48 protein-coding genes, 1 tRNA gene and 1 pseudogene (2 of these 50 only partly in view) are annotated in these 57509 nt (G+C 63.5%); 27 read left to right on the forward strand and 23 right to left on the reverse strand.

The window, feature by feature from the left end:
- Together M2S36_RS09780 and M2S36_RS09785 are read left to right on the forward strand one after the other, a co-directional pair.
- Window positions 1-301 carry the 3' end of an EAL domain-containing protein gene (locus M2S36_RS09780; protein ID WP_207834138.1) on the forward strand. The gene continues 3443 nt to the left of window position 1, outside the view, so the window shows 301 of its 3744 coding nt (coding positions 3444-3744); its start codon lies beyond the left edge, outside the window; its stop codon occupies window positions 299-301.
- A 16-nt stretch (window positions 302-317) separates the two neighbouring features.
- Window positions 318-394: transfer RNA gene (locus tag M2S36_RS09785), tRNA-Ile, on the forward strand.
- Window positions 395-444: 50 nt separating this feature from the next.
- Here the strand turns inward: M2S36_RS09785 and nicB are convergent.
- Complete coding sequence (gene nicB, locus M2S36_RS09790) at window positions 445-1407, reverse strand: 6-hydroxy-3-succinoylpyridine 3-monooxygenase (protein WP_284382579.1); 963 nt, start codon at window positions 1405-1407, stop codon at window positions 445-447.
- A gap of 408 nt (window positions 1408-1815) precedes the next feature.
- Between nicB and M2S36_RS09795 the strand changes: the two genes are divergently transcribed.
- Complete coding sequence (locus M2S36_RS09795; RefSeq protein ID WP_015268712.1) at window positions 1816-2277, forward strand: Lrp/AsnC family transcriptional regulator; 462 nt, start codon at window positions 1816-1818, stop codon at window positions 2275-2277.
- A 13-nt stretch (window positions 2278-2290) separates the two neighbouring features.
- On the opposite strand, the gene M2S36_RS09800 is transcribed toward M2S36_RS09795, so the two are convergent.
- Window positions 2291-2722, reverse strand: coding sequence for a hypothetical protein (locus M2S36_RS09800; protein WP_333957092.1), 432 nt, complete (start codon window positions 2720-2722; stop codon window positions 2291-2293).
- A gap of 461 nt (window positions 2723-3183) precedes the next feature.
- Between M2S36_RS09800 and M2S36_RS09805 the strand changes: the two genes are divergently transcribed.
- From M2S36_RS09805 to M2S36_RS09845, 9 genes are all read left to right on the forward strand, one after another.
- On the forward strand, window positions 3184-4866 hold the full coding sequence (locus M2S36_RS09805) for a flavin monoamine oxidase family protein (RefSeq protein WP_333957093.1): 1683 nt from the start codon (window positions 3184-3186) through the stop codon (window positions 4864-4866).
- A gap of 14 nt (window positions 4867-4880) precedes the next feature.
- Window positions 4881-5675, forward strand: coding sequence for a carbon-nitrogen hydrolase family protein (locus M2S36_RS09810; protein WP_207834118.1), 795 nt, complete (start codon window positions 4881-4883; stop codon window positions 5673-5675).
- A gap of 144 nt (window positions 5676-5819) precedes the next feature.
- On the forward strand, window positions 5820-8120 hold the full coding sequence (gene pqqF, locus M2S36_RS09815; RefSeq protein ID WP_333957094.1) for a pyrroloquinoline quinone biosynthesis protein PqqF: 2301 nt from the start codon (window positions 5820-5822) through the stop codon (window positions 8118-8120).
- Window positions 8121-8279: 159 nt separating this feature from the next.
- Complete coding sequence (gene pqqA / locus M2S36_RS09820; RefSeq protein ID WP_003243383.1) at window positions 8280-8351, forward strand: pyrroloquinoline quinone precursor peptide PqqA; 72 nt, start codon at window positions 8280-8282, stop codon at window positions 8349-8351.
- Between the two features lie 78 nt (window positions 8352-8429).
- Entirely contained in the window at window positions 8430-9341 is a 912-nt protein-coding gene (gene pqqB, locus M2S36_RS09825; RefSeq protein ID WP_061303871.1) for a pyrroloquinoline quinone biosynthesis protein PqqB, read from the forward strand.
- 140 nt (window positions 9342-9481) lie between these two features.
- Window positions 9482-10237 carry a pyrroloquinoline-quinone synthase PqqC gene (gene pqqC, locus M2S36_RS09830; RefSeq protein ID WP_003255592.1) on the forward strand — a complete coding sequence of 252 codons (756 nt, stop codon included), beginning with the start codon at window positions 9482-9484 and terminating at the stop codon, window positions 10235-10237.
- Window positions 10234-10509, forward strand: coding sequence for a pyrroloquinoline quinone biosynthesis peptide chaperone PqqD (gene pqqD / locus M2S36_RS09835; protein ID WP_207834089.1), 276 nt, complete (start codon window positions 10234-10236; stop codon window positions 10507-10509). The genes pqqC and pqqD overlap by 4 nt, the downstream gene beginning before the upstream one ends.
- Window positions 10481-11641 carry a pyrroloquinoline quinone biosynthesis protein PqqE gene (gene pqqE, locus M2S36_RS09840; RefSeq protein ID WP_207834087.1) on the forward strand — a complete coding sequence of 387 codons (1161 nt, stop codon included), beginning with the start codon at window positions 10481-10483 and terminating at the stop codon, window positions 11639-11641. The genes pqqD and pqqE overlap by 29 nt, the downstream gene beginning before the upstream one ends.
- On the forward strand, window positions 11607-13430 hold the full coding sequence (locus tag M2S36_RS09845; protein WP_207834078.1) for a S9 family peptidase: 1824 nt from the start codon (window positions 11607-11609) through the stop codon (window positions 13428-13430). Before pqqE ends, M2S36_RS09845 begins: the two co-directional genes overlap by 35 nt.
- Window positions 13431-13638: 208 nt before the next feature.
- Here the strand turns inward: M2S36_RS09845 and M2S36_RS09850 are convergent, their stop codons facing one another.
- Window positions 13639-13797, reverse strand: coding sequence for a YqaE/Pmp3 family membrane protein (locus tag M2S36_RS09850; RefSeq protein WP_009681539.1), 159 nt, complete (start codon window positions 13795-13797; stop codon window positions 13639-13641).
- Window positions 13798-13935: 138 nt separating this feature from the next.
- Window positions 13936-15216, reverse strand: a complete 1281-nt coding sequence (locus M2S36_RS09855; protein WP_207834076.1) for an aspartate aminotransferase family protein — start codon at window positions 15214-15216, stop codon at window positions 13936-13938.
- Between the two features lie 210 nt (window positions 15217-15426).
- Here M2S36_RS09855 and M2S36_RS09860 point away from each other — a divergent pair, with 210 nt between their 5' ends.
- A complete protein-coding gene (locus tag M2S36_RS09860; protein ID WP_004375209.1) occupies window positions 15427-16350 on the forward strand; it encodes a LysR family transcriptional regulator in 924 nt (307 codons plus the stop codon).
- A gap of 280 nt (window positions 16351-16630) precedes the next feature.
- On the opposite strand, the gene M2S36_RS09865 is transcribed toward M2S36_RS09860, so the two are convergent.
- The 9 genes from M2S36_RS09865 to bioB form a co-directional block, all read right to left on the reverse strand.
- Complete coding sequence (locus M2S36_RS09865) at window positions 16631-18409, reverse strand: acyl-CoA dehydrogenase C-terminal domain-containing protein (RefSeq protein ID WP_207834074.1); 1779 nt, start codon at window positions 18407-18409, stop codon at window positions 16631-16633.
- A gap of 123 nt (window positions 18410-18532) precedes the next feature.
- Window positions 18533-19816: a GGDEF domain-containing protein gene (locus tag M2S36_RS09870; protein WP_207834072.1), complete on the reverse strand. Its 1284-nt coding sequence runs from the start codon at window positions 19814-19816 to the stop codon at window positions 18533-18535.
- Window positions 19817-20115: 299 nt separating this feature from the next.
- Window positions 20116-21921 carry a phenylacyl-CoA dehydrogenase gene (locus tag M2S36_RS09875; protein WP_333957099.1) on the reverse strand — a complete coding sequence of 602 codons (1806 nt, stop codon included), beginning with the start codon at window positions 21919-21921 and terminating at the stop codon, window positions 20116-20118.
- Window positions 21922-22207: 286 nt separating this feature from the next.
- Window positions 22208-22504, reverse strand: coding sequence for a hypothetical protein (locus M2S36_RS09880; RefSeq protein WP_025337434.1), 297 nt, complete (start codon window positions 22502-22504; stop codon window positions 22208-22210).
- Between the two features lie 230 nt (window positions 22505-22734).
- Window positions 22735-23415, reverse strand: coding sequence for a dethiobiotin synthase (bioD, locus tag M2S36_RS09885; protein WP_233688017.1), 681 nt, complete (start codon window positions 23413-23415; stop codon window positions 22735-22737).
- Between the two features lie 10 nt (window positions 23416-23425).
- Complete coding sequence (gene bioC / locus M2S36_RS09890) at window positions 23426-24244, reverse strand: malonyl-ACP O-methyltransferase BioC (RefSeq protein ID WP_207834061.1); 819 nt, start codon at window positions 24242-24244, stop codon at window positions 23426-23428.
- Window positions 24237-24968: an alpha/beta fold hydrolase gene (locus M2S36_RS09895; protein ID WP_207834059.1), complete on the reverse strand. Its 732-nt coding sequence runs from the start codon at window positions 24966-24968 to the stop codon at window positions 24237-24239. Before M2S36_RS09895 ends, bioC begins: the two co-directional genes overlap by 8 nt.
- On the reverse strand, window positions 24961-26133 hold the full coding sequence (gene bioF / locus M2S36_RS09900) for an 8-amino-7-oxononanoate synthase (RefSeq protein WP_333957102.1): 1173 nt from the start codon (window positions 26131-26133) through the stop codon (window positions 24961-24963). Before bioF ends, M2S36_RS09895 begins: the two co-directional genes overlap by 8 nt.
- Before the next feature lies 1 nt (window position 26134).
- The gene (gene bioB, locus M2S36_RS09905) at window positions 26135-27193 is read right to left on the reverse strand and encodes a biotin synthase BioB (RefSeq protein ID WP_013970556.1); all 1059 of its coding nucleotides are present in this window, start codon (window positions 27191-27193) and stop codon (window positions 26135-26137) included.
- An 89-nt stretch (window positions 27194-27282) separates the two neighbouring features.
- Here bioB and M2S36_RS09910 point away from each other — a divergent pair, with 89 nt between their 5' ends.
- The 5 genes from M2S36_RS09910 (at window position 27283) to rarD (ending at window position 33939) form a co-directional block, all read left to right on the forward strand.
- Entirely contained in the window at window positions 27283-28014 is a 732-nt protein-coding gene (locus M2S36_RS09910) for a ComF family protein (protein ID WP_233688019.1), read from the forward strand.
- A 121-nt stretch (window positions 28015-28135) separates the two neighbouring features.
- Window positions 28136-28900 (forward strand): TOBE domain-containing protein, encoded by a 765-nt coding sequence (locus M2S36_RS09915; RefSeq protein ID WP_207834053.1) that lies wholly within the window; start codon window positions 28136-28138, stop codon window positions 28898-28900.
- 162 nt (window positions 28901-29062) lie between these two features.
- Window positions 29063-30037 carry a serine/threonine protein kinase gene (locus tag M2S36_RS09920; RefSeq protein ID WP_333957103.1) on the forward strand — a complete coding sequence of 325 codons (975 nt, stop codon included), beginning with the start codon at window positions 29063-29065 and terminating at the stop codon, window positions 30035-30037.
- A 374-nt stretch (window positions 30038-30411) separates the two neighbouring features.
- Entirely contained in the window at window positions 30412-32892 is a 2481-nt protein-coding gene (locus tag M2S36_RS09925) for a hypothetical protein (protein WP_333957104.1), read from the forward strand.
- A gap of 159 nt (window positions 32893-33051) precedes the next feature.
- Window positions 33052-33939 carry an EamA family transporter RarD gene (gene rarD, locus M2S36_RS09930; RefSeq protein ID WP_233688020.1) on the forward strand — a complete coding sequence of 296 codons (888 nt, stop codon included), beginning with the start codon at window positions 33052-33054 and terminating at the stop codon, window positions 33937-33939.
- Between the two features lie 254 nt (window positions 33940-34193).
- Here rarD and M2S36_RS09935 read toward each other — a convergent pair whose 3' ends face one another.
- Complete coding sequence (locus M2S36_RS09935; RefSeq protein ID WP_087502009.1) at window positions 34194-34712, reverse strand: glycine cleavage system protein R; 519 nt, start codon at window positions 34710-34712, stop codon at window positions 34194-34196.
- A 452-nt stretch (window positions 34713-35164) separates the two neighbouring features.
- On the opposite strand from M2S36_RS09935, the gene M2S36_RS09940 reads away from it, so the two are divergent.
- Window positions 35165-37342, forward strand: a complete 2178-nt coding sequence (locus tag M2S36_RS09940) for a malate synthase G (RefSeq protein ID WP_207834012.1) — start codon at window positions 35165-35167, stop codon at window positions 37340-37342.
- Window positions 37343-37489: 147 nt separating this feature from the next.
- On the opposite strand, the gene M2S36_RS09945 is transcribed toward M2S36_RS09940, so the two are convergent.
- Window positions 37490-38029, reverse strand: a complete 540-nt coding sequence (locus M2S36_RS09945) for a response regulator (RefSeq protein ID WP_207834010.1) — start codon at window positions 38027-38029, stop codon at window positions 37490-37492.
- Between the two features lie 116 nt (window positions 38030-38145).
- On the opposite strand from M2S36_RS09945, the gene M2S36_RS09950 reads away from it, so the two are divergent.
- The 8 genes and pseudogenes from M2S36_RS09950 (at window position 38146) to M2S36_RS09985 (ending at window position 49362) form a co-directional block, all read left to right on the forward strand.
- The gene (locus M2S36_RS09950; protein WP_233688021.1) at window positions 38146-40083 is read left to right on the forward strand and encodes a putative nucleotidyltransferase substrate binding domain-containing protein; all 1938 of its coding nucleotides are present in this window, start codon (window positions 38146-38148) and stop codon (window positions 40081-40083) included.
- The gene (locus tag M2S36_RS09955) at window positions 40080-40790 is read left to right on the forward strand and encodes a 3'-5' exonuclease (RefSeq protein WP_207833992.1); all 711 of its coding nucleotides are present in this window, start codon (window positions 40080-40082) and stop codon (window positions 40788-40790) included. Before M2S36_RS09950 ends, M2S36_RS09955 begins: the two co-directional genes overlap by 4 nt.
- A 246-nt stretch (window positions 40791-41036) precedes the next feature.
- Window positions 41037-41555: an RNA polymerase sigma factor gene (locus M2S36_RS09960; RefSeq protein WP_333957105.1), complete on the forward strand. Its 519-nt coding sequence runs from the start codon at window positions 41037-41039 to the stop codon at window positions 41553-41555.
- Entirely contained in the window at window positions 41552-42508 is a 957-nt protein-coding gene (locus tag M2S36_RS09965) for a FecR domain-containing protein (RefSeq protein WP_233688022.1), read from the forward strand. Before M2S36_RS09960 ends, M2S36_RS09965 begins: the two co-directional genes overlap by 4 nt.
- Before the next feature lie 219 nt (window positions 42509-42727).
- Window positions 42728-45132: pseudogene (locus M2S36_RS09970) on the forward strand (TonB-dependent siderophore receptor).
- 56 nt (window positions 45133-45188) lie between these two features.
- Window positions 45189-46301: a PepSY-associated TM helix domain-containing protein gene (locus M2S36_RS09975; RefSeq protein ID WP_333957106.1), complete on the forward strand. Its 1113-nt coding sequence runs from the start codon at window positions 45189-45191 to the stop codon at window positions 46299-46301.
- Entirely contained in the window at window positions 46298-46477 is a 180-nt protein-coding gene (locus M2S36_RS09980; RefSeq protein WP_333957107.1) for a hypothetical protein, read from the forward strand. The genes M2S36_RS09975 and M2S36_RS09980 overlap by 4 nt, the downstream gene beginning before the upstream one ends.
- A gap of 65 nt (window positions 46478-46542) precedes the next feature.
- Window positions 46543-49362, forward strand: a complete 2820-nt coding sequence (locus M2S36_RS09985; protein ID WP_333957108.1) for a dermonecrotic toxin domain-containing protein — start codon at window positions 46543-46545, stop codon at window positions 49360-49362.
- Here M2S36_RS09985 and M2S36_RS09990 read toward each other — a convergent pair.
- The 8 genes from M2S36_RS09990 to glnE form a co-directional block, all read right to left on the reverse strand.
- Window positions 49323-50765: a lipopolysaccharide kinase InaA family protein gene (locus M2S36_RS09990; RefSeq protein ID WP_333957109.1), complete on the reverse strand. Its 1443-nt coding sequence runs from the start codon at window positions 50763-50765 to the stop codon at window positions 49323-49325. The genes M2S36_RS09985 and M2S36_RS09990 overlap by 40 nt on opposite strands.
- The gene (locus tag M2S36_RS09995; RefSeq protein ID WP_233694683.1) at window positions 50765-51517 is read right to left on the reverse strand and encodes a lipopolysaccharide kinase InaA family protein; all 753 of its coding nucleotides are present in this window, start codon (window positions 51515-51517) and stop codon (window positions 50765-50767) included. The genes M2S36_RS09990 and M2S36_RS09995 overlap by 1 nt, the downstream gene beginning before the upstream one ends.
- Complete coding sequence (locus M2S36_RS10000) at window positions 51514-52248, reverse strand: lipopolysaccharide kinase InaA family protein (RefSeq protein WP_333957110.1); 735 nt, start codon at window positions 52246-52248, stop codon at window positions 51514-51516. Before M2S36_RS10000 ends, M2S36_RS09995 begins: the two co-directional genes overlap by 4 nt.
- Entirely contained in the window at window positions 52248-53054 is an 807-nt protein-coding gene (gene rfaP, locus M2S36_RS10005) for a lipopolysaccharide core heptose(I) kinase RfaP (RefSeq protein ID WP_207833964.1), read from the reverse strand. The genes M2S36_RS10000 and rfaP overlap by 1 nt, the downstream gene beginning before the upstream one ends.
- Window positions 53051-54175 carry a glycosyltransferase family 4 protein gene (locus tag M2S36_RS10010; RefSeq protein WP_013970538.1) on the reverse strand — a complete coding sequence of 375 codons (1125 nt, stop codon included), beginning with the start codon at window positions 54173-54175 and terminating at the stop codon, window positions 53051-53053. Before M2S36_RS10010 ends, rfaP begins: the two co-directional genes overlap by 4 nt.
- Window positions 54175-55233, reverse strand: coding sequence for a lipopolysaccharide heptosyltransferase I (gene waaC, locus M2S36_RS10015; protein ID WP_207833956.1), 1059 nt, complete (start codon window positions 55231-55233; stop codon window positions 54175-54177). Before waaC ends, M2S36_RS10010 begins: the two co-directional genes overlap by 1 nt.
- A complete protein-coding gene (waaF, locus tag M2S36_RS10020) occupies window positions 55234-56283 on the reverse strand; it encodes a lipopolysaccharide heptosyltransferase II (protein WP_063914530.1) in 1050 nt (349 codons plus the stop codon).
- A 212-nt stretch (window positions 56284-56495) separates the two neighbouring features.
- A protein-coding gene (gene glnE / locus M2S36_RS10025) for a bifunctional [glutamate--ammonia ligase]-adenylyl-L-tyrosine phosphorylase/[glutamate--ammonia-ligase] adenylyltransferase (RefSeq protein WP_207833944.1) crosses the window boundary here: on the reverse strand, window positions 56496-57509 show its 3' end. 1920 nt of this gene lie beyond the right edge of the window; only the last 1014 of its 2934 coding nucleotides appear in the window; its start codon lies beyond the right edge, outside the window; its stop codon occupies window positions 56496-56498.

A 57509-nucleotide genomic window follows, 5' to 3' on the forward strand; every position in this document is an offset into this window, starting at 1 on the left:
GCGCCTGCCGCTGGACATTCTCAAGATCGACAAGTCGTTCATCCGCGGCCTGCCCGACGACCCCCACGACGCCGCCATCGCCCGCGCGATCATCGCCCTGGGCCGCAGCATGCAGCTGACTATCATTGCCGAGGGCGTGGAAAACCAGGCCCAGCAACGGTTCCTGGCGGCTGAAGGCTGCGAGCAGATCCAGGGCTACATCGTCAGCCTGCCCCTGCCCCCGGACGAGTTCGCGGCGACGTTTCTTCGCATAGCACTATCGGATCTTTCAGATGGCACAGGTGCGAAACCCTCGTTATAATCCGGCCACTTACTGAGGGCCTATAGCTCAGTCGGTTAGAGCAGAGGACTCATAATCCTTTGGTCCACGGTTCGAGTCCGTGTGGGCCCACCAGATAACTCAAAGGCCTACGTTGCAGAACGTAGGCCTTTGTCATTTCAGGGTCAGCAGTCGTCATGTTCTCCTGACTCGGGCAACTCCTCTTGCTGGGCTATCCAGCTGTGTATGTACTGAAGAACCCGTGTCGCACCTTCGGCAGTTTCCACCAGCTCTATCGGCCGCTCACCACAGAGGAACTGATTGGGCTGCTCCATCCACTTGAACGCTGCCGCCCTGCTTCCGCGTACAGGAATGGCCAAGTCCAGAATTTCCTGTAGCAGTTCAGGTTGCCCATACCAGGACTCCGGCTTGATGGTTGGTTTCCTCCCTGGAATCACTCTCGGTAGCTGACAGGCCGCAAGCTCGCCTGAATTGATGTGCTCTCGCTTCCAGTGCGCAAACTTGATGAGGTCGGTATTCGCCGAGCGGTTCTGCCCCGACGTCGGCACAACCACGCCAATCCGCACATCTGTGTGAGCACGAATCATCTCAAGTGCAGGCGCGATATCAGTATCGTTGGTAACGATGACGGCATGGTCAATCTGCCCCGTGATCGAATCATGGTAAGCCTGGAGGGCCAGATTCACGTCGCTCTGTTTCTCCTCCACCTTCCAGGCCTGGATTTCCTGGCACTCACGCGGAGCCTTGTCCGGGTCTTCAGGGTCGACGATCTTCACCTTCATTTTATTGACGGCGTAATAACCTTCGATGAGCTCTATTCGACCGTCATGCAGCTTGCGCAAAGCGGTGTGGTAGCGAGCTTGTGACGATACCGAATCGCCAGCACGGGCGACCGACTCGATGATCTTTGCCGTGAAATATTTGATCGAGGGGGATTCCAGGAGCCGCGATGCCCTGATCTGGCCATGGCTGTCCGTGACCAGTACAGAAGGCAAGATGTGCTTTTCAAAGAGAGGCAACAGGTCGAGCCACTTGTACGGAGTGCCGCGCAAGCAGCCGTAGTAGAAGTTGTAGCCGTCGATATAGATACGAGTGCGCAGAGGCTCAGAATCAAGCTTTCTCTGCATCTTTTGCACTCCAGAAACGAAAAAACCGGCTTAAGCCGGCTTTTTCCCCCTCCAACCAGATGGTCATGCCACGCCGGTCGTGAGGGTTAGTTGTTGTCGGCAGTATTGCGCAATGAGGGAGCTGATGCAAGGTGGTAGGCTGGCATCCTCGTCCTCCGAAACACAACGTTCGTGAGAGCCATTCTCTGCTCAGCCATGGCTATCCAGACAGCGATAAATCGTTAGATTTTGTGAGCCCCTATTCCACCCTGGACCGCACCTTGACCTGCCGCACCAATCGAGCAGTTCTGCCATTGCGCCCGATGCTTACATGCCGGCGCGGCAGCTGTAGGAGCGGCCAGCTGTGACTGCCCTTGCCCTGGCCAGCACTGGCTGGCTAGGCTAGCGGGCCAACCGTAGAGACTCGCCATGTCGGATTCCCGCTCCATCACGCTGGATGAAATCGATCGCCAGCTGATCGCCCTGCTGCAGATCAACGCCCGCGAAAGCGTCGCCACCCTCGCCCGCCAGTTGGGCATCGCCCGTACCACCGTCAACTCGCGCCTGGAGCGGCTGGAGAAGAACAAGGTCATCTCCGGCTATGGCGTACGCCTGGGCCAGCGGGTGATGGGGGGTGGTCTGCAGGCGTATGTGGGGATCAAGGTGCAGCCACGCTCGGGCAAGGAGGTGGTGCGGCGCCTGAGTGCAATGGGCCAGGTGCAGCAGCTGTGCGCAGTGAGCGGCGAGTTCGACTATGTGGCCTGGCTACGTACGGATTCGCCCGAGCAACTGGACCAGTTGCTCGACCAGATCGGCAGCGTCGACGGGGTGGAGAAGACCACCACGTCGATCATTCTCAGCAGCAAGGTGGACCGCGGGCAGCCGCTCTGAACTCGGCTGGCGGTCAGGCTTCCTGGCCGTCGAGCAGGCCTTCCAGAATTGCCGAAAGGCTTTCGGCGGAATGCTGCATCGACCAGACGATGTCACGGCTGCGCTCGGGGGCGTGATGCTGGGCGTAGTCGGTGGCGATCTGATTGAGGCCACGGGCCAGCAGGCAGGCGTGGACCAGAGCGTCTGCGGCGTCGATGCCGGAGCGTATGGCGAATAACGGCGGGTGGCTGGCTTCGCAGTTGCAGAAGGGTTTTTCTGCGGTGGGTTTCAGTTTTTCGGGTTGGTCAGAATCTGTCTTCTTCATGATGCAATTTCCAAATTGAGTCTTGAGGAAACCGCCTACCAACTCCTTCTCACGGGAAATAGGTGGCAGCCATGCACGGGGTGAGAACCGGCCAACTTGGAAATCCGGCCAGGCGAAAGCCTGCCCGCGCACGGCTGCCATGACATAAGCCTTGGTGCGAAGTTGGAGGATGGGTTCTCACACCCAGTCACCCGAACAGCGGCGACCCAGTGAAGTTAACGATGAGGCGTTTCCCACGCAGCCAGACCGAGGCGATAGCGAGCGTAGGGTAATTCTTTAATTCATGGCATGGGTGTAGGAACTGTCTGATCACATCCTGTGGGAGCGGGCGTGCCCGCGAACACGGGCGCAGCCCGTGCCATACACCGCGGGGGCTTCTTCGCGGGCTCGCCCGCTCCCACAGGGGGCCGATGCTGTGCTTGAGATTGGTAGGCCTCCTGCTCGTCATAAAGCTATCTTGTTCATGCATTTCGACGACACAAGCTACATTCAGACAACAATCTGCACCTTAATAACGAACACCCCACTCCCTAAAATGGCCACCAGGCATCTCCTATACTCAGGCTCCGCCCGCTGCGCAGCCTCTCTGGCAAGGTCACTCCATGAACAAGAAAAACCGCCACCCCGCCGACGGCAAAAAACCCGTCACCATCTTCGGCCCGGACTTCCCCTTCGCCTTCGACGACTGGCTGGAACACCCCGCAGGCCTGGGCAGCATCCCGCCCGAGCGCCATGGTGAGGAAGTGGCCATCGTGGGCGCCGGTATCGCCGGCCTGGTGGCGGCCTACGAGCTGATGAAGCTGGGCCTCAAGCCGGTGGTGTACGAAGCCTCCAAGCTGGGTGGCCGGCTGCGCTCGCAAGCCTTCAACGGCACCGACGGGATCATCGCCGAACTGGGTGGCATGCGCTTCCCGGTGTCGTCCACTGCCTTCTACCACTACGTGGACAAGCTGGGCCTGGAGACCAAGCCGTTCCCCAACCCGCTGACCCCGGCCTCGGGCAGCACGGTGATCGACCTGGAAGGCCAGACCTACTACGCCGAAAAACCCACCGACCTGCCCAAGCTGTTCCACGAAGTGGCCGATGCCTGGGCCGACGCGCTGGAAAGCGGCGCCCAGTTCGCCGACATTCAGCAGGCCATCCGCGACCGTGACGTACCGCGCCTGAAAGCGCTGTGGAACAAGCTGGTACCGCTGTGGGACGACCGCACCTTCTACGACTTCGTCGCCACCTCGCGCTCGTTCGCCAAGCTGAGCTTCCAGCACCGCGAAGTGTTCGGCCAGGTCGGCTTCGGCACCGGCGGCTGGGACTCGGACTTCCCCAACTCGATGCTGGAAATCTTCCGCGTGGTGATGACCAACTGCGATGACCACCAGCACCTGGTGGTCGGCGGTGTGGAGCAGGTACCGCAAGGCATCTGGCGCCATGTACCGGAGCGCTGCGTGCATTGGCCGGAAGGCACCAGCCTGAGCGCACTGCATGGCGGTGCGCCGCGCACCGGGGTCAAGCGCATCGCCCGCGCCGCCGATGGCCGCCTGGCAGTCACCGACAACTGGGGTGACACCCGTCACTACAGCGCCGTGCTCGCCACCTGCCAGACCTGGCTGCTGACCACCCAGATCGACTGTGAGGAATCGCTGTTCTCGCAAAAGATGTGGATGGCCCTGGACCGCACCCGCTACATGCAGTCGTCGAAGACCTTCGTCATGGTCGACCGCCCGTTCTGGAAGGACAAGGACCCGGAAACCGGCCGCGATCTGATGAGCATGACCCTCACCGATCGTCTCACCCGCGGCACCTACCTGTTCGACAACGGCAACGACAAGCCGGGGGTGATCTGCCTGTCGTACTCGTGGATGAGCGACGCGCTGAAAATGCTGCCGCACCCGGTGGAAAAACGCGTGCAGCTGGCCCTGGACGCACTGAAGAAGATCTACCCGAAGACCGACATCGCCGGCCACATCATCGGCGACCCGATCACTGTTTCCTGGGAAGCCGACCCGCACTTCCTCGGCGCCTTCAAGGGCGCGCTGCCGGGCCACTACCGCTACAACCAGCGCATGTACGCGCACTTCATGCAGCAGGACATGCCTGCCGAGCAGCGCGGCATGTTCATCGCCGGTGACGACGTGTCGTGGACGCCGGCCTGGGTGGAAGGCGCGGTACAGACATCGCTGAATGCGGTGTGGGGTATCATGAATCACTTCGGTGGTCGCACCCACCCGGACAACCCCGGCCCAGGCGACGTGTTCGACGAAATCGGCCCGATCGCCCTGCCGGACTGAGACAAGGAGGCAACATGCGCATCGCTCTGTTCCAGGGCGCTCCAAAGCCACTGGACGTGCCCGGCAACCTGCAACGGTTGCGCCACCAGGCGCAACTGGCAGCCGAACGCGGCGCCCGCTTGCTGGTATGCCCGGAGATGTTCCTGACCGGCTACAACATCGGCCTGGCCCAGGTCGAGCGCCTGGCCGAGGCCGACGATGGCCCGGCGGCCATGGAGGTGGTGGAGATCGCCCAGGCGCACCGCATCGCCATCGTCTACGGCTACCCGGAGCGCGGCGATGATGGCGCGATCTACAACAGTGTGCAGCTGATCGATGCGCACGGCCGCAGCCTGAGCAACTATCGCAAGACCCACCTGTTCGGTGAACTGGACCGTTCGATGTTCAGTCCAGGTTCCGATCACTTCCCGGTGGTGGAGCTAGATGGCTGGAAGGTCGGCCTGCTGATCTGCTACGACATCGAGTTCCCGGAGAACGCCCGACGCCTGGCGCTGGACGGTGCCGAGCTGATCCTGGTGCCGACGGCGAACATGACCCCTTACGACTTCATCTGCCAGGTGACCGTAAGGGCGCGGGCGCAGGAGAACCAGTGCTACCTGGTGTATGCCAACTATTGTGGCTCGGAAGACGAGATCCAGTATTGCGGGCAGAGCAGCATCATCGGCCCGGACGGCAGCCTGCTGGCCATGGCCGGACGAGATGAGTGCCAGTTGCTGGCAGAGCTGGAGCATGAGCGGGTGGTGCAGGGGCGGGAGGCGTTTCCTTACCTCACCGATTTGCGCCAGGAGTTGCATCTGCGTAAGGGCTGATGGCCCTTTCGCGGGCACGCCCGCTCCCACAGGGTCTGCGCTGCCTTTCGTACCTGCGCCATACCTGTGGGAGCGGGCGTGCCCGCGAAGAGGCCGGGCCTGCAAACAAATGGGGTAGCATGGACAGCAGTTACCGGAGCCCCCATGCCTGACGCCACCCGCCACCTCACCCTCGCCAACGGCCTGCAGCTGACCCTGCGCCACGCCCCGCGCCTGAAGCGTTCGGCCGCCGCACTGCGGGTGCACGCAGGCAGTCACGACGCGCCAACCAAATGGCCCGGCCTGGCCCACTTCCTGGAGCACCTGTTCTTCCTCGGCACCCCGCGCTTCCCGCTGGACGACGGCCTGATGCGCTACGTGCAGGCCCTCGGCGGCCAGGTCAATGCCAGCACCCGCGAACGCACCACCGACTTTTTCTTCGAGGTCCCACCCAGCGCCCTGGCCGGGGGGTTGGAGCGCCTGTGCCAGATGTTGGCCGAGCCAGACCTGGGCATCGAGCGCCAACGCCGCGAACGCGAAGTCATCCATGCCGAGTTCATTGCCTGGTCGCGCAATCCGCAGGCCCAGCAACAGTTCGCCTTGCTGCAATCCGCAGCGCCCGGCCATCCGTTGAGCGCTTTTCATGCCGGTAACCGGCACACCCTGGCCTTGCAGGATCCCGCCTTCCAGCAAGCGCTCCATGGCTTTCACCAGCGCTTCTACCAAGGCGGCCAGGTCACCTTGAGCCTGTGCGGCCCACAATCGCTGGATGAACTGGAACTGCTGGGCCGGCAGCATGCCGAGCTGTTCGCAACGGGTAAACGGGTTCCACAAGCTCTGCCACCGCCATTGTCGGCGACCGAAACGCACCTGCTCTTCAGCCACGAAAACCTCCCGGCAGGAGCCGAGCAGGCCCTTGAGTTGCTGATCACCTGCCTCAGCGATAACCGCCCGGGCACCTGGCTGGATGCGCTTCGCCAACGTGGCTGGTTGCAAGGCTTCAAGGCCGAAGTGCTGTATGCCTTCGCCGGGCAGTTGCTGTGGCACATCGACCTGAAGCTCAGCGAAGACGCCAGCCCAGAGGAAGCCGATGCCCTGTTGCAAGGTTGGTTCGGCTTCATCCGCCAGGCCGTACCTGAGCAATTGAATGCCGAGTTCGCACTGCTGCAGCAAAGCCGCGAACGCAGCGCCAGCGCGCTTGAGCTGGCCCGCCGGGACAGCGCCGGCCAGCCGTTCGCCGGTCTGGATACACAAGGCTTGCAGGCCCTCCGTGCCCTGCTGGATGGCCTGCCGGGCCGCGAGCATGGGCATTGGCAACTGCCCACTGTCGACCCCTTGCTACTGGCGGATGTACCTGATGTCAGGAAGCAGCCGCTGCCAGCGGCACTGAAGGTCAGCGACCAGCTGCCTGGCGCCCGTCAGTACGCGGTGCTGTACCTGCGCTGGCATGTCCCTTCACCCTTGCGCCAGCGCCTGCATGCGCTGCTCGAACGCGCCTTGCACCCCCTGCAGGAGCGCTGCGAGCGCGTATCGGTGCAGCTGCAGTTCAGTGCCGCTGGCGAATACTGGCAGTTGCGCTGCGCCGGGCTGCCCGCAGCAGTCTTGCGCACTGTGGAACAGGCCTTGGTACTGATGCTCAAGCCCCCGGCAAGCAGCTGGCTGCCTTGTTCGGTGCAGCCACCGGCTCTGATCCCCATCCGCGCCCTGCTCAAGCAACTGCCCGACGCCGTGCTGGGCGCCACGCCTGCACCGGTTCCGGAATGCCCCCTGACACAGACGCAACTCGACAGCCTGTGGCAGCACACACGCTGGCACGGCCTGGCTGCAGGCTTCGACGATGACGCCCTCAACGCATTGGGCACTGCGTTGCAGCACTGCCCTGGCCAAGGCTCGGCGCCTGGCCCTCTGCCTACCTGGGCCAACCACCGTTGGCAACATGCCAAAGTATCCGGCAGTGAACATGCCCTGCTGCTGTTCTGCCCTTTGCCGGCGGAGATGGAAGCCGCTGGCCGCCTGCTCGCCCAATTGCTGCAAGGGCCGGTCTACCAACGACTGCGGGTAGAACTGCAACTCGGCTATGCGGTATTCAGTACCTTTCGTCAGGTCGAGGGTGTCGGTGGCCTGCTGTTCGGAGTCCAGTCGCCCCACGCCAGCCAGGCGCAGATACTCGACCACTTGCTCACCTTGCTACGCCAGGGCATTACCTTCGATCCAGGCGCTCGCCAGGCACTGGCCGGGCAATTCGATGAGCCGGCGATGGCCAACGACGCAGTCGCCGAATGGGCATGGCAGACATGCCTGGCTACACAACCTGGCGGGCTGGAAACGCTAGGCAGGGCTATCCTGACCACGCGGCAGGCGGACCTGGACCAGCTGCTGATCCACCTGCTCGATACCGGCTCCAGGTGGCTGTGCCTGGCCAACGCTGCCGCGCCAGATAGCTCCTGGATCACCTCAACCGAGTGATTATTACGCGAACTGCAAGGGCACTTTTCTAATAATTAACCTTTCGGTACACCTATTTCTTGTAAGATAGCGCAATCCCGAATCATGGGAACCTCCAGCCAATGGCGGTACCCTAGTATTAGCTGACAAACCCACCCCTCATCCGGAAGGAGTAATTCCATGTGGACCAAACCTGCATACACTGATCTGCGCATCGGCTTCGAAGTCACCATGTACTTCGCCAACCGCTAAGCCCGGCTTACGGTTCAACGCCTCGGCCTGCCGGGGCGTTTTCGTTTTTTCGCTACGGTTTCTGCAGAGAGAGTGGCCATGTACATCCAGGTTCTCGGTTCCGCCGCCGGCGGCGGGTTCCCCCAGTGGAACTGCAACTGCGTCAACTGCAAGGGCTTGCGTGACGGCACCTTGCGGGCCACGCCGCGCACCCAGTCCTCCATCGCCCTGTCCGACGATGGCGTGCACTGGGTGCTGTGCAATGCCTCGCCCGACATCCGCGCCCAACTCCAGGCCTTTGCCCCGATGCAGCCGGCCCGTGCCCTGCGCGACACCGGCATCAACGCCATCATCCTGCTGGACAGCCAGATCGACCACACCACCGGCCTGCTCAGCCTGCGCGAAGGCTGCCCGCACCAGGTGTGGTGCACCGACATGGTCCACCAGGACCTGACCACCGGCTTCCCGCTGTTCAACATGCTCAGCCACTGGAACGGCGGCCTGCAATGGAACCGCATCGAGCTGGAAGGCAGCTTCGTCATCGACGCCTGCCCCAACCTGCGCTTCACCCCGTTCCCCCTGCGCAGCGCCGCGCCGCCCTACTCGCCGCACCGCTTCGACCCGCACCCGGGCGACAACCTTGGCCTGCTGGTCGAGGACACCCGCACCGGCGGCAAGCTGTTCTACGCCCCGGGCCTGGGCCAGGTGGATGAGAAGCTGCTGACGATGATGCATGGCGCCGACTGCCTGTTGGTCGACGGTACCCTGTGGGAAGATGATGAAATGCAGCGCCGTGGCGTGGGTACCCGCACCGGTCGCGAGATGGGCCACCTGGCGCAGAACGGCCCCGGCGGCATGCTGGAAGTGCTCGATGGCTTCCCGCGCCAGCGCAAGGTACTTATCCACATCAACAACACCAACCCGATACTCGACGAAGACTCGCCCGAGCGTGCCGAAGTGCTGCGCCGGGGCGTGGAAGTGGCCTTCGATGGCATGAGTATCGAGTTGTAACAGCCAGATCGCACAAGCAACACAGCCCCTGTGGGAGCGGGTTCACCCGCGAAGAATCCCACACAGTGTATGGCACCGGCTTCGCCNNACCCGCTCCCACAGGGATTGAGCCTAGACTCAGCTTTACAGGAGCCAGCCGAATGAGCGACGCACTGCCAATGTCCCCTGCCGAGTTCGAGCAGGCCCTGCGCGCCAAGGGCGCCTACTACCACATCCATCACCCGTACCACGTGGCGATGTACCAGGGCCGCGCCACCCGCGAACAGATCCAGGGCTGGGTGGCCAACCGCTTCTACTACCAGGTCAACATCCCGATGAAGGATGCCGCGATCCTCGCCAACTGCCCGGACCGCGAAGTGCGCCGCGAGTGGATCCAGCGCCTGCTCGACCACGATGGCGCGCCCGGCGAGGACGGTGGTATCGAAGCCTGGCTGCGCCTGGGCCAGGCCGTGGGCCTGGACCCGGACCAGCTGCGCTCCCAGGAGCTGGTACTGCCCGGTGTGCGCTTTGCCGTGGACGCCTACGTCAACTTCGCCCGCCGCGCCAGCTGGCAGGAAGCGGCCAGCAGTTCGCTGACCGAGCTGTTCGCCCCGCAGATCCACCAGTCGCGCCTGGACAGCTGGCCGCAGCACTACCCGTGGATCGACCCGGCCGGCTACGAGTACTTCCGCACCCGCCTGGGCCAGGCCCGGCGTGACGTGGAGCACGGCCTGGCGATTACCCTGCAGCACTACACCACCCGCGCGGGCCAGGAGCGTATGCTGGAAATATTGCAGTTCAAGCTGGATATTCTCTGGAGCATGCTCGACGCCATGAGCATGGCCTACGAGCTGAACCGCCCGCCCTATCACTCCGTCACCCAGGAACGGGTGTGGCACAAAGGGATCACCCTATGAGTTTCAACCGTAATCAAGTGCCGAACTGGCGCCCCGGCTACCGCTTCCAGTACGAGCCGGCGCAAAAGGGCCATGTGCTGCTGTACCCCGAGGGCATGATCAAGCTCAACGACAGCGCGGCCCTGATCGGTGGCCTGATCGACGGCCAACGTGACGTTGCCGCGATCATTACCGAACTCGAACAACAGTTCCCCGGTGTCCCGGAAGTGGCCGATGACATCGAGCAGTTCATGGAGGTGGCCCGTGCCGAACACTGGATCGTCCTCGCCTGAGTTACCGCCCACGCCCGCAGTCGGCCTGCCACTGTGGCTGTTGGCCGAGCTGACCTACCGTTGCCCGCTGCAGTGCCCGTACTGCTCCAACCCGCTGGACTTCGCCGCCCAGGGCCAGGAGCTGAGCACCGCACAGTGGTTCAAGGTAATGGCCGAAGCCCGGGAAATGGGTGCCGCGCAAATCGGCTTTTCCGGCGGCGAACCGCTGGTACGCCAGGACCTCGCCGAGCTGATCGGCGAGGCCCGCCGGCTGGGCTACTACACCAACCTGATCACCTCGGGCATCGGCCTGACCGAGGCGCGCATCGCCGACTTCAAGAAGGCCGGCCTGGACCATATCCAGATCAGCTTCCAGGCCAGCGACGAACAGGTCAACAACCTGCTGGCCGGCTCGAAGAAGGCCTTTGCGCAGAAGCTGGAAATGGCCCGTGCGGTGAAGGCCCATGGCTACCCGATGGTGCTCAACTTCGTCACCCACCGGCACAACATCGACAAGATCGACCGCATCATCGAGCTGTGCATCGCCCTGGAGGCCGACTTCGTCGAACTCGCCACCTGCCAGTTCTACGGCTGGGCCCACCTCAACCGCCTGGGCCTGCTGCCGACCCGCGCACAGCTTGAGCGGGCCGAACGCATCACCAACGAATACCGGGACAAGCTCAAGGCCGAGGGCAACCCGTGCAAGCTGATTTTCGTCACCCCGGACTACTACGAGGAGCGCCCCAAGGCCTGCATGAATGGCTGGGGCAGCCTGTTCCTGACCATCACCCCGGACGGCACCGCCTTGCCCTGCCACGGCGCGCGCCAGCTGCCGGTGCAGTTCCCCAACGTGCGCGACCACGACCTGCACCACATCTGGTACGACTCGTTCGGCTTCAACCGCTTCCGTGGCTATGAGTGGATGCCCGAACCCTGCCGCTCCTGCGACGAGAAAGAAAAGGACTTCGGCGGCTGCCGCTGCCAGGCCTTCATGCTCACCGGCGATGCCAGCAACGCCGACCCGGTGTGCGCCAAGTCGGCCGACCACGGCATCATCCTCAAAGCCCGCGAGGAGGCGGAAAGCGCCCAGCTCGCCATTGAACAGATGACCTTCCGCAATGAACGAAACTCCCGTGTCATCGCCCGCGGCTGAGTTCAGCGCGGCCCAGGCGGTTGCCGCCGGCACCGACTTTGCCGAAATCAAGGTCAGCGCCGCGGGGTTGTTCTGGAATGAATTCCGCCCAGCCGATGGCGCCTGCCGTATCTGGCACTGGCAGCGCCAGCAGGCCCGCTGCCTGACCCCCGATGGTTTCAGCGCGCGTAGCCGGGTGTACGAATACGGCGGCGGCAGTTTTTGCCTGGGTGGTGACGGGCTGCTGTTCGTCAACGAAAAGGACCAGCAGGTCTATACCCAGGCCCTGGAAGGTATGGCACCACGTGCCCTGACCGATGATCCCAGCTGTCGCTACGGCGATGTGCAATGGCACGACGGCCTGGTGCTGGCGGTCGAGGAACAGCATGGCGAACGGGTCGAGCATCGTCTGGTCGCCTTGGGTGAACATACCCGCGAGGTGCTCGCCGAAGGTGCCGACTTCTATGCCTCGCCTACGGTGAGTGCCGACGGCCAGCGCCTGGCGTGGGTCGAATGGGACCGCCCGGCACAACCCTGGACCGTCACCCGGCTGATGTGCCGCACACGTGATGCAAGTGGCCACTGGGGGCCGGCGCAATGTGTGGCCGGCGCTGACGAATCGCTGCAACAGCCGCGCTTCGATAGCGCAGGCCGACTCTACTGCCTGTCCGACCGCAAAGGCTTCTGGCAGCCCTGGGGTGAGATCGATGGCCGCTGGCAGGCCCTGCCTGCCGAGCCCGCGGACCACGCTGCGGCGCCCTGGCAACTGGGCGCCAGTACCTGGCTGGCGCTGGGGCCGCAAAGCTATCTGGCCAGCTGGTGCGAAGACGGCTTCGGGCAACTGGGGCTGCGTACTACCGATGGCCGCCTGGAGCGCTTCGCCAGCGCCTACACGCGCTTTCGCAGCCTGGCCATGGATGGCGAACACCTGTACGCCATTGCCGCCTCGCCGATCAGCCCGCCAGCGGTCATCGCCATTACCCGCAGCAACCACGAGGTCAGCGTGTTGGCCGGTGGTGCCGACGTGCTGCCGGCAACGCATATCAGCCTGCCGCAGTCGATCCACTATGGCAGTGACGGTCACCGCGCCCATGGCTTCTTCTACCCGGCCGCCCGGTCGCAAGGGGCTGCACCGCTGGTGGTGTTCATCCATGGCGGCCCGACCTCAGCCTGTTATCCCGTGCTCGACCCGCGCATCCAGTACTGGACCCAACGCGGCTTCGCCGTCGCCGACCTCAACTACCGGGGCAGCACCGGCTATGGCCGGGAATACCGCCAGGCCCTGCACCTGCGCTGGGGCGAAAGCGATGTGGCCGATGCTTGCGCGGCGGTAGATTACCTGGCCGGACGTGGGTTGATCGACCGCCGCAAGGCGTTCATCCGCGGCGGTAGTGCGGGGGGCTACACCACCCTGTGCGCCCTGGCGTTCCATGATGTGTTCCGCGCGGGCGCCAGCCTGTACGGGGTCAGCGACCCGCTTGCCCTTGGCCGGGCCACGCACAAGTTCGAAGGGGACTACCTGGACTGGCTGATCGGCGACCCGCTGCAGGACGCCGAGCGCTATCGCCAGCGTACGCCGCTGCTGCATGCGGGGCAGATCAAGGTGCCGGTGATTTTCTTCCAGGGCGAGCTGGATGCAGTGGTAGTGCCGGAGCAGACGCGGTCGATGCTGGCGGCGCTGCAGGCTAACGGGATCGAGGCCGAAGGGCACTTCTATGCCGGGGAGCGGCATGGGTTCCGCAAGGCGGAGAACCTGGCGCATGCGCTGGAAGAAGAATGGAAATTCTATTGCCGGGTGTTGGGGAGCTGAGATTTTGGGCTGCGCTGTCGCACAGGGAACAATGTTCGAGAGCGTGTCACATTCCCTTGTGGGAGCGGGCGCGCCCGCGAAACGGCCAACCCGGTGTATGGCACCGGCTCCGCCGGTGTTCGCGGCGGTTCGAAGCCTCGACACGCCCGCTCCCACAGAGCCCTGCTAACTCAATTATTTATGTGTATGCAGAGCAGCCCCAGCAATGTCACCGCTTGGCGATGATATACACCGCATGCACGATCCCCGGAATGTACCCCAGCAAGGTCAGCAGGATATTCAGCCAGAACGCCCCGCCAAACCCCACCTGCAGGAACACGCCGAGCGGCGGCAGGATGATGGCGATGATAATGCGAATGAAGTCCATGCGAGTCTCTCCTGAAGGGGTTACTTCACAGACTAGACCCGCGTGGCAGAGGTTCCACTGGAAAAAAAAACGCCCCGGGCCGAATGAAACAGGCCAGGGGCGATGCGCAGGAACGCCAGACGGTTCGTAAAATTCGGATCAGGCCGGTACTTCCCGGCGGGCCTGCTGCCGGGTGTGCAGGCGGGCGAAGGCGCGGGCTAGGCGCAGCAGCATTTCGTCGATGTTGCCCTTGCTCACGGTCAGCGCCGGCGAGAAGCGCACCACATCCGCCTGCGGTGCGTTAAGCAGCAGGCCTTCGTCCAGGGCCGCCGCCACCAGCTCGCGGGCCAGGTTTTCTTTCAGCTGCAGGGCCCACAGCAGGCCTTGCCCGCGCACTTCGCCCTGGCCGTAACGCCCGGCCAGCCGGCTCAGGCCTTCGCGCAGGTGGCGGCCGTTGTCCTGCACCTGGGCGAAGAAACCAGGCTCCAGCACGGTATCCAGCACAGCCAGGCCGGCGGCGCACATCAGCGCGTTGCCATGGTGGCTACCTTCCAGTTCGCCAGGCTCGGCGCAGCACGCCGTGCCCCGGGCCAGCAAGGCTGCCAGCGGCACGCCACCGCCCAGGCCCTTGCCCAGGGTGATGATGTCGGCGCGCACGCCGTAGGTTTCTTCAGCCAGCAGCGCGCCACAGCGGCCGATGCCGGTCTGCACCTCGTCGAGGATCAGCAGGATACCCAGTTCGCGGCACAGCGTTTCCACACCCTTGAGGTACTCCTGTGTGGCCGGGATCACACCCGCCTCGCCCTGGATCGGCTCGAGCATGATTGCCACGGTGCGCGAGTCCACCTCGGCGTGCAGCGCCGCCAGGTCGTTGAACGGCACCTTGCTGAAGCCCGGCAGGCCCGGCTCGCAGCGGTTGCACGGCAGCGGGTCGGACGCCGACAACGCGCCCAGGCTGCGACCATGGCAGGCCTGGCTGGCGGTGATGATGTGGTAGGCGCCGTTGCGGTGCAGCTGGCCCCACTTGCGCGCCAGCTTGATCGCGCCTTCGCAGGCTTCGGCACCGCTGTTGAGCAGGTAGGCCTGGTCGCTGCCGGTGCTCTGGCACAGGCGGTTGACCAGCCCCAGCAGGCCACGGCTGTGGTAGCCCGAGCCCGGGTTGATCAGCGCCTGGGCCTGGTTGCCCAGCGCTTTCACCAGCACGCTGGGGCTGTGCCCCAGGCTGTTGACCGCACCGCCCTGGGTGAAGTCCAGGTAGGCGTGCCCTTCGTTGTCCCACAACCAGGAGCCCTGGCCACGCACGAACACTTGCGCTGCGCGTTCGGTGCTGGGCATCAGGCGCTCACGCGACAGCTGCGGCGCTTCCGGCACGATCACCGGCGCACGCTTGGGCTCGGCGACGGCGGCAGGGGCCGGGCGGCGCAGGTTGAACAGGTTCATCAGGGCTCCAACCAATCACGGTAAAGGGCGGCCACGGTGCGGTCTGGGTGCCGGCACTCGATATTTTGCCTTGCCTATCAAAAGTGTTTTTCATCCGTGGTAACAATCGATCGATTCATCGCTGTAACCCGCTGGAATACGGCGATAGACTAGGCCTCGCGAGGGTTTTCGACCATTTCGTTTTTCCAGCATTTTCGATAAGTGTTACTTATGGATTTCCGCCAACTGCGTTATTTCGTCGCGGTGTATGAAGAAGGCCACGTGGGCCGCGCCGCCGAGCGCCTGTCGCTGTCCCAGCCGGCGCTTTCCCAGCAGATCCGCCAGCTGGAACACAGCCTCGACCTGAGCCTGTTCGAGCGCAGCAACAAACGCCTGCTGCCGACCCTGGCCGCTCATACCCTGTACAACCATGCCCTACCGCTGCTCGACGGCCTGCAGCGCGCCCACGAGGCCATGCGCAACTTCAAGGGCCAGTCCCTGCGTACACTGGCCATCGGCGTGCTGCAGACCGTGCGGCCGAGCCTGGTGCCGCAGTTGCTGGAACGCCTGCGCAGGGCACAGCCGCACCTCGTGGTGCAGATCTACGAATTGTCGGGGCTGGAGATCGAACGGCGCCTGCTCAACGGCAGCCTGGACATCGGTATCAGCTACCTGCCACCACGCCAGCCGGGGCTGCATGGCCTGCTGCTGTACGAAGACGAGCTGCAACTGGTCATCCCCGCTACCCACCCGCTGAAGGACTTCAAGAAGGTATCCATCCGCCAGGCCGCCGAGCTGCCCATGCTGATGCTGGGCGAGGAATTCCAGATCCGCCAGATCTGGCAGGCGCAGCTGGCCAGCCAGGGGCGTCGGCCGCAGGTGCAGGCCGAGATGAACAACATGGCGGGGATTCTCGACAGCCTGGCCCATACCGCGCTGGCCACCATCCTGCCGGGGCGGGCCAAGGAGGCCGCCGAGGATGATCAGGGGCTGCTGTGGAAGCCATTGAGCGAGCCGCGGGTACCGCTGAAGGTTGGCCTGGTATTCCGCGATGCCCAGCGCCAGCAGGCCTCTGTGGAGCTGCTGCGCACGCTGCTGGAGGAAGAGACGGACGCTCGCCTGTTGGGCGCATCGCCGCTGGATGTGCTGGGCTGAAAAAACACGCGCACAAAGAAAACCCCGCCGAAGCGGGGTTTTCCAGACTGTTTCCCTGTGACATCCGTATCGCCCCGCCATCCTGGCAGGTGTCCTTCGTCGTCATCCTTGATCTGTCCTTTGCGCTTCCTGCGCAACGTCCATGTGGTAAAGATTAACCGTGGATCCAATCTGAGAACAGTGGTGAAAAGTCACCACGTTGTGTAGGAAAAAGCTTACACAGGAGGATTCACTTCCAGATGTGCCTGGAATTGGGGCCGCTTTGCGGCCCCTAAATCCGTCAGAACTGCTCGGCATCCAGCAGGTACAGCGACTCACTCCCCGCTTTCACCGAGGCCACCAGCGAATCCACCCGCGGCAGCAACCGCGCAAAGTAGAACCGCGCCGTACCCAGCTTGCCCGAGTAGAACGCCTCGTCCCCCTCACCCGCCTTGGCCGCCCGCGCCATCAGTGCCCACATGTAGCCATAGGCAACATAACCAAAGGCATGCAGGTATTCGACCGAAGCCGCGCCAATTTCATTCGGGTTGCCCTTGGCTTGTTCCAGTACCCACTCGGTCAACCCGTCGAGCTGGTCGAGGCTGGCCGCCAACGGCTTGGCAAACTCATCCAGTTCGCTACCCGCGCTGGTAATGAACTGGCGAATCTCGTCGGAGAACAGCCGATAGTACGCACCACCGCTGGCCACCACCTTGCGCCCCATCAGGTCGAGGGCCTGGATGCCGTTGGTGCCCTCGTAGATCTGCGTAATGCGCACATCGCGCACCAGTTGCTCCTGGCCCCACTCGCGAATGTAACCATGCCCGCCGAACACCTGCTGGCCGTGCACCGCGCACTCCAGGCCCAGGTCGGTGAGGAAGGCCTTGGCCACCGGCGTCAGCAGTGCCACCAGCTCTTCGCTGCGCTTGCGCACGCTGGCATCTTCGCTGAACTTGGCACTGTCCAGTTGCATGGCCACGTAGCTGGAGAAGGCGCGGCCACCCTCGATCAGCGCCTTCATGGTCAGCAGCATGCGGCGCACGTCCGGGTGGACGATGATCGGGTCAGCGACCTTGTCCTTGGCTTGCGGCCCGGTTGGGGCACGGCTCTGCAGGCGGTCGCGGGCGTACTCAACGGCGTTCTGGTAGGAGCGCTCGGCCGAGGCCAGGCCCTGGATACCAACGCCCAGGCGCTCGTAGTTCATCATGGTGAACATGGCCGCCAGGCCCTTGTTCGGCTCACCGACGATGTAGCCGACCGCTTCGTCGAAGTTCATCACGCAAGTGGCCGAAGCCTGGATACCCATCTTGTGCTCGATCGAGCCACAGGTGGCCGGGTTGCGTGCGCCCAGGCTGCCGTCTTCGTTAACCAGGAACTTCGGCACCAGGAACAGCGAAATGCCTTTCGGCCCCGCCGGTGCGTCCGGCAGCTTGGCCAGCACCAGGTGGATGATGTTCTCGGTCAGGTCGTGCTCGCCGCCGGTGATGAAGATCTTGGTGCCGCTGACCTTGTAGCTGCCGTCGGCCTGGGGCTCGGCCTTGGTGCGGATGATGCCCAGGTCGGTACCGGCGTGCGGCTCGGTCAGGCACATGGAACCGGCCCACACGCCGGCGTACATGTTCGGCAGGTACTTTTCCTTCAGCGCTTCACTGGCGTGGGCATTGATCGACAGGCAGGCGCCGGCGGTCAGCATCGGATACAGGCCGAAGGACAGGCTGGAGGCGTTGACCATTTCCTCGACCTGGGCCGAAATGACCTTGGGCATGCCCATGCCGCCAAACAGCGGATCGCCGCCCACGCCTACCCAACCGCCTTCGGCGTAGGTGTTGTAGGCCTCGATGAAACCGGCCGGTGTGCGTACCGCGCCGTTGTCCCAGTGGCAGCCCTCTTCATCCGCAGCGCGGCTGAGCGGCGCAATGGACCTGGCAGTGACCTTGCCGGCTTCTTCCAGCACCGCCATGGCCGTGTCGGCATCGACAACCTCGCCCAGCCCGGGCAACTGCGCCCACTGCTCGGCCACGTTGAAGACTTCATTCAGTACGAAGCGCATGTCGCGCAGGGGCGCTTTATATTCAGCCATGACAACCTCTCGCTAGTCGGGTCGGGGCGGTCTCGGGGAACCGCGACACTGGGTTACAGGCAGTGTAACCGAACAACTTTTACGAGACATAGGGTCATCACTAGACTATATAGTCTATTCCGGTCACGCCGTGCGCACTGCCCCACGCTGCGATTGTTGCCCATGTACCATGACACAATTGCGCCCCGCGCCCTTGGCGCTGTACAGCGCCTGGTCGGCGGATTTCAACACGGCCTCGGGGTTACGATGATCGGTCTGGCGCTCGGCCACGCCAATGCTGATGGTGACCGATACCGTGCCGCCACTGCTACCCGCTCGCCGCTGGCGCCCGGTGGTATCGTCCTGCGGGCGGTTGTGCTGGTCGCGCAGGTGCATCACGTAGTTGGCGATCACTTCGCGCACGGCTTCCACATGCGGCACACATTCCTCGGCGGTCTTGCCGGCAAACACCAGGGCGAACTCCTCGCCGCCATAGCGGTAGGCCCGACCACCGCCGGTGACCTTGGACAGGCGGCTGGCGACCAGGCGCAGCACCTGGTCGCCCACATCGTGGCCATGGGTGTCGTTGAATTTCTTGAAGTGGTCGACATCGGTCATGGCGATCACATAGTTGCGGCCCAGGCGCTGCATGCGCTCGTTCAGCGCACGGCGCCCCGGCAGGCCGGTCAGCTCGTCGCGGAAGGCCATCTGGTAGGCCTCGTGCGCCACCGCCGCAGCGATCATCAGCATTACCTGGCTGCACATGATGTTCAGGGTGAACGGCAGGATGAAGGTTTGCGGCAGCATCCAGAAGATGCCCAGCAGCCCTGTGATCAACGCTGCGTGCAGCGGCCGTGGCGCGCGCAGGTATTGCACCACCAGCAGGATGAACACGCCGAGGAACAGTGGGTAGACCATCTGGATCAGGCTCATCCATTGGCCGTGCAAGGTTGGCCAGCGGATTTCCGCCAACCAGGTCAGCAACGCCTCGGGGTAGCTTTGCTCCAGGGCCACCGCCACGCTGCCGACGGCAAACAGCACGGCGCCACGGGCGACCAGGTCCTGCAGCAGATGGGTGCGCTCCTGCCAGGCACCATACAACCCGAACAGGGCGGGCAGCAGCAGGCACACCAAGTGGAAGATCACCGCCGCGTCTTCGCGCACGCGGCCATGGTCACGGTAGAAGTCGGTCTGGGTATCGAGCAGGAAGTAGGCGATATACACCGTGAGCATCAGGAACAGCTCGCGCTGGCGGCGGTACACCGCGCAATAGGCGCCGCCCAGCAGCAGGACCAAGGTAGGCAGGACATTGAACAGCGATGTGAAAAAGACACTGAGGTCTCTCACATAGGCTGCGGCGAGCCCTGCCAGCAACAAGAACAGCGACGGCAGGAAGTGGCTTGCGCGAACAGCGTTAAGACGAAACAAGGGTAATCTCCGACCCGGCAGATCAATAATGGCATTGTGCCCTTACTTCATCGGCAGTGCACATGAACAGTTGAATATGCGGATGGAGTGAACACGAAATTCCGGGTTGCACGCGATCAGTGTGGGAGCGGGTTTACCCGCGAACACCGGCAAAGCCGGTGCCATATACCGTGTCGCATTCTTCGCGGGTAAACCCGCTCCCACAATGATCGTGTAAAACACGGGAATTGTGCCCACCCCAGAATGCAAAAAACCCGCCTGCCGGTGAAGGCAGGCGGGTTTCGCGTACAGCGGTAGGATCAGTACGACAGGCCGAAGTTCTCTTCGTCCATCGCCATCAGGTTGTTGGCACCCGACAGCATGGTCGCCACATGGGTACGGGTACGCGGCAGGATGCGCTGGAAGTAGAAGCGCGCGGTCTGCAGCTTGGCGGTGTAGAACGCCTCTTCGCTGGTACCGGCAGCCAGTTTCTCGGCCGCCAGGCGGGCGATGTCGGCCCAGAAGAAGGCCAGGCAGGCGTAGCCGGAATACATCAGGTAATCGACCGAGGCCGCACCCACTTCTTCACGGTCCTTCATGGCGGCCATGCCCACTTTCATGGTCAGCTCGCCCCACTCCTTGTTCAGCGCTGCCAGCGGTTCGACGAACTCTTTGACCGCCTCGTTGCCTTCCTGCGCCTGGCAGAACTTGTGCACGATCTTGGTAAAGCCCTTCAGCGCTTCGCCCTGGGTCATCAGCACCTTGCGGCCGAGCAGGTCCAGGGCCTGGATACCGGTGGTGCCTTCGTACAGCATGGAAATGCGGCTGTCGCGCACGTTCTGCTCCATGCCCCACTCGGCGATGAAGCCATGGCCGCCGTAGATCTGCACGCCGTGGTTGGCGGCTTCGAAGCCGACTTCGGTCATGAACGCCTTGGCGATCGGGGTCAGGAACGCCAGCAGGGCATCGGCCTTCTTGCGCTCTTCTTCATCCTGGCTGTACTTGACGATGTCCACCTGCTTGGCGGTGAAGTACACCATCGCGCGGTTGCCTTCGGCGAAAGCCTTCATGGTCAGCAGCATGCGACGCACGTCCGGGTGGACGATGATCGGGTCAGCGGCCTTGTCCGGTGCTTTCGGGCCAGTCAGGGAGCGCATCTGCAGGCGCTCACGGGCGTACTTCAGGCCACCCTGGAAGGCTACCTCGGCGTGGGCCAGGCCTTGCAGCGCAGTGCCCAGGCGAGCGGTGTTCATGAAGGTGAACATGCAGTTCAGGCCTTTGTTGGCCGGGCCGATCAGGTAGCCGGTGGCGCCGTCGAAGTTCATCACGCAGGTGGCGTTGCCGTGGATACCCATCTTGTGTTCGATCGAGCCGCAGCTCACGCCGTTGCGCTCGCCCACGCCGCCTTCGGCGTTGGGCAGGAACTTCGGCACGATGAACAGCGAGATGCCCTTGGTGCCGGCCGGTGCGTCCGGCAGGCGGGCCAGGACGATATGGACAATGTTGTCGGCCATGTCGTGCTCACCGGCCGAAATGAAGATCTTGGTGCCCGACACCTTGTAGCTGCCGTCGGCCTGTGGCTCGGCCTTGGTGCGCAGCATGCCCAGGTCGGTACCGCAGTGTGGCTCGGTCAGGCACATGGTGCCGGTCCACTCGCCGGATACCAGCTTGGTCAGGTAGGTGTGCTGCTGCTCGGCGGTGCCGTGCGCCGAGATGGTGTTCATCGCACCGTGCGACAGGCCCGGGTACATGCCCCACGACCAGTTCGAACCGCCGACCATTTCGCTCAGGGCCAGGCCCAGCGACTCTGGCAGGCCCTGGCCGCCGTGCTCGACGTCATGCGCCAGGCTCGGCCAGCCACCTTCGACGAACTGCTGGTAGGCCTCTTTGAAGCCGGTCGGGGTTTTCACGCCAGATTCGCTCCAGGTGCAGCCTTCCTGATCACCCACGCGGTTCAACGGCGACAGCACCTGCTCACAGAACTTCGCGCCTTCTTCGAGGATCGCATCGACCATGTCGGGCGTGGCGTCCTGGCAACCCGGCAGGCTCTGATAGTGCGCCTCATAGCCGAGCAGCTCGTCGCGAACGAAGCGGATATCACGCAAGGGGGCTTTGTAATCAGGCATTGCGATGAACCTCTAGGTGAGTTCTGTGGAGGTGACCCGCGCTTGGCGGTCGTCGATCAAACAGTTGTTTGAAACTTACGTTTAGCTCCGCCTGATGTCAAGGATGGACTATGGTGCCATTTACGCCACGAAAAATGGCAAAACTGACAAGCCATGATACATACACCTGTGGGAGCGGGTTTACCCGCGAATGGACCAGCCCGGAAAACAGAAGTGTCCGGGCGGACGCATTCGCGGGTAAACCCGCTCCCACAGGGATAGCGACAGGTTCGGGAAAGCCGCCGTATCAGGCGTAGGTGTCGATGATCCGGCCGAGCATTTCGTCGGATGCCTTGACGACCTTTGCGCCAAGCTCGACTTCAAGCTTGCCCACCGCCAGCTGCACGGTGCTGGTGGCCAGGTCCATCTGCTGGCTGCGGTCGACCGCGCGCAGGCGTTCGGCCTGAAAATCGCTGGACTGGCTGGTGGCGGTACGTTCGGCGGTGGTATTGGCGATCTGGCTGGCGGCCTGATCGACGCGGTTCTGGCCGGTCTGGATTGCGCTCAGGCCCGCGTAATAGGCGGAGCTACCGGTGATTTCCATGTCAGGACTCCATTGACGCTGGATGACGAACAGGGCCAATTAAAACAGGCCCGGGGCGAAAAGGCCCGTTTAAATCCCTAATGGCCCGGTGCCAGTTGATAGGCCATGGGTATTCCTGCACCGGCCTCTTCGCGGGTAAACCCGCTCCCACAGGATCTCCATGTTTTCTGAGACTTGTGCAGTACCTGTGGGAGCGGGTTTACCCGCGAAAGGGCCAGGCCTGGAAACGGCTAATCCAGCAGATCCAGCTGAAGGTGTTCAGCCACCATGTCGGCACTGGCCTGCTTCAACTTGGGCACCCGCCCCAAGCAAGGCGCCGGCAAGCGTTCGGCCAGGCTGGCCAGGTTCTCTTCCAGGCGCGAAGTACGCGGCTCGATGATGTTTGCCACCCACCCCGCCAGTTGCAGCCCGTCACGGGCAATCGCCTCGGCGCTGAGCAAGGCGTGGCTGATGCACCCCAGCCGCACCCCCACCACCAGGATCACCGGCAGCTTGAGGGCAATGGCCAGGTCGGACAAGTTGGCTTGCCCCGACAATGGCACGCGCCAGCCACCGGCCCCCTCGATCAGGGTGAAGTCGGCATTTTGTTGCAGCACATTGCGCATCGCCGCCAGCAGCTCCGGCACGGCAAGCGTCACCCCGGCCTCGCGCGCCGCCACGTGCGGTGCGATGGCCGGCTCGAAAGCAAACGGGTTGACCTGCTCGTAGGGCAGCTTGATCGAGCTTTCATCGATCAACGCCTGAGCGTCGCTGTTGCGCAAGCCTTTCGGCGTCATCGTGCACCCGGAGGCCACCGGCTTGGCCCCCAGCGTGCTCAAGCCTTGCGACCGTGCCGCATGCAACAGCCCGGCAGCGATGGTGGTCTTGCCAACATCGGTATCGGTACCGGCAATGAAATAGGCCTGACTCATCTCGCTCCCCTTACGCCTGTGGCTTGCGCAACACACCATAGACCACCTGGTAGGTGGCTGGCAGCCCCTCGGGCTGGCGAAATGCCTCATAGGCCTGCAGCAGGCCCTGCATGCGGGCCCGGCCGGTAAGCCCGGAAGGCCGGCCAGGGTTCAGGTTGTGGGCACCGAGGGCCTTGAGTTCATGGGTCAGGCTGCGCACATCCGGGTAGTGCAGCACGTGCGGGCAGCGCTGCAGCCCAAGCTGTTCGAAGCCGCTGGCGGCGCACAGACGCTGATAGTCCTCGAAACGGCGGAAGCGGTTCACGTGCACCAGGCCATCCACCGCCTGCCAACTGGCACGCAGTTCATCGAGGGTACCCACACACAGGCTGCTGAAGGCCAGCACGCCGCCCGGGCGCAGTACTCGCAGCACTTCTGCCAGCACGCTTGCGAACTGGTCGCACCACTGCACGGCCAGGCTGGTAAACACCAGGTCGACGCTGGCATCACGCAGTGGCAAACGCTCGGCATCACCGGCCACATGATAGTGCGCCCCGCCCTGTTCGTTGCGAGCATGGCACAACATGCCCTCGGCGATATCCACCGCCACGCCGCTGGCCTGGGTGAACCGCTCGGCCAGCGCCCGGCTGAAATGACCGGTGCCGCTGCCCAGATCCAGCCAGCGTGACGGCTGCAAGCCTTCCGGCAACTGCTCCAGCAGGTGCGAACCCACCGCACGCTGCAAGGCTGCCACGCTGTCGTAGCTGGCCGCGGCGCGGGAGAACGAGGCCGCCACCTGGCGCTTGTCGGGCAGCGCGCCGGGCAGGGTCGGACGGGAAAGGTCAGTCATCGCCACTCTCATGCAGGAAACTCTTGATGCCCGCCGCCAGTTCCTGCGGATACTCCAGCAGGAACGCGTGGGAACTGTCTTCGACCAGGCCCACCTCCACATCGGGCAGCAGCTCGCTCAGCGCTTTTGCCGCCTCGGCCGGCACCAGCGCGTCGCTGCCGGCGAACAGGTGCAGCTGTGGGCCACCGTAGGCCTGCAGGGCTTCGCGGGTGTCCAGCCTGGCCAGCACTTCCAGGCCGGTGGCCAGGTACAGCGGGTCGGTATCCGGTACGCCGACACCCAGCTGGCGTAACAATGTGCGGGGTTGCAGGGCGCCATCGCTGCACAGTGTGCGGAAGCGCTTGAGGGTGACCTGGGTATGGTTGCGGCAGCCGTCGAGGAAGGTGCCGAAGGTGTCTTCGGCCATGCCGTGGGGCCAGTCCGGGCGAGCTACGAAACTAGGGTTGCTGGCCAGGGTCAGCAGGCCGCAGCAATGGTCGCCGCGCTTGTGCGCCAGGGCGCTGGCCAGCATGCCGCCGAGCGACCAGCCGCCCAGCCAGACATCGCTCGGCAGCTTGCGGTCGAGGTGGTCGACCCAGGCCTGCACATCGCTGTGGGGCAGTTCCGGCAAGGGCATCAGCTCCACCTGCAGGCGGGCGTCCTGGGCACGCAGGCTGGCGGCCAGCGGCTCCAGGGAAGCAGTGCCCAGGCCCCAGCCAGGCAACAGAACAAGTCGATTACGCATCGGCGCTCTCCAACTGTGGATAACACTCGGCCAATGCATTCAACAATAGCTGCACCTGCGCCTCGCTGTGCGCCGCGCTCAATGTCACCCGCAGGCGCGCGCTGCCCGCTGGCACGGTGGGCGGGCGGATGGCCGTCACCAGCAAGCCGCGCTCACGCAGCATGCGTGACAGGCGCAGGGCCTGCGCGCTGTCGCCGATGACGATCGGCTGGATCGGTGTCGGGCTGTCCATCAATACCAGGCCGATCTGCTGCGCGCCTTCCCGGAACTGGCGGATCAGCGCTGCCAGATGCTCGCGGCGCCAGGTCTCACGGCGTAGCAGTTCCAGGCTCTTGAGCGTGGCACAGGCCAGGGCCGGTGGCTGGCTGGTGGTGTAGATGTACGGGCGGGCGAACTGCACCAGCGCTTCGATCAGCTCTTCGCTGCCGGCCACAAAGGCGCCAGCGGTACCGCAGGCCTTGCCCAACGTACCGATCAGCACCGGCACGTCATCCACGCCCAGACCAAAGTGCTCGACAATACCGCCGCCCCGGGTGCCGAGGGTACCCAGGCCATGGGCATCGTCGACCATCAACCAGGCGCCGCGGGTGCGGGCGACAGCGGCCAGCGCCGGCAAGTCGGCCAGGTCGCCATCCATGCTGAACACGCCGTCGGTCACCACCAGCGTATTGCCGACGGCCTTGTCCAGGCGACTGGCCAGGCTGGCCGGGTCGTTGTGCAGGTAGCGGTTGAAACGGGCGCCGCTGAGCAGCCCGCCATCCAGCAGCGAAGCGTGGTTCAAACGGTCCTGAAGCACCGTGTCACCCTGCCCCACCAGCGCGGTGATGGCGCCCAGGTTGGCCATATAGCCTGTGGAGAACAGCAACGCACGCGGGCGCCCGGTGAGCTCGGCCAAGGCCTCTTCCACCTGATGGTGCGGCGTACTGTGGCCGATCACCAGGTGCGAGGCACCGCCACCGACACCCCAACGCTCGGCGCCGGCCTGCCAGGCAGCGACTACTTCAGGGTGGTTGGCCAGGCCCAGGTAGTCATTGCTGCAGAAGGCCAGCAAGCGCTGGCCATCGACCACTACTTCCGGCCCCTGCGGGCTTTCCAGCAATGGCCGCTGCCGATACAGGTCTGCAGCACGCCGTTCGGCCAGACGCGCCGCCAGGTCGAAGGCCATCTCAGGCCGTCGCGGCGTTGTAGAACATCTCGCTGCTGCGCTGTTCGACCAGCGCCTGCTCGATCGCCGCCTGGTGCACTTCGTCGGCGTGCTCTTCACGCGCTTCGGGCTTGATGCCCAGGCGTGCGAACAGCTGCATGTCCTTGTCGGCCTGCGGGTTGGCAGTGGTCAGCAGCTTTTCACCGTAGAAGATCGAGTTGGCGCCCGCCATGAAGGCCAGGGCCTGCATCTGCTCGTTCATCTGCTCACGGCCGGCGGACAGGCGCACGTGCGACTTGGGCATGAGGATACGGGCCACGGCCAGCATGCGAATGAAGTCGAACGGGTCGACGTCCTCTTCCTCGGCCAGCGGCGTGCCGGCCACCTTGACCAGCATGTTGATCGGCACCGACTCCGGGTGCTCGGGCAAGTTGGCCAGCTGGATCAGCAGGCCGGCGCGGTCGTCCAGCGACTCGCCCATGCCAAGGATGCCGCCGGAGCAGATCTTCATCCCGGCATCGCGCACGTAGGCCAGGGTCTGCAGGCGCTCGCTGTAGGTGCGGGTGGTGATGATGCTGCCGTAGAACTCCGGCGAAGTGTCGAGGTTGTGGTTGTAGTAGTCCAGGCCGGCCTGGGCCAGAGCCTTGGTCTGCTCCTGGTCGAGCTTGCCGAGGGTCATGCAGGTTTCCAGGCCCATGGCTTTCACGCCTTTGACCATCTCCAGCACGTAGGGCATGTCTTTGGCCGACGGGTGCTTCCACGCCGCACCCATGCAGAAGCGGGTAGAACCGATGGCTTTGGCGCGGGCAGCTTCTTCCAGCACCTTCTGCACTTCCATCAGCTTCTGTTTTTCCAGCCCAGTGTTGTAGTGACCGGACTGTGGACAATATTTGCAATCTTCCGGGCAGGCGCCGGTCTTGATCGACAGCAGGGTCGAAACCTGAACGCGGTTCGGGTCGAAATGCGCGCGGTGCACGGTTTGCGCCTGGAACAGCAGGTCATTGAACGGTTGCTGGAACAGCGCCTTGACCTCGGCCAGGGACCAGTCGTGACGTGTTGTTGCAGTTGTGCTGGCGCTCATTGGCGTTTCCTTGTTTAGGCTGAAGCTGGCGCCGGGACAGGAAAGCCCGCCAGCGCATCACGGATAGCTCGCATAGTCATGGAAGGCCTATGAACTGTCAACCACAGCTGAAAAGACTGGTTTACAAGTGCTCACTTATTAATCAAACGTGCTTGCTGTGCGATGAGCCTGCCGATCAGCCCTACCCGCTGTGCATCGCCTGCGAGCAGGAACTGCCCTGGCTGGGCGACCAGTGCCTGCGCTGCGCCCTGCCGTTGCCCATGGCCGGCCTGACCTGCGTCCCGTGCTGCCGCCGCGCACCGGCCTTCGAGCAGGTGATTGCACTGTGGCATTTCGGCTTTCCGGTGGACACGCTGATCAGCCGTTTCAAGCACAACCGCCAGTGGCCTTTGGGCCGCCTGATGGCCGAATTGCTCGGGCATGGGCTGTTGCACCGCTTTGCCGAAGGGCTGCCGCGCCCCGACCTGTTGTTGCCTGTGCCCTTGGCCAAAGGTCGACTACGGGAGCGGGGGTTCAACCAGGCGGGGATGCTCGGACGCTGGCTGTCGACGCACGTGGGGGTACGTTGCGACGAGCGGTTGTTGCTGCGCACACGAGAGACGCCTGCGCAGCAACAACTGGATGCCAAGGCCAGGCGACGCAACCTACGCCAGGCGTTTGCGGTCACGGGCGAGTTGACGGGCAAGCACGTCGCCATTGTCGATGACGTGCTGACCACCGGTACCACAGCCCAAGCCATTGCCCAGGTGCTGCGCAAGGCCGGGGCGCAGCGGGTGGATGTGTACTGCCTGGCGCGTACGCCCAAGCCGGGTCATCTGTGATTTCAAGGGCCTCTTCGCCGGCAAGCCAGCTCCCAGAGTGAGCGCATGTACATTTAAATTTTGAGCAAGACAGTTGCTCCTACACACTATCCATCCTCAGGCCCCACAAGACTGAATGCCCATGTCCCTGCCCCCCCTCCTCACCCAGCACATCGCCCGCCGGCCCCAGCGCATTGCGCTGCTGCAGCACATTGCCGAAGAAGGGTCGATCACCCGCGCCGCCAAGGCCGCGGGCATCAGCTACAAGGCTGCCTGGGACGCCATTGACGAACTCAACAATCTGGCTCGCCAGCCCTTGGTCGAGCGCAGCACCGGCGGGCGTGGCGGCGGTGGTGCCCGCCTGTCAACGGAAGGCGAGCGAGTACTGCGTCTGTATCAGAGGCTGCAGGTCCTGCAGGCGCAAATCCTCGAAGCAGCGGAAGAGTCCAGTGACCTCGACCTGCTCGGTCGGCTGATGCTGCGTACCAGCGCGCGCAACCAGTTGCAGGGCCAGGTCAGCGGCCTGCGTCGTGAGGGTCGGCATGATCGTGTCAGCCTGGCGTTGGGCGGTGGGCTGGAGATCGAGGCGTTGATCACCCCCGACAGCACCGCGCGGCTTGAGCTGACCCTGGGCACGATGGTGGTGGCGCTGCTCAAGGCGGGGTGGGTGAGGTTGTTGGCCGACGAGGAAGAGGCCGAAGCGGGGAGTAATTGCCTGCGGGCGACGGTGGAGGAGGTGCTGGCGGAGGCTGATGGGCCTGGTGAGGTCAGGTTGGCGTTGGGGAATGGGCAGACGTTGTGTGCGTTTGCCGAGGCGGATTGGTTGGCTGGGCAGCAGGTGGCAGCTGGCAGTTCGGTGCGGGTTCAGTTTCATCCCTCCTATGTATTGCTTGGGATTCCTGCATAGCCTGGCCGCGCTTTGCGCGGTTCGCGGGTAAACCCGCTCCCACAGGTGCATCGTTTCCCTGGCGGCTGCGCCGTCCATGTGGGAGCGGGTTTACCCGCGAAGAGGCCGGTACAGGCATAACGCGTTACCATGGCCCCCACGCCGCCTATCCCCGGAGCCACCATGTCCCACCCCTTCGACACCCTCACCCCTGACCTGGTCCTGGACGCAGTGGAAAGCCTGGGCTTTCTCAGCGATGCCCGGGTGCTGGCGCTGAACAGCTACGAGAACCGCGTCTACCAGGTGGGCATCGAGGGCGCGCAACCGCTGATCGCCAAGTTCTACCGCCCAGGCCGCTGGAGCGATGCGGCCATCCTCGAAGAACACGCCTTCACAGCCGAACTGGCCGACTGCGAAGTGCCGGTGGTTGCGCCAATGCAGCACGACGGCCGCACCCTGTTCGAACACCAGGGCTTTCGCTTCACCCTGTTCCCCCGCCGCGGCGGCCACGCCCCGGAGCCAGGCAACCTCGACCAGCTCTACCGCCTCGGCCAGTTGCTCGGCCGCCTGCATGCCGTCGGCGCCAGCAAACCATTCCAGCACCGCGAGGCGCTGGCTGTGGACAACTTCGGCCACGCCTCGCTGAATACCTTGCTGGAAGGCGATTTTGTCCCCCGCGAGCTGCTGCCGGCTTTCGAATCGGTGGCGCGCGACCTGCTCAAGCGGGTGGAGGACATCTATGCCCGCACGCCGCACCAGCTCATTCGCCTGCACGGCGACCTGCACCCCGGCAACCTGATGCACCGCGACGAGGTGTACCACGTGGTCGACCTCGACGACTGCCGCATGGGCCCGGCGGTGCAGGACCTGTGGATGATGCTGGCCGGCAGCCGCGAGGAGCGCCTGGGGCAACTGGCCGAGCTGATCGACGGCTATAACGAATTCCACGACTTCGACCCGCGCGAACTGGCGCTGATCGAACCCCTGCGCGCCCTGCGCCAGCTGCACTACAGCGCCTGGCTGGCACGGCGCTGGGACGACCCGGCGTTCCCGCCCAGCTTCCCTTGGTTCGGCCAACCGCGCTACTGGGGTGACCAGATTCTTGCCCTGCGCGAACAGATGGCCGCGCTGGATGAGCCGCCGTTGAAGTTGTTCTAAGTTCTGCGTCAGAAAGAATCGACCTGGCAGACACCCCATCGCGCAAGCCGGCAAACGCAAATGTCGGCCCTCTCCCGCAACTTCCTTACATGCTGAACCTAGCATTTTTGCCAGTAGGCAAGGCGGGAGGCTGGGTGTAAAAAAACTCCCGAGGCAATGCGGGATTTTCAGCAATGAATAAAGCAAACCGTGGCGTACTGATCGGGCGCATGCTTCCGGCCAAATCCCTCCATCACAATAAAGTCCACTTCAAGCATTAAGTTCGACCCGGCACCGCAATTAATGCGAGCACCAAAACCCAGTGAACCATGGCCAATCACAATATTCCATGGCGATAGCGCTCGAACTCATAAACCCTTCCAAGCGAGAAACTCATGAACAGCTCTACAAAACAGTCGCTCGAACAGTTCCTGGAAGAACTAGCCAAAGTACGTAAGAATTTTGGCTACCCGGTAATTGTGGCATTTGATCGAAAAACTGCAAACCATGTATTGAAGCAAGAATTTATCGAGCGATATGCGGGCGGACTGTTTCTGGACCCGATGAATAGCGAGGTTGATATTGAAGCAGGCCTTTCCTATCACCAGCTTCAGGATTTCTGCCTGGATGAACCCAGGCTATCATTTGAGAATTCAGACCTCAGTAATTCCAAAGCCAAGTTAATGATGCGAAGTGTGCGAGGCAAACAGATTCAGTTAAGCCAGTCGATAGGTAGCACACGCAGGCGGGTTACGCGACTGGCGGAGGCAACACCTGTCAATGGCCCGTCTCTGGTATTTGACGTCGACTTGATAAGTGATAGGGGAGAGGTTTCCAAGGAGGGTAGAGCCTATTTCAGCTTTATCACCAAAAGTAACTATTACTTTTATGGCGGCGTAACATCATTTGAAATCGAAAAACTTGGGCAACATTTCAGTCGATTCTTTAACGACTACGCTGAAGCGCCTGAGGAAAGGGCTCGAATCGAGTACACATTGGGCCAGCTTTCGAATCTGGCGAACTCTCCACTAAAGCCACATAGATTTGCAATACGTACCCATGGTGCCCCCGGAGCAGGACGTGTAAACACGGAAGGCTTTGGCGACGGTGCTGTCGTTCTATTTGTCGAACTGGAAGGGTTCGACAGTGATGACGCTAGCCCGCCAGACGAGAATAGAAAGCTCCCTTATCTTTTACCGGAGGGCCTCAGTGCCAACGTGCTGCTGCACTCGAATTTCATTATAGCAAACCTGATAATTCCGAAGTTAAAGTCTAGCGATTCGTCTGTTCGCCTGCTTGACTGGAAAGCCATGCATATCAACACCTCGAATAACATTGAATACATAGCTGCTGGAAAATTCAAAATTGCCGAAATGAATTACGGCAAAGTCGGCCAGGACTACATCAGATTCCATGCGGAAGCCTTTGACTATATCGCACCCGCCGAGGGTAATACCAAAGAGAAGCTCAGGATAAAGCACGATAAAGACCGACTGATCATTGAGTGGATTGGAACCACCGACAGATATGCACGAGTAACCTGGGGTTATGATGAAAATCCGGGCGTAACTGACGGCAGACTGACCACAGTCTGGAACTTCCAGCACCAGTATAAATTCTCAGTAGACGACCAGGAAGGCCGACACAAACTGGTTCTTTCGCGAGTTGGAGGAAGCGGGTCCTTCAACTGGTACGTATCTGACAAACTGGACGAGGCCCTTGACGATAAAAACCAACATATCAGGGACTTTATTGAAGAGCGCTTGAAGAAAAACTTCGATGATTTCCTGTTTGGTGTAAATGATTCCTTCGCCGGTATAAGTACTGAAGTAGACACCTTCATCCTTTCGTCACTACTATTCCGCAACTCGCAAGTCACCCTTGAGTCGGCACATTGGCCGAATGACGTGACCGCCCTGGGTCAACTGGCGCCTGAGCGAAACAAGCTCACAATTACCAGAAGCGACGACAAACCGATCGACAACGGTGAAACCAGCGTACTGCCCGGCGGGAGCATAACCTTCAAGACCGAAGCCGCCAGCGGAGGCGTAACATGGAGCGTACGTCACCTCCCTGATTACAACGGTGACAACCCTACAGGCACAATCCACCCGAGTACCGGAACTTACTCCGCGCCCGCTGCCGACCAATTCGAAGGCAGTCACATCAAGGTCATCGTTAGCGCTCAAATAGGCAGTGCGGTTTCTCATGTACTGGTGAGCGTTCTGCGAACCAGTATCAGTATCTACCCCTCCATCGCGACCGTAAACCTGAACGCCTATACCGATATAGTCGCTGGCGAAATGAACAGAAATGACATCAGCATAAAAGTCGAAGGGCTGGGTGACCTGGTCGACGCGCCCGACCCCGACCCTCTAGGGCAGGTAAACAAACGCTACCTCCCCCCCAAACAGGTGCCAGAGTGGGAAGAAGGCATGCCCAAAGTTGATTCGGTACTGCGTCTTGATAAAGTAGTGGTCAGCAGTAAGACTTTCACCAAGACCGTCCATATACTCTTGCCTGTTGAAATGGAAGGCGCTTATTGGCTGAAGCCAAAACAGGGGCAAGCAGGTGTGGAGCTTGAATTCTGGGTGAAGCCCAATGGCAGGCCGGAGCAGCAAGTACCAAAGGAACAAACCTCATGGCATGTGCGTGTCGGCAATGGCACAATCGACGACGGTATCTACACGCCACACCCTTCCAGGCCGGACGATGAGTACATTGTCATCGTGGCGATCCATGACGGGCAATTCGTACCTCAATACGCCAGTTTGATTCTGCCCATTCCCTTTGTCAGTGCTGAAAAATTCCTGGCTCTTTATGCATCCGTTGAAGCTAGCGACAATTCGCGTAGGGCGCGCATAAACCGGGAATGATCGGTTGGGTGTGCATTTGACGGCCAGACTCCCCGTGCCGTTGACGCCGAAAACCAGGGCCATGCCCTGGTTTTCGCGTTTCATAAGTGCCAGCACAACTCGCCAACCTGTGCTGAAATAGCCCTGCGCTTTATTTAGCTACCTAAGCAAGGATTCTGCATGCACGCCGCAAACCCGCGTCGCGGGTACCTACTGGGCCTCAGCGCCTACATCATCTGGGGCCTGTTCCCCCTGTACTTCAAGGCGATCCAGAGCGTCCCGGCGGTGGAGATCATTGTCCACCGGGTACTGTGGTCGGCACTGTTCGGCTCGCTGCTGCTACTGGTGTGGAAACACCCCGGTTGGTGGCGTGAACTGCGCAACAATCCGCGCCGGCTGGGCATCCTCGCCCTGAGCGGGGCGCTGATCGCCGGTAACTGGCTAACCTACGTCTGGTCGGTGAACAACGGGCGCATGCTCGAGGCCAGCCTGGGCTACTACATCAACCCGCTGATCAATGTGCTGCTGGGCATGCTGATTCTTGGCGAGCGCCTGCGCCGCCTGCAGTGGCTGGCCGTGGCCATGGCTGCCGTGGGTGTGGCCCAGCAAGTATGGCAGGTGGGCAGCCTGCCCTGGGTGTCGCTGGTGCTGGCACTGAGCTTCGGCTTCTATGGGCTGATTCGCAAGCAGGCACCGGTGGCGGCACTGCCGGGCCTGGTGGTGGAAACCTGGATGCTGGTACCGCTGGCGCTTGGCTGGCTGTTGCTGCACCCGGCGGCGACAAGTGCCCAGGGCGCGTTCTACACCAGCAGCGAAGCGTTGTGGTTGATGGCCGCGGGGCCGGTGACACTGGTGCCGCTGGTGTGCTTCAACGCGGCTGCGCGCCACTTGCCGTACACCACCCTGGGCTTCCTGCAATACCTGGCGCCGACCCTGGTGCTGCTGCAGGCGGTGCTGCTGTTCGATGAGCATCTGTCATCGAGCAACCTGGTGGCGTTCATGTTCATCTGGGCGGGCTTGGCGATTTACAGCGTCGATGCGTGGCTGAGTTTGCGCAAGCGCAGCTGATCAAAAAACAAACAAACCTCTGCAGGCCATGTGATTCGTGGCCTGCAGAGACATCTCCAAAGGTTATCCACACCCTGGTCCCCGTACTTTGTGCACAAGCTGCTGATTTTTGAGCATTTTTTGAGCAAAGTTGTGGAAGGCGCGCAGTTATTGGGCTGGAGAGGTACACCCCCAGGTTATCCACAGGGCCTTCCCCGTGATATCGGGATAACCGCAGGGGGCTGCTTTGCAGCCCTTTCACCGGCAATCCCGGATTACTCCTCCGGCCGCAGCTTCAACTCCACCATCAAGTCGTCCGCCAGGCTCTCCAGCTTCTGCTGCAAGTCGTCCAGCGACAGGGTCAACGGCAATGCCAGCAAGGCATCGGCATGGAACAGCGGCTCGCTGCTCATCGGCGCCGGCCGCACCTCAGTGGTAAACCGTTCAAGGTTCACCCCCAGGTCGGCCAGCAAGCGGGTGATGTCACGCACGATCCCCGGCCGGTCATTCCCTACCAGCTCCATGGCAATCGGCTTCCAGGTGCACGACGGCTCGATGCCGCTCTCGGCGATCAGCACGCGAATGTCATAGCGGACCAACCCCTGCAGCGAGGCCACCAGCTCGTCGTAGTTTTCCGCCGGCACCGCCACCCGCAGGATGCCGGCAAACTGCCCGGCCATGCGCGACATGCGGCTTTCCAGCCAGTTGCCACTGTGGTCGGCGATGCACTGGGCAATGCGCTCGACCTGGCCCGCCTTGTCGGGGGCAATCACTGTCAGTACAAGATGATCCACAAGCCCTTCCTCGTGTCGGACCGCTTCCGGGCGGCAGAAAATCGGGGGATCGACTCAGTATAGGCAAGGCGCGGCAACCTGCCGCAGGGCAATCCACACAACGAATCGTGTACTGTTTCAAGATTTATCTGGAACAATCCACCTGTTTTTTGCGAACATACTCACTCCCAGCGTGACCATACGCGACCAACGGGTCGCATAACGGCGCTTTTAGTCTGATTTTGCCCCGCCTACTGCTTCATGTAGTATCCCGTGGCGCGGACTACAAAACGTCGTTTGGATGTCTGCCAAGGCGCCTGTGAAAATACGCACACTGTCTGCCAGCCGGTCTGGCAGGCCGCACCCAGCCGCGCCCGGGGCTTTACTCGGGGGCATGCACTGGTGCCGTGTTTAGAGAAGCGCTACAGGCTTAATACAGAAGAGCGAAATAGCTGAGCAGAGTGAGGCAAGCAATGACTGGATACGTTCAAGTCGGTGGCCTTCAGGTCGCCAAGGTCCTGTACGACTTCGTGAACAACGAAGCCATCCCCGGGACCGGCATCGTCGCCGAACAGTTCTGGGCGGGTGCAGAGAAGATCATCAATGACCTCGCTCCAAAGAACAAAGCCCTGCTCGCCAAGCGCGACGAGCTGCAAGCCAAGATCGACGCCTGGCACCAGGCACGCAAAGGCCAGGCCCACGACGCCGCAGCCTACAAAAGCTTCCTCCAGGAAATCGGCTACCTGCTGCCACAAGCCGACGATTTCCAGGCCACCACCCAGAACGTGGACGAAGAAATCGCCCACATGGCCGGCCCGCAGCTGGTCGTTCCGGTGATGAACGCCCGCTTCGCCCTGAACGCCGCCAACGCCCGCTGGGGTTCGCTGTACGACGCGCTGTATGGCACCGATGCCATCAGCGATGAAGGCGGCGCCGAGAAAGGCCAGGGCTACAACAAGGTGCGTGGCGACAAGGTCATCGCCTTCGCCCGCGCCTTCCTCGACGAAGCCGCACCACTGGCAGCCGGCTCGCACGTCGACTCCACCGGCTACCGTATCGAAGGCGGCAAGCTGATCGTCGCCCTGAAAGGCGGCAGCAACAGCGGCCTGCGTGACGACGCCCAGCTGATCGGCTTCCACGGCGATGCCGCCGCGCCGACCGCCGTGTTGCTCAAGCACAACGGCCTGCACTTCGAAATCCAGGTCGATGCCAGCACCCCGGTCGGCAGCACCGACGCCGCCGGCGTCAAAGACATCCTGATGGAATCGGCGCTGACCACCATCATGGACTGCGAAGACTCGGTTGCCGCCGTCGACGCCGACGACAAGGTGATCGTCTACCGCAACTGGCTGGGCCTGATGAAAGGCGACCTGGCCGAAAGCGTGACCAAGGGTGGCAAGACCTTCACCCGCACCATGAACCCGGACCGCGAGTACGCCGCACCCAACGGTGGCAGCGTGACCCTGCACGGCCGTTCGCTGCTGTTCGTGCGCAACGTTGGCCACCTGATGACCAACCCGGCGATCCTCGACGCCCAGGGCAACGAAATCCCCGAAGGTATCCAGGACGGCCTGTTCACCAACCTGATCGCCCTGCACAACCTCAACGGCAACACCAGCCGCAAGAACACCCGCAGCGGCAGCGTGTACATCGTCAAGCCGAAGATGCACGGGCCGGAGGAAGTCGCCTTCGCCGCCGAGATCTTCAGCCAGGTCGAAGACCTGCTGGGCATGAAGCGCAATACCGTCAAGGTCGGCATCATGGACGAGGAGCGCCGCACCACGGTCAACCTCAAGTCGTGCATCAAGGCTGCAGCCGAGCGCGTGGTGTTCATCAACACCGGCTTCCTCGACCGTACCGGCGATGAAATCCACACCTCGATGGAGGCCGGCGCCGTGGTGCGCAAGGGCGCCATGAAGAACGAGAAATGGATCGGTGCCTACGAGAACAACAACGTCGACGTCGGCCTGGCCACCGGCCTGCAAGGCCGTGCGCAGATCGGCAAAGGCATGTGGGCCATGCCGGACCTGATGGCGGCCATGCTCGAGCAGAAGATCGCCCACCCGCTGGCCGGCGCCAACACCGCCTGGGTACCGTCGCCGACCGCCGCCACCCTGCACGCCCTGCACTACCACAAGGTGGACGTACAGGCGCGTCAGCGTGAACTGGCTTCGCGTACCCCGGCGTCGGTGGACGATATCCTGACCATCCCGCTGGCCACCGACACCAACTGGTCGGCCGAAGAGATCCGCAACGAACTGGACAACAACGCCCAGGGTATCCTCGGCTACGTGGTGCGCTGGATCGACCAGGGCGTGGGTTGCTCGAAGGTGCCGGACATCAACAACGTCGGCCTGATGGAAGACCGCGCCACCCTGCGTATTTCGGCCCAGCTGCTGGCCAACTGGCTGCGCCACGGCGTGGTCAGCCAGGAGCAGGTGCTGGAGAGCCTCAAGCGCATGGCTGTAGTGGTTGACCAGCAGAACGCCGGTGACGCGCTGTACCGCCCGATGGCCCCGAACTTCGACGACAACGTCGCGTTCCAGGCGGCAGTGGAGCTGGTGGTGGAAGGTGGCAAGCAGCCGAACGGTTATACCGAGCCGGTACTGCACCGCCGTCGCCGCGAGTTCAAGGCGCGTAACGGGTTGTAAGCGACATCTGCGACAGGGGGCCGCTTTGCGGCCCTTTCGCGACACAAGGCCGCTCCCACAGGTACCGCGCAAGGCTGAGGTTTGGCGCGGTACTTGTGGGAGCGGCCTTGTGTCGCGAAAGGGCTGCAAAGCAGCCCCACTCCTGCCCTACTCGATCTTCAGTTCTTTCTTCACCAGCTCCAGCAGCTTGTCCAGGTCCACCGGCTTCAACAGAAAATCCACCACCCCCAGGTGCATCACGTCCACCGCCTCTTTCACGTCGGTGTCGCCCGACACCACGATGATCGACAACGCCGCCCGCTCTGATTCACGAATCTTGCGAATCAGGTCCAGGCCATCCTCCGGCTGCATACGCAAATCCGTAATCATCAAGCCAATCCGTTGCTGGTAGTGCAGGTACAGCCTGGCTTCCTCGGCCCCATCCGCCCCGACGCAGTCGATCCCCCGGCTTTTCAGGTACAGGATCAACGCCTCACGGTTCACCGCATTGTCATCCACCACCAGCACCAACGGCTTGGCAGCCACGGGCGCGCTCGCCACGGCCAGTGCCTCGCGCTCGGCGTCGCTCAGGATGTCGCGTTGCTCAGGCATGCTCATCTCGTCAAAAAAATTCCGCTTCAGCATTAGGACCACAGAACTTGCGTAACCCGGTTTGCCTTTTGTCGGGTTTTTGACAGGGGCGCTCATAGACTTACGTCCAATGGGCACCACCCCGCTGCAAGCCGACCATGGAGGCAGAGAACAACATGGTCGGCACCTATATATAGATATATATAGTTCGGCACAGCGATACGGTCAGTTTCATGAGCAAAAAGGACGCCTACAGCCAGGCGGGCAGGACAGCAGTGCTGCAGAACATCCAGGGCACCCTGCAGTTCCTGCAGCGATTTCCGCCGTTCAACCAGATGGAACACAGCCACCTGGCCTACCTGGTCGAACAGTGCCAGCTGCGCTTCTATGCCAGCGGCGAGAGCATCGTCAAACCTGCCGACGGGCCGGTCGAGCACTTCTACATCGTCAAGCAGGGCCGCGTGGTAGGCGAGCGCCAGCACCTGGTCAAGCCTGGTGTGGAGACCACTTTCGAAATTACCAGCGGCGAATGCTTCCCGCTGGCTGCCCTGCTCGGCGAGCGGGCGACCCGCACCGAGCACCTGGCCGGTGAGGACACCTTCTGCCTGCAGCTGAACAAGCCTGCGTTCATCCGCGTGTTCTCGATGTCCGAAGTGTTTCGGGATTTTGCCCTGCGCGGGGTCAGCAGCCTGCTCGACCAGGTCAACCAGCAGGTACGCCAGCGCGCGGTGGAAACCCTCGGCACCCAGTATTCGTTGAACACGCCATTGGGGGAACTGGCCATGCGCCACCCGGTGGTGTGCAGCGCCGACACGCCCCTGCGCGATGCCGTGCGGCTGATGCATGAGCAGCAGGTTGGCAGTATCGTGGTGGTCGACCCGCAGCGCTACCCCACCGGTATCTTCACCCTGCGCGACCTGCGCCAGGTGGTGGCTGCGGCCGATGCCGACCTGGGCGCACCCATCGCGCGGCACATGACGGCCCAGCCGTTCTACCTCAGCCCCCAGGCCAGCGCCTTCGACGCAGCCATGGCCATGACCGAACGGCATATCGCCCACGTGTGCCTGGTTGAAAACAGGCGCCTGTGCGGCGTGGTTTCGGAGCGCGACCTGTTCTCCCTGCAACGGGTAGACCTGGTGCACCTGGCGCGTACCATCCGCCATGCGCCACGCCTGGACACCCTGGTATCGCTGCGCGGCGAAATCAGCCAGCTGGTCGAACGCATGCTCGCCCACGGCGCCTCGTCCACACAGATCACCCAGATCATCACCCTGCTCAACGACCACACCGTGTGCCGGGTGATCGAGTTGGCGTTGGCCGAACGCGGTGACCCGGGCGTACCGTTCAGCTGGTTGTGCTTTGGCAGCGAAGGTCGACGTGAACAAACCCTGCACACTGACCAGGACAACGGCATCCTCTTCGAAGCCGCCGACAGCGCCGAAGCCGACGCCATCCGCGTCCGCCTGCTGCCGCTGGCGCAATACATCAACCAGTGCCTGGCCCAGTGCGGCTTCACCCTGTGCAAGGGCAACGTCATGGCCGGCAACCCCGAGCTGTGCCTGTCGCGCAGTGAATGGGCGCGGCGTTTTGCCGGTTTTGTCCGCGAAGCCAGCCCGGAGAACCTGCTGGGCTCGAGCATCTATTTCGACCTGCGCGTGGTGTGGGGCGACGAGCAAGGCTGCGAGCAACTGCGCCAGGGCCTGCTGGACCAGGTGGCCGATAACCGCATCTTCCAGCGCATGATGGCTGACAACGCCTTGCGCCAACGCCCGCCGGTGGGCCGCCTGCGCGAGTTCGTGCTGACCCGTCAGGGCAACGACAAGGCCGCCACCCTCGACCTCAAGGTCCAGGGCCTGACGCCCTTCGTCGATGGCGCCCGGCTGCTGGCCCTGGCCAACGGCATCGGTGCCTGCAATACCCTGGAACGCCTGCGCCAGCTGGTGGCCAAGGGCGTGATCGAGGCACTGGACGGCGCAGCGTACGAAGAGGCCTACCACTTTATCCAGCAAACCCGCATGCAGCAGCACCAACGCCAGACCCGCGACAACCTGCCCTATTCCAACCGCCTGGACCCGGACAGCCTCAACCACCTGGACCGGCGCATCCTGCGCGAGTCCCTGCGCCAGGCCCAGCGCCTGCAAAGCAGCCTGGCCTTGCGGTACCAGCTATGAGCCTGTTTGCCTGGCTGCGCCCCAGTGCACCCGAACTGGACCATGCCACACGCCAGCGCCTGGCCCGGCTGCCCAAGGCCGCGCCACTGGGGGTGTGTACCCTGCGCGAGCAGCGCTGGGTGGTGCTCGACCTGGAGACCAGCGGCCTGAACCCCAACCGTGACCAGGTGCTGTCAGTTGGCGCCGTGGCCATCGAAGATGGCGCCATCGATTTTGCCCAACAGTTCGAACGCACCCTGCACCGACCTTTGCAGAAGACCAACGCCAGCGTGCTGATCCACGGCCTGGGCCCGAGTGCCCTGGCTGCCGGATGCGACCCGGCCGAGGCCTTGCTCGATTTGCTCGATTTCATTGGCAATAGCCCGGTGCTGGCATTCCATGCACCGTTCGACCAGCGCATGCTGGCCAGGGCGCTGAAGGAAAGCCTGGGCTATCGCTTGCAGTCGCCCTTCCTCGATGTTGCCGAGCTGGCGCCGATGCTCAACCCCGACACCGTGCTGCGCGAGGCCGGGCTGGATGACTGGGTGACGCGGTTTGGCCTGCAGGTGGAGGAGCGCCATCATGCCAGCGCCGATGCCCTGGTGACCGCCGAGCTGGCGCTGATCCTGTTCAGCCAGGCCCGGCGCCAACAGCTGGACAGCCCGTTGCAGCTGGAGCAGCGCTTGCGCGGGTGGCGCAGGCGCAAGGTGCACAATCACGGCCTGTAGCTTTGCGCTGCCCTTGCTGGCCTCTTCGCGGGTAAACCCGCTCCCACAAGGACTGCACTACCTTTGAAACCCTGGAAATACTGTGGGAGCGGGTTTACCCGCGAAGAGGCCAACACAGGCAACACATCTGCATGACCTTGGATGCTAGCCATCCGATAAGCGTCCATTGCACCCACCCCCTCCCCTCTGCAACAATCGCGAATAATTATCGTTAGTTAATACCTACGTTCCTGGGGGGAACGCTGCTTGTCTTCTGCACAGAGCCCACACGCCGATCTGGTCGGTGCGCTGTACCGCGACCACCGCGGCTGGCTGCTTGCCTGGCTGCAACGCAGCATGGCCTGCCGCCAACGTGCCGAAGACCTGAGCCAGGACACTTTCGTGCGCCTGCTCGGCCGTGAGCAACTGGTCAGGCCCCGCGAGCCCCGTGCTTTCCTGGCCGCCGTGGCCAAGGGCCTGATGTTCGACCACTTCCGCCGCGCCGCGCTGGAACAGGCCTACCTGGCCGAACTGGCACTGATGCCGGAAGCCGAACAACCGTCCCCAGAAGTGCAGCACCTGATCCTCGAAGACCTCAAGGCCATCGACCGCCTGCTCGGCAAGCTGTCGAGCAAGGCCCGCGCAGCATTCCTGCACAATCGCCTGGACGGCATGGGCCATGCCGAAATCGCCGAGCGCCTAGGGGTTTCGGTGTCGCGGGTGCGCCAGTACATCGCCCACGGCATGCGCCAGTGCTACGTGGCCCTGTACGGGGAGCCGACGTGAGCAGTGCACCGGTTTCGTCCCGGGTACTGGAAGCCGCCATTGCCTGGAAACTCAGCCTCGACAGTGGCAGCGGTACACCTGATGAGCGCAGCGAATTCATGCGCTGGCATGCAGCCAGCGAGGAGCACGCCCGCGCATGGCGCCAACTCGGCGCCATGGACCAGCGCGTCAGCGCCGCTGCAGGCCCCGCACGCCAGGCCCTGCTGCAATCGCGCGCCGGCCTGCGCCGACGTATCGGCAAGGTCGGCGGCGGGCTGGCCGGCATGTTTCTACTGGGCTCGCTGCTGGCCTGGGTCGGCGCACCATCGCTGGCACCCAGTTACTGGTTGGCCGACCAGCGCACCGCCACCGGCGAACTGCGTACCCTGCGCCTGGAAGACGGCACCTTGCTGAGCCTGAACAGCCACACTGCCGTGGATATCGACTACGCAGGCGAGCAACGGGTGATCGTGCTGCACCAGGGCGAGATCTCGGTCGAAACCGGCCACCAGGACTCGCGCCCGCTGCTGGTACGCACCGAGGATGGCAGCCTGCGCCCATTGGGCACGCGCTTCCTGGTGCGCCGTGAGGACGGCGGTACACGCCTGGAGGTGCTGCAAGCCTCGGTCGCCGCCATGCCGCTGAACAGCGGCGACGAACAGGTGCTGCGTGAAGGCCAGCAGGTGCTGATGAACACCAATGGTCTCGGCCGAATCGGCGCGGTCCCCGCCGGTGCCGACGCCTGGACCCGCGGCATGCTGGTGGTGGACAACGTGCGCCTGGGCGATCTGCTGGCCGTGCTTGGCCAGTACCGCAGCGGTTACCTCGGGGTAGACGACGAGGTCGCCGACTTGCGTGTCACCGGCAGCTTCCCGCTGACCGACACCGACCTGGCGCTGGCGTCGCTGGTGCCGGCACTGCCGGTGAAGGTCGAGCGACATACCCAGTGGTGGGTGACCGTCGGTCCCAAGTAGTCCTGCACCGGCCTCTTCGCGGGTAAACCCGCTCCCACAGGATTGCACCAGCCTCAAAGCCTCCGCGATCCCTGTGGGAGCGGGTTTACCCGCGAAAGGGCCGGTACAGGCAAAAACCAACTTCAAATAATTCTCACTTTTTTTCAGATTCACCCTGTCACTTTTCAAATCTCGCTCGGCAAGGAAGCAGAACGCACTTATCCGTCGAGGAGCCGCTGCATGTCCCGTGCTGTTGATCGTATCCTGCGCCCCAGCCTGATGGCCCTGGCCATCGCCGTGGCCGCGCCATTGGCCAGCCCTGCCTGTTCGCCGCCGAGCAATCCGCTCCACGCACCTACGACCTGCCCGGCGCCCCGCTGGCCACCACCCTCAACCAGATCGCCAGCCAGGCCGGCATCGCCCTGGCCATCGACCCGGCATTGGTCAGCGGCCGCACCTCGGCCCCGGTAAGCGGGCATTACGATGGCCTCGGCGCCCTGCAGGCGGCCCTGCGCGGCACTGGCCTGCAGTTGCAGCAAAGCAGCGTGGGCAGCTACAGCCTAGTGGCCACGCCAGAAGGGACACTGGCGCTACCGGAGACTGCTATCAATGCGACTTCCAGCTATGAAAGCGCCTGGGGTACCTCCAGCGGCTACGTGGCCACACGCACTGCCGCGGGTACCAAGACCGACACACCAATCGTCGAGACCCCACGTTCGATGACCGTCATCACTCGCCAGCAACTGGATGATCGCCAGGTACTCAACCTCAATGACGCCCTGCGCTACACTGCAGGCGTGCAAAGCAGCGGTTACGGTTCGGACTCGCGCGCCGACTGGTTGCGTATACGCGGTTTCGAGCCGACCCAGTTCCTTGACGGCCTGCCGCTGCCCAAGGGCTCGTTCGCCAACCCCAAGGTCGAGCCATGGAACCTCGAACGCATTACCGTGCTGCGCGGCCCGGCGTCGTCGCTGTATGGCCAGACACCACCGGGCGGCCTGCTCGACATGGTCAGCCGCCGGCCGCAATTTGAAAGTGCTCACCAGATCGAAGCCCAGGTGGGTAGCAACGAACACCAGCAGATCAACTTCGACAGCACCGGCAAGATCGACGATGAAGGCAAGTTTCTCTACCGCGTAAGTGGTGTGGTGCGTGACAGCAACTCACCCGTCGACCACATCCCGGACAAGCGCTACAACATCGCACCTAGCCTGACCTGGAACATCGATGACGATACCAAGCTGACCTTCATCTCCCAGTACACCCGGGACGATACTGGTATCACCGGCCAGTTCCTGCCGCTGCAAGGCACCAAACTGGACGGACCGACCGGCAAGATTTCCCACCACAAGAACCTTGGCGAACCGGACTGGGACTTCTACGACCGCACTTACTACGCGTTGGGCTATGCCTTCGAGCACCGCCTGAACGACACCTGGCAGTTCCGCCAGAACCTGCGCTACACCAAGAGCGACCTGTCGTTCCAGGCCGTGCAGGTGGCAACCGTCAACAGCATCGACGCCGATGGCAACGTCAACCGCGAGTCGGGTATCGTCAACGAAGACATCAGCCAGTTCGCCGTCGACAACAACTTCCAGGCCGACTTCCAGACCGGCGACATCAGCCACACCGTGCTGCTGGGCCTGGACCATCAGCGTTCGAATACCAACTATCAGTGGCTGTATGGCATGGGCGTGCCACCGATCAACGTCAACCGCCCGGTGTATGGCGCCGACCTGTCGAACGTCACCTACTTCGCCATGCAGGACTTCCAGCAGAAAACCCACCAGACAGGCGCCTACGTCCAGGACCAGATGTCACTCGACAACTGGCGCCTGACCTTGGGTGGTCGTGAAGACTGGATTCACACCGGCGCTGTGTTCCATAACAGCAACGACGCCACCAATACCCAGCGCGACAAAGCCTTCAGCGGCAACGTCGGCCTGAGTTACGTGTTCGACAACGGCATTACGCCGTACTTTTCGTACGCCGAGTCGTTCCAGCCGGCCAGTGGTGCCAACTTCAACTCCACGGAGTCGTTCAAACCGACCGAAGGCCGTCAGTATGAAGTGGGTGTGAAATACCAGCCCGTCGGGACTGACACCCTGCTCACTGCAGCGGTGTATGACCTGAAGCAGCAGAACGTCAGCGTCACGGAAGGCAGCATCACCCGCCAGGTGGGCGAACTGCAGGTTCGCGGCCTGGAACTGGAAGCCTCCACCCAGGTTACCGAGAACCTCAAGGCGATCGCATCGTATACCTATACCGACACCGAGATCCTGAAGGGTGACGACAAAGGCAATCGCATGGCGCTGATCCCGCGCAACCAGGCAACCCTGTGGGCCGACTACACCTGGCACAGCGGGCCACTGGACGGCTTCGGCATTGGCGGCGGTGTGCGCTACGTGGGTGACACCTACGGCAATACCGCCAACACCGAACTGGCCCATGTGGGCTCGTACACGGTGTATGACGCCTCGGTGCACTACGACCTGGGTAGCCTGGACAACAGCATGAAAGGCCTGACGGTAGCCGTAGAGGCGAAGAACCTGTTCAACAAGGACTACCTGGCCAACTGTGACGGTTACTGGTGCTACTACGGCGACGAGCGCAACGTGGTGGCCAGTGTCAATTACAAGTTCTGAGTGAACGGGGGCCGCTTTGCGGCCCCTGTGCCCATCAGGCATTAATCGGTACCGTGATGAAAAGCCCAACCATCCGCCGCTGGTCCGTGGTCCACACCTGGAGCAGCCTGGTCTGCACCCTGTTCCTGCTGTTGCTGGCAGTCACCGGCCTGCCGCTGATCTTCCACCACGAACTCGAACACCTGCTCGGCGACGCACCCGAACTGCGTGAAATGCCAGCAGGCACGCCACATCTCGACTTGCAGCAACTGGTACTCAAAGCCGAACAGCACCGCCCTGGCGAGGTCATGCAGTACTTCGGCCATGACGAGGACGAACCCAACGGCGTGGTCGCCATCACCGCCGCCACCGCCGGCACCGACCCCAACTTGTCGCACACCTTCATGCTCGATGCCCGTACCGGCGAGGCGGTGGCCATGCCGGCCGCCAATGGCGGCTTCATGATGGTGATGCTGCGCCTGCACGTGGACAAGTTCGCCGGCCTGCCCGGCAAGCTGCTGCTGGCCTTCATGGGCGTGCTGTTCGTCGTGGCGATCATCTCCGGCACCGTGCTCTATGCGCCGTTCATGCGCCGCCTGGACTTCGCCACGGTGCGCCACGACAAGTCCCGTCGCCTGCGCTGGCTCGACCTGCACAACCTGATCGGCGTGGTGACCCTGGCCTGGGCATTGACGGTAGGCGTAACCGGTGTGATCAGTGCCCTGTCCGACCTGGTCATCGCGGCCTGGCGCAACGACAGCCTGGCCGCCATGGTCGCGCCTTACCGCGACGCGCCACCGCTCACCCAGCGCGCACCAGCCTCACGCCTGCTGGAGATTGCCGAACAGGCCGCCCCAGGCATGCGCCCGGACTTCATCGCCTTCCCCGGCACGCGCTTCTCCAGCGAGCACCACTATGCAGTGTTCATGAACGGCGCCACGCACCTGAGTTCGCACCTGTTCACACCGGTTCTGATCGATGCCCGCACCCTGGCGGTTACAGCCGTCGGCGAACGCCCCTGGTACATGGACGCCATGGGCCTTTCGCAACCGCTGCACTTCGGCGACTACGGCGGGAGACCGATGCAGGTCCTCTGGGCAGTGCTCGACGTGCTCACCATCATCGTGCTCGGCAGCGGGCTCTACCTGTGGTGGGGCAAACAGCGCAAACCCCGGGAGGCAAGGGCATGAGCCACCGGTCACGATCCTCTCGGCACATTTTCGCCTGGCCCACACTGATCGCCCTGCTCAGCTTCACGGGGTTGTTCGCCGCCTTGCTAGGCGACGGCCTGTGGGACAGCCTCGCCTGGCTTGGCCTTGGCGTCTCGGCGGGGTTGGGCCTCAAAGGCTTGCTGCCGCCTCGGTAGCCCGCTACCACCGCTGCGTTGCAGCGGGCCGCCATGGTTGGCTCCCTTGATCACGGAGCCCTGCCATGACCCCTTTGCAACGCCTCGAAACCCTGGATGCCAGCATCAGTGCGCTGCACCACGGGCAACCCACCCTTGTGGCCGGGCTGGCGCCCGCCCGGTTACGCCAACGTTTCTTCAGCGACCTGGCGTTGTTCTGGAACGAAGCCCCCAGAGGCAGCCAGAGCAGGCGCCAACGGTTACACAAGCTGCGTCAGGAACAATTGCTGGCGGAACTGGAATTGCGCCTGGCCGACCAGACCCTGGATTATCAGCACATCAGCCTGCTGCGCACCTACCTCGAATTGCCGTTGCCCTGGCAGCGACCACATTTGCCCAGCGAGTTGAAGGCACAGGCTTACCGACCGGTATTCAGCAGCCTCAGCCCCCAGCGCAGGCTGGCCCTGCCAGGCACATTGATATTGGTAGCCGACGGCCCCGAAGGTAGCGATGCCATCCCGGGCAAAGTCACCGGCAAGGCGCTGCTCTGCAGCCTCGCCCACGGCATCGAAGGGTTTGACAGCCTTGCCGAGTTGCATGTCGAACTCTGCGAGCGCCTCGACGACTGGCTGCAAATCCAGCCCTTCCTGCAAATGCTGCCACGCACGGAGGACCAGCAATGGCTGATGCAAGCCGACCGCTTGCGCTATGAGTGGTTTGCCGACGATCTGGTGGCGCAGCAGGTACGCGACCTGACAGACTGCCAGCACCAGCGGCTGACACTGGCCTGGCAAGCCGCATGGCAACATGCCCAGCTACCTGACCTGGACAAGCTCGGAGCAACGCTGGCCAGCCAGCAGTCGCTCACCGGCTTGATGAGCAGCAAGCACGCCCTGGCTACACGTTACGCCCTGCTGCTCGAAAAGCACCTGCCAGCATGGCTGCGCAATACGCCCCCACAAGGCCTGGCGCATATCATGCAAACCATGCAGGAACTGGCCGGGGCTATCACCCAGGCCGCCGCACCAGGGCTGCTGACCCTGGACCAGTTTCGCGAACGCCACCACTTGCAGGCCTGGGTGCGTGCGCGGCTCGCCAAACAGCTGGCACGAACACTGGCCATCAGCATACCGCCGCAGCGCATCTGCATCAGTGTCACCCTGGCTCGTCGGCGCGGGCCTTTGCTCAATCCCCTGTCACCGTCCAGCTACATCGCCGCCGCCGCCCGCCCGCAAGTGGGCGACACCGTCGAAATGGTGGCGGTCACTTACCGCCTGGACGAACTGGCCTTGCTCAACATCAGCTGGTTCGACGTGGATTACTGGCTGACGGCCCGGGTACACGACGACACTGGCGCCCCACTGGCGAACCTGTCCCCCGAACAGGTCAGGACACTGGTGCGCAAGCTCGATGCCGGCAGCGGCTATGAGCGCTACTTGCGCACACACCTGCTGGACTCCCCATCGGCCAACTGGCGAATGGAGGCCCACGGCAACATCAACCGGGCACGCATGCGCGCCGAGGCGGCCAAGGCTCGCTACGTCGGGCACTTCCTGCCCGGCCAGCAGGAGCAGGGTTACCACTGGGCCAAGGCAGTTGTCGACTACCCCGACAGCAGCCGCCGCCCGCCCATCGACGGGCAGCACATCGTCGTTCGCCAGCTGGTTGTGGACGGGCATACGCTGCAAGGCGTGCTGCTGCTCAATGCCGAAAGCCCCAATCAACCTTCGCTGGTGATCTACACGCCGGATGCACCAGACCGGCGTGCCTGGCGCGAATTCCGCAATGCCCGCGACATGCTGCGGGCAGTGCGTGGCAACCCCGCACTGCAACAGTATTTCATCCAGCGCGCTCCTGGCGCCGATGCCAGGCGCCTTGAAACGCTGTTCCGCAAGGGGCGCCTGGGGCCGCATGTGCAAAGGCCGATCATCCCCGGCAATCTGTTCAATGCCCTTTACCGGGCAGAGGTACATGCCTTGATCGCCGAGGCGGACACCAACAGCCGCAGCAATCGAGAAGTGCTGGGCGAGTTCGGCCTGGCCACGCTACGCCTCATACTCGACCTGGTCAGCCTGGTACTGCCGGCACCTGCCATGTCGGCGCTGGCGTTCGGACGCATGGGCATTTCCATATGGGACGGCTTCGAGGCCATGGAAAAGAACGACCATGAGGCAACCCTGCACCACGCCATCGCGGCGCTCAGCCATGCCAGCGACGGTCTCAACAGTTTTGCCGGCTCTACCTTGATGCGCCGGGCACTTCGTGGTTTGCCGCCACAACCGCCCAGGCCATTGCCACAAACCCATGCGGCAACCGTCGACCTGGCCAAGCTGCGCTACCGGATAGAGGGGGTACATGGCGAACAGGTCTATGAGTACATCAGTGCCACACCCGGGCCCGATCGGTACTTCGTGAAAGACAGCCAAGGCCGGGTGTACAACGTCCATTTCGACGGCCAGCGCTGGCGTGCACTCGACCCGCGACAGCCTGACGCCTACGTACAGCTGCCAGTCAAACGCCTGGCCGACGGTTCCTGGGTGGTCGATTCGCCCGTGCTCTGGTACGACGGCTTGCCCGACATCGAGCAGTTGTTAGCGGACTGCCGCCTGGCCCCACCGCGCGAAGGTGTGCCAGTCGAAAGTGAAGCAGACCTGTTCGACGCCAACGGCCAGCTCTACCTGCAGTTGGCCGACAATCAGCTGCCGGTGCACCGGCATCTGCTGGCCGGCCACTATCACCTGCAAATCGCCGGGCAGGCCCTGAGCACGGTCAAGGCCTGGGCCGTGCTGCGCCAGCAGGATGGCCAGTGGCGCATCCGCGTGCGCCAACCCGGCCGCAGCAGCGACTGGCTGGCACTGCCGGCGGACTACTCGGCCAGCTTGGGCAGCAACCGGTCCAGCCGCTGATGCAAGGCACTGCCACTCGGCCAGTTGCGCAGCAGCCGCGCCCGGTCACGGGCGTAGGCCGGGGCGAAGCTGAGCTGGGTGGCGTGCTGGCACATGGCATCGAGGTCGATCAGTGACCACTGGCCGTTGTGCCAGAACAGGTTGTGGCCCTTGAAGTCGCCGTGGCTGATGCGCTCGCGAATCAGTTGCTGCATCACATGCACCAAGGCATCCACCTGCTCCTCGGGCGCATCACCGTTGTCCACGTAGGGTGCGAAGCACTCGGCCAGGTCCGGGCCATCGACATACTCGGTGACCAGGTAGGCACGGCTGCGCAAACCCATCACCCGCTGCTCCAGCACTGCCAGCGGACGCGGCGTGGCGATGTCGAGGAATTCCAGGCGGTGGCCTTCGATCCATGAATGCCAGGCACGGCTCGGGCGCCAGAAGCGTTTGAACCAATGTGCGGTGTTCTTGATGTTGTAACGCTTGAGCACCAGCGTGCGCCCGCCAACCTCGATGCGCGCCACACTGGCCGCACCACCGGTCTTGTACAGGTGGCCCTGGTCGATCAATGCGTCGGCCTGCTCCAGCACAGGCAGCATGGCTTCGACCTCGCTGCGGCGGATCGCCCGCAGGCCGGAAAGGCTGCGCTCGACACTGAACAGGCTGCATTCACGGCCAGCCTTTTCCAGGTAGTCCTTCTGGCGCCAGCTGCGCACCTTGTCCACCTGCTTCTGCAAGGCTTCCAGCGGCAACGCATGCTCGGCGTTGGCCAGCAGGTAGTGCACCAGCAGTTCTTCGATGAACGGCTCCAGGCGCTTGGGTAGCTGGGCGAAGAACACCCCAAGGTTTTCCAGCACACGCGGGCGCGACAGCTGCTGCCCAGGTGTTTCGGCCTTGATCCCGGCGCCGTCGATCAGGTACAGCTTGCCGCCGTGGCGCAGCAGGTTGTCCAGGTGCAGGTCTTCCTGCCACAGGCCCTGGGCATGCATGTGCGCCACCGCAGTGAGCGCTTCGCCCAGCACCAGGTGCTGCTCGTCGGCAAGCACCGGCAGGTTTTCCACTGCCGCCCAGGCATCGGCCAGGCTTTCGGCACCGTCGAGGAACTCGAACAACAGCCAGCCGCCTTCGCCTTCCTTGAGGCCGTCGGCCAACAGCTTCGGCGTGGTCAGGCCCTGCTCGGCCAGCAGCTTCACGCCTTGCAGTTCGCGCTGGAAATGCCGGGCAGCGTTACCACCGACCAGCAGCTTGGCCAGCACTGGGGTCCCGCGCCACACGCCGGCGCCCACATAGCGCTGGCCCGGCAGCACGCGCAGCAGGCTGAGCAATTGCAGGTCAGCCGTGCCGGCGGCATCGGCCAGGGTGATGCTCAGGGGCAACGAGGGGTTGCGCCCGGCCTCTTTCAATTCAGACAAACGCATCAGCGGGCCTCTTTTTCACGACGGCGTTGCGTCAGGCGTTGCAGCCAGGTATCGACCAGCGTGCCATCGGCCGGCTGCGCCAGGTAGCTGGCCAGCAATGTACGCACATCGCCTTCGCTCCAGACCGGGGCGCGACGCAGCAGCGGCTCCAGGTCCTTGAGGCGGTCACGCATGCCGAACAGCAGGGGTCGGGTCTTTTCCAGGTCGATCAGTTGCGCGTCCCAGCCATCGCGGCGCTGGCGCAGGAAGATGTGCTTGGGGTAGAAGCAGCCATGCACCTGGCCGGCACTGTGCAGGGTGCGCGCCAGCTGGCCGCAGGCCTGCAGCACGCCGTTGCGTTCAGCATCGCTCAGTTGTGGCCACCGGGCCAGCAGGCTGTCGAGGTCGGCCCATTCGTCCAGGGCGCGGGTCATCAGGATCGCCCGGTGCGTGCCGCCTTGCTTGCGCTCGCCGTAGAACACCGCCTGCAACGCCGGAATGTGCAGCTTCTGGTAACGGCTGATGTTGCGGAATTCGCGGGCGAAGGTCGGCTCGCCGAACGGCCGGTGCAGGGTACGGGTCAGGTAGTCGCTCTGGCGCTTGAGGTAGTAGCCCTTGCCTTCGAGCTCCAGGCGAAACACGCTGCTCCAGCCACCGCGACCGGTGTTCGGTTCGTCCACGGCATCCAGTTGCAGCGCCCACAGCGCCTCGAAGTCGTCCAGGCCATGGCGTTTGAGCAGCGCGAGGTCCGCGCTGGCCAGGTAATCGGTCATTCCCTTCCCTCGAAAAAGCTCACCACCTGGCGAATGCGCTTCTTGTCACGCACATTCAACCGGTCGCGGCCGCGGTATTGCAGGTAGAAACGCAGACGCTGGGTTGCCGACAGGTGGTATTTGGCCACTTTGTCCAGGCAGGCCAGGTCCTTGATCATCCGGTGCCGCCACATGAAGCCGCGCCAGAAATCGCCGGTGGGGCAGTCGATGAAGAATAGCGTGCCCTGATCGTCGACCAGCAGGTTGCGCCACTTCAGGTCGTTATGGGCGAAATGGTGCTGGTGCATGATCCGGGTGTGGCGCGCCAGCTGGCTGCTGACATGCCCGACCCAGGCACGGTCGGCCAGGCGTGCATCGTTGCGCTCGGCCAGTGCCGACAGGTCTTCGGTGCGCGGCAGTTCGCGGGTGATCATCGCGCCCCGGCCAAAGGCCAGGCCATTGCGCTCCAGGCCCCAGGCCACCACCTCGGCCGTGGGGATGCCCCACTTGTGGAACTGCTTGAGGTTCTGCCATTCGGCCTTGATTCGCGGCCGCCCCAGGTAGCGCCGCATGTGCTTGCCGGCCCCGGTGTAGCGCTTGACGTAGTAATTGACCCCCTCACGCGTGATCCGCACCACTTCGCTGAGCGGGTCGCGGGTCAGGCGTTCGCCTTGCAGGGCAAATACCGCATCGAGGCTGCCGAAGTCCGCCGCCAGGTGTTCGTAGCCCGGCGCCAGTGTCCACCCCGCCATCAGAGTGCATCCCCATAGCGTTGCTTGCGGTCGTAGAGTTTCTGCGCCTTGCGCTCCAGCCAGGCGAGCAGCGCGGCTTCCTCTTTGAGGATCTGCCGCAGCGGGCGCTGGAAGTAGCCGCGCAGGAAGCGCAGCTTGTCGCGTTGGGTCAGGCCAATATCCAGCGCCGAGAAGTACAGCGCGGCCAGGTCCTTGTCGCGCCAGCGGCGGCTGATTTTCGCCCGGGTCTGCGCGCGGTGCAGGTCGATCACCGACAGTTTGAAATCTTCCGCCGTCACCGGGCGGTCGGTGTGCAGCAGGAAGTGACAGATGTAGCAGTCGCGGTGGTTGACCCCGGCGCGGTGCATGCCGCCGGTCATCTTCGCCACCTCGGCGATCAGCGCACGCTTCAGGCGTGGCTCCGGTGGCTGCCTGACCCAGTCGATGCTGAAGTCTTCCAGGCTGATGGTCGGCGCCAGTTCCTCAGTGATGATGAACGAGTGCTGAGCGGCCGGGTTGCTGCCCCGCTCGCCATAGGCGACGGCAGTCATGGTCGGCACGCCAACCTGGTGCAGGCGCTGGATGGCCTGCCATTCCTGGCCGGCGCCGAGCACCGGTAGCTTGGCGGTTAGCAGGTTCTTGAAGATCTCACCCCAGCCGATGCCGCGGTGGATCTTGACGAAGAAGCCCTCGCCAGCGACCTCGGTGCGCAGCGTGCGACGCCCTTCCAGCTCGCGATAGACCTCGCCTTGCAGCGCCTCCACGGCGTCGAAGGCATCACGCCCGGCCCACAGGCGCTTGAACGGTTCGGCCAGTATCAGCTTCATGCAGACTCCTGCCCCAGGATCACGTCGGCAGCATGTTGCGGCATGCTGTACAGATCGGCGGTTTCAGCAAACGCCAGGCCGTTGCGCGACCAGCTGGCGCGGGCCTGCTGGTCTTCGAGCATACGCTGCAGATAGCCATTGAGTTGTTCCTGCTCGAACGGCTCGTCCAGCACCAGGCCGCTGTCGGCCTCGGCAATGTAGTGGGCGTAGCCACACACCTTGGAGACCAGCACCGGCAGGCCAGCCACCAGCGCTTCGAGCAGCACCGTGCCGGTGTTCTCGTTGTACGCCGGGTGAATCAGCAAGTCGGCACCCAGCAGGAAGCGCGGGATGTCGCTGCGGCCCTTGAGGAACTGCACCTGCTCGCCCAGGCCCAAGGTAGCGCTTTGCAGCTGGAACACCTTGGGGTCATCCTGGCCGATCACCATCAGCCTGGTGCGCTTGCGCAGGGCCGATGGCAGTGCGGCCAGGGCCTTGAGGCTGCGGTCCACGCCCTTGGTCTTGAAGCCCGAGCCAATCTGCACCAGCAGCAGGTCGTCATCGCCCAGGTTGAATTCCTTGCGGAACTCGGCGCGGATTTCGCCGGCGTTGGCCGGCGCGCGGCGGTCCTGGGAAATGCCCGGTGGCAGCAAGTGGAAACGTTCCACAGGGGTGCCGTAGTGCTTGATGAACAGCGGCTGCTGCACTTCGGAAATCATCAGTACTTCGGTATGGGCGTCCTTGGCGAACACCGCACGTTCGTACTCGGCAAAGTGCCGGTAGCGGCCCCAGCGGCGGTACAGGCCGCCACGCAGGGTCTGCGCCTTGTCCTCGAAACAGCCGTCGGCGGCGTAGTAAACGTCCAGCCCGGGCATCTTGTTGAAGCCGATCAGGCGGTCGACCGGGCGCTTGGCCAGGTCGGCGGCCATCCAGGCGCTGAGCTTCTCGTTGCGGCGGTGGTTGAAAATCGCCTTCACCGGCGCCACCAGCACTTCGAAGCCCGGCGGAATGTCACCCTCCCAGATCAGCGTGTACACGCGAATCTGGTGGCCCCGCTTCTGGCATTCCAGGGCAATGCGCATGAAATCGCGCTGCAGCCCGCCGAAGGGGAAATACTTGTAAAGCACGAAAGCCAGTTGCATCAACGGACATCCTCAGCCAGCAGCAACGCGCTCAAGCGGCTCGCCACATGCTCGGGATTCAGGCGAGTGAAGCACAGCGGCCACTCGCGTTTGAGATCGAACCGGCGCAGGTCGTCGGCGCTCGGTTTGTAGGTGCACTTCTTCTGCAGGCAGGGCGCGCAGGGCCAGTCACTGGCCTGGTGTATCTGGGTCCGTCCGTAGGCGCCGGTCAGGCCCGGGTTGGTCGGGCCGAACAGCGAAATGGTGGGCACATCGAGTGCCGCCGCCAGGTGGCCAAGGCCGGTATCGACCGCCACGCAGGCTTTTGCCGCCGCCAACACGCGAGCGACGCCGGCAAGGTTCAATTTGGGGAGTACCTGGCAATTGTTCAAGCCCTGGGCGATGCGCTCGGCCCGAGCCTTTTCGGCCGGGTTACCCCACGGCAGGCGCACCTCCAGCTTGCGCCGGCCCATGCGTTCGGCCAGTTCGCGCCAGTAGGCTTCGGGCCAGTGCTTGGTCGCCCAGGTGGTGCCATGCAGGAACACCACATAGGGGGCGGCTGGCGGTAATTGCAGGCGCTCGAGGTCGAGGCCGTAGTTGCCGATGCCTTCCGGCAGGTCGTAGGCCAGGGCCATGGCGAACAGCTGGCGCACCCGCTCCACCGCATGCTGCCCGGTGGCAACCGACAAGCGCCGGTCATAGAAGCGGCTGGCCCAGCCTTCACGGGCCGAGTAGCGGTCCAGGCCAGCTACCGGCGCCTTCACGTAGCGGGTCAGCCAGGCCGACTTGACCAGGCCCTGGGCGTCGATCACCAGGTCGTACTTGCGCTCGCGTACTCGCTGCTTGAACGCCTTCCACTCGCCACTCTTGATGGTTTGCCAGAGGTTCTTGCGCCAGCGGCGGATGGCCACCGGGATCACCTGGTCGACCGCCGGGTGCCAGCCGGGGATTTCCGCGAAGCCTTCTTCCACCACCCAGTCGAAGCGGATGCCCGGGATAGCGTGGGCGGCATCGGTAAGCGCCGGCAAGGTGTGGATCACATCACCCAGCGACGAAGTCTTGATGATCAGTACCCGCACTTAGTCGACCTCGGCCACGGTATCGATCAGGTCCGGCCCGCTCAGGCTGTGCAGGGCGGCAATGACTTTGCCCGGTTCCAGCAGGCGCAGGCAGTTGTAGTGGCCGAAGCGGCAGGTGCGGTCGAAGCACGGGCTGCACTCGATGCCGGTGCGCACCACCTCCACGTGCTCGGCCAGCGGCGGGGTGAAGCCTGGCGAGGTCGAGCCGTACACCGCCACCAGCGGGCGGTTCAGCGCGGCGGCCACGTGCATCAGCCCGGAGTCGTTGGACACCACGGCATGGGCGCAGGACATCAGGTCGATGGCCTCGGCCAGCGAGGTTTCGCCGGCCAGGTTGGACGATTCTTCACGCAAGCCCGGGATCAGCCGATCACGGATCTGCTCACCGACCGGGTGATCGTTCTTCGAGCCGAACAACCACACCTGCCAGCCCTGGCGGATCATCGCATCGGCCACGGTGGCGTAGTGCTCGGCCGGCCAGCGCTTGGCCTCGCCGAACTCGGCACCGGGGCACAGCGCCAGCACCGGGCGGTCCAGCTCCAGGCCGAACTTGGCCAGGGCAGCATCACGGCTTTGCGCTTCGATCTGCAGGCTGGGGCGCGGGTACGGCTGCGGCAGCTCGGCGCCGGGCGCGTAGGCCAGGGCCATGAAGCGCTCGATCATCAGCGGGTAGCGGGCCTTGTCCAGCTTGCGCACGTCGTTGAGCAGGCCGAAGCGCATTTCGCCGCGCCAGCCAGTACGCTTGGGGATACCGGCGAAGAACGGCACCAGCGCCGACTTCAGCGAGTTGGGCAGCAGGATGGCCTGGTCGTACTGGCCGGCCAGGGACTTGCCGATGCGTCGCCGCGTGGCCAGTTCCAGCGCGCCGTGGCCGAGCGGGAAGCTCAGGGCCTGACGGACCTCGGGCATGCGTTCGAGGATCGGCCGGCTCCACTCGGGGGCCAGCACATCGATCACGCAGTCGGGGTGCTGCTGTTTCAGGCACTGGAACAGGGTCTGCGCCATCACCATGTCGCCGACCCAGCTGGGGCCAATGATCAGTATTCTCATGCTTAGTCCAGAAACGCTCGGGGAGGCTGCAGGCTGCGGTACAGCCTGGCCTCCCCTCTTTATATTCAGGCTATGTGGCGGACAGTGTACCACTCAGGCATATCCGTCGCTGATTGCAGACCCTGTGGGAGCGGGTTNNCGGCGAAGCCGGTGCCAGGCAACGCGTGGCCTTCTTCGCGGGTGAACCCGCTCCCACAGGGTTGGCGGGGCCTTCAGGTAAGGCCCAGTTCACCCCAGATCCGCCGCACTTCGCGGCGCTCATCGGCAAACTGCGCCGCATCGATCACCCCGGCCTGCTTTTGCAGGGCCTGGCGGTGCGAGGCCGAGCGGAACGCCTTGTACACTTCACGCAACAGCACCGCGTCACTGGCCGGCATCAACCCTGCCTGCTCCAGCTCTTCCAGAATGCGGATGTTATCGGTCCATCGAAGTATGGCCGGATGGTCGTGAGACCAGGCCAAAGCGGCGTATTGCACCATAAATTCGATATCGACGATACCGCCCGCATCCTGCTTGATATCGAACGGTACACCGGCCTCGAAGGCGTTGGCCGCGGTACCGGCAGCGGTAGCCTTGGTGCCGAGGTTATCGCGCATCTTGGCGCGCATTTCGCTCACTTCGCTGCGCAGCTTTTCCAGGTCGCGGGCCTGGCCCAGCACCTTGGCGCGCACGCCTTCGAATGCAGCGCCCACCTGCTTGCAGCCCACCAGTACCCGGGCGCGCACCAGGGCCTGATGCTCCCATGTCCAGGCTTCGTTCTGCTGGTAGCGCTCGAACGCGCCCAGCGAGCTCACCAGCAGGCCCGAGGCCCCCGACGGGCGCAGGCGCATGTCCACGTCATACAGCTGGCCCGAGTTGGTCTGAGTGGCCAGCAGGTGAATGATGCGCTGGCCCAGCCGGGTGAAGAACTGCGCACTGTCGATGGGCTTGGCGCCGTCGGTTTCGGCCTGCGGGTCGCCATCGTGGATGAATACCAGGTCCAGGTCAGAACCGTGGCCCAGCTCCAGGCCACCCACCTTGCCGTAGCCGATGATGATGAAGCCTGGGTCACACAGGCTGCCGTCGCTACGCTTGGGCTGCCCGTGGCGAGCCACGGTCTGGCGCCAGGCCAGGGCCAGCACCTGGTCGAGGATGGCTTCGGCCAGCCAGGTCAGGTAGTCGCTGACTTTCATCAACGGCAGGTTGCCGCTGATTTCCGAGGCGGCCACGCGCAGGCTGTGGGCCAG

Origin of the sequence: Pseudomonas sp. SF2 (assembly GCF_036858055.1) — a bacterium.
Taxonomy (GTDB): Bacteria; Pseudomonadota; Gammaproteobacteria; order Pseudomonadales; family Pseudomonadaceae; genus Aquipseudomonas.

What these genes read in the sequence shown, in the direction of transcription:
- nicB (WP_284382579.1), bottom strand. Translation starts at nt 1,407, where the DNA reads ATGCAGAGAAAGCTTGATTCTGAGCCTCTGCGCACTCGTATCTATATC.
- M2S36_RS09795 (WP_015268712.1), top strand. Translation starts at nt 1,816, where the DNA reads ATGTCGGATTCCCGCTCCATCACGCTGGATGAAATCGATCGCCAGCTG.
- M2S36_RS09800 (WP_333957092.1), bottom strand. Translation starts at nt 2,722, where the DNA reads ATGGCAGCCGTGCGCGGGCAGGCTTTCGCCTGGCCGGATTTCCAAGTT.
- M2S36_RS09805 (WP_333957093.1), top strand. Translation starts at nt 3,184, where the DNA reads ATGAACAAGAAAAACCGCCACCCCGCCGACGGCAAAAAACCCGTCACC.
- M2S36_RS09810 (WP_207834118.1), top strand. Translation starts at nt 4,881, where the DNA reads ATGCGCATCGCTCTGTTCCAGGGCGCTCCAAAGCCACTGGACGTGCCC.
- pqqF (WP_333957094.1), top strand. Translation starts at nt 5,820, where the DNA reads ATGCCTGACGCCACCCGCCACCTCACCCTCGCCAACGGCCTGCAGCTG.
- pqqB (WP_061303871.1), top strand. Translation starts at nt 8,430, where the DNA reads ATGTACATCCAGGTTCTCGGTTCCGCCGCCGGCGGCGGGTTCCCCCAG.
- pqqC (WP_003255592.1), top strand. Translation starts at nt 9,482, where the DNA reads ATGAGCGACGCACTGCCAATGTCCCCTGCCGAGTTCGAGCAGGCCCTG.
- pqqD (WP_207834089.1), top strand. Translation starts at nt 10,234, where the DNA reads ATGAGTTTCAACCGTAATCAAGTGCCGAACTGGCGCCCCGGCTACCGC.
- M2S36_RS09845 (WP_207834078.1), top strand. Translation starts at nt 11,607, where the DNA reads ATGAACGAAACTCCCGTGTCATCGCCCGCGGCTGAGTTCAGCGCGGCC.
- M2S36_RS09850 (WP_009681539.1), bottom strand. Translation starts at nt 13,797, where the DNA reads ATGGACTTCATTCGCATTATCATCGCCATCATCCTGCCGCCGCTCGGC.
- M2S36_RS09855 (WP_207834076.1), bottom strand. Translation starts at nt 15,216, where the DNA reads ATGAACCTGTTCAACCTGCGCCGCCCGGCCCCTGCCGCCGTCGCCGAG.
- M2S36_RS09860 (WP_004375209.1), top strand. Translation starts at nt 15,427, where the DNA reads ATGGATTTCCGCCAACTGCGTTATTTCGTCGCGGTGTATGAAGAAGGC.
- M2S36_RS09865 (WP_207834074.1), bottom strand. Translation starts at nt 18,409, where the DNA reads ATGGCTGAATATAAAGCGCCCCTGCGCGACATGCGCTTCGTACTGAAT.
- M2S36_RS09875 (WP_333957099.1), bottom strand. Translation starts at nt 21,921, where the DNA reads ATGCCTGATTACAAAGCCCCCTTGCGTGATATCCGCTTCGTTCGCGAC.
- M2S36_RS09880 (WP_025337434.1), bottom strand. Translation starts at nt 22,504, where the DNA reads ATGGAAATCACCGGTAGCTCCGCCTATTACGCGGGCCTGAGCGCAATC.
- bioD (WP_233688017.1), bottom strand. Translation starts at nt 23,415, where the DNA reads ATGAGTCAGGCCTATTTCATTGCCGGTACCGATACCGATGTTGGCAAG.
- bioC (WP_207834061.1), bottom strand. Translation starts at nt 24,244, where the DNA reads ATGACTGACCTTTCCCGTCCGACCCTGCCCGGCGCGCTGCCCGACAAG.
- M2S36_RS09895 (WP_207834059.1), bottom strand. Translation starts at nt 24,968, where the DNA reads ATGCGTAATCGACTTGTTCTGTTGCCTGGCTGGGGCCTGGGCACTGCT.
- bioF (WP_333957102.1), bottom strand. Translation starts at nt 26,133, where the DNA reads ATGGCCTTCGACCTGGCGGCGCGTCTGGCCGAACGGCGTGCTGCAGAC.
- bioB (WP_013970556.1), bottom strand. Translation starts at nt 27,193, where the DNA reads ATGAGCGCCAGCACAACTGCAACAACACGTCACGACTGGTCCCTGGCC.
- M2S36_RS09910 (WP_233688019.1), top strand. Translation starts at nt 27,283, where the DNA reads ATGAACTGTCAACCACAGCTGAAAAGACTGGTTTACAAGTGCTCACTT.
- M2S36_RS09915 (WP_207834053.1), top strand. Translation starts at nt 28,136, where the DNA reads ATGTCCCTGCCCCCCCTCCTCACCCAGCACATCGCCCGCCGGCCCCAG.
- M2S36_RS09920 (WP_333957103.1), top strand. Translation starts at nt 29,063, where the DNA reads ATGTCCCACCCCTTCGACACCCTCACCCCTGACCTGGTCCTGGACGCA.
- M2S36_RS09925 (WP_333957104.1), top strand. Translation starts at nt 30,412, where the DNA reads ATGAACAGCTCTACAAAACAGTCGCTCGAACAGTTCCTGGAAGAACTA.
- rarD (WP_233688020.1), top strand. Translation starts at nt 33,052, where the DNA reads ATGCACGCCGCAAACCCGCGTCGCGGGTACCTACTGGGCCTCAGCGCC.
- M2S36_RS09940 (WP_207834012.1), top strand. Translation starts at nt 35,165, where the DNA reads ATGACTGGATACGTTCAAGTCGGTGGCCTTCAGGTCGCCAAGGTCCTG.
- M2S36_RS09945 (WP_207834010.1), bottom strand. Translation starts at nt 38,029, where the DNA reads ATGAGCGCCCCTGTCAAAAACCCGACAAAAGGCAAACCGGGTTACGCA.
- M2S36_RS09950 (WP_233688021.1), top strand. Translation starts at nt 38,146, where the DNA reads ATGAGCAAAAAGGACGCCTACAGCCAGGCGGGCAGGACAGCAGTGCTG.
- M2S36_RS09955 (WP_207833992.1), top strand. Translation starts at nt 40,080, where the DNA reads ATGAGCCTGTTTGCCTGGCTGCGCCCCAGTGCACCCGAACTGGACCAT.
- M2S36_RS09975 (WP_333957106.1), top strand. Translation starts at nt 45,189, where the DNA reads ATGAAAAGCCCAACCATCCGCCGCTGGTCCGTGGTCCACACCTGGAGC.
- M2S36_RS09980 (WP_333957107.1), top strand. Translation starts at nt 46,298, where the DNA reads ATGAGCCACCGGTCACGATCCTCTCGGCACATTTTCGCCTGGCCCACA.
- M2S36_RS09985 (WP_333957108.1), top strand. Translation starts at nt 46,543, where the DNA reads ATGACCCCTTTGCAACGCCTCGAAACCCTGGATGCCAGCATCAGTGCG.
- M2S36_RS09990 (WP_333957109.1), bottom strand. Translation starts at nt 50,765, where the DNA reads ATGCGTTTGTCTGAATTGAAAGAGGCCGGGCGCAACCCCTCGTTGCCC.
- M2S36_RS09995 (WP_233694683.1), bottom strand. Translation starts at nt 51,517, where the DNA reads ATGACCGATTACCTGGCCAGCGCGGACCTCGCGCTGCTCAAACGCCAT.
- M2S36_RS10000 (WP_333957110.1), bottom strand. Translation starts at nt 52,248, where the DNA reads ATGGCGGGGTGGACACTGGCGCCGGGCTACGAACACCTGGCGGCGGAC.
- rfaP (WP_207833964.1), bottom strand. Translation starts at nt 53,054, where the DNA reads ATGAAGCTGATACTGGCCGAACCGTTCAAGCGCCTGTGGGCCGGGCGT.
- M2S36_RS10010 (WP_013970538.1), bottom strand. Translation starts at nt 54,175, where the DNA reads ATGCAACTGGCTTTCGTGCTTTACAAGTATTTCCCCTTCGGCGGGCTG.
- waaF (WP_063914530.1), bottom strand. Translation starts at nt 56,283, where the DNA reads ATGAGAATACTGATCATTGGCCCCAGCTGGGTCGGCGACATGGTGATG.